Here is a 56,945-nt window from a genome sequence, read left to right on the forward strand (position 1 = left end):
GTGGGTGACTGCCGCATTCCAGGTTGGCGGCACGCTTGGCGCGCTGTTACTCGGCGTGTTGATGGACCGGCTTAACCCGTTCCGGGTACTGGCGGTGAGCTATGCGCTGGGCGCGGTTTGCATTGTCATGATAGGCCTGAGCGAAAACGGCCTTTGGCTGATGGCGCTGGCAATTTTTGGTACCGGCATCGGTATTAGCGGTTCCCAGGTCGGGCTTAATGCTCTGACGGCGACGCTGTACCCCACCCAAAGCCGGGCGACGGGCGTGAGCTGGTCGAACGCCATTGGACGCTGCGGGGCGATTGTCGGTTCGCTCTCCGGCGGCATGATGATGGCCCTCAATTTCTCTTTCGATACGTTGTTTTTTGTCATTGCTATTCCGGCGGCTATCAGCGCGGTAATGCTTACCCTGCTGACGGTGGTTGTCCGCCTTTCGATTTCTGTACCTGACGACCTGCCGCGTGCCAGCGTCGTAAACGAATAAGGAGAATCTCCATGTCTGAAATAAATCAGAACGTAAAAGATAGCCGTCAGCAGTATTACCAGCATATTTCCGGGCAGAATCTGACGCCGCTGTGGGAATCGTTACATCACCTGGTACCGCAGACGCCAAACGCCAACTGCGCGCCGGCCTACTGGAATTATCAGGAAATTCGTCCGCTACTGATGGAAAGCGGCAATGTCATTGGCGCGAAAGAGGCGATCCGCCGGGTGCTGGTGCTGGAAAATCCGGCATTGCGCGGTCAGTCGTCGATCACGGCGACCTTATATGCTGGTTTACAGCTGATCCTGCCCGGCGAAGTCGCGCCGAGTCATCGCCATAACCAGTCGGCGCTGCGTTTTATCGTCGAAGGTAAAGGCGCATTTACCGCGGTGGACGGCGAGCGCACGCCAATGCATACCGGCGATTTTATCCTGACGCCGCAGTGGCGCTGGCACGATCATGGTAATCCGGGATCAGAGCCGGTGGTATGGCTGGATGGTCTGGATCTGCCGTTAGTCAACCTCCTGGGCTGTGGGTTTGCGGAAGACTATCCCGAAGATCAGCAGCCGGTAACGCGAAAAGAGGGCGATTATCTGCCGCGCTATGCAGCGAATATGCTGCCGCTGCGCCACCAGCGCGGGAACTCGTCGCCGATTTTCAACTACCGTTACGACCGCAGTCGCGAGGCGCTGCACGATCTGACCCGTATGGGCGATCCGGATGAGTGGGAAGGTTACAAGCTGCGTTACGTTAATCCCGTCACCGGCGGTTATCCGATGCCGTCGATGGGCGCGTTCCTGCAACTGCTGCCAAAAGGCTTTGCCTCGCGTGTGGCGCGGAGCACCGACAGCACTATCTACCACGTCGTTGAAGGGGCAGGGCAGGTCACTATCGGCAACGAAACTTTTCATTTTTCCGCAAAAGACATTTTTGTGGCGCCGACCTGGCATGAGGTGTCGTTTCGCAGCAGCGAAGACACGGTGTTATTCAGCTTTTCGGACAAGCCGGTTCAGGAAGCCCTGGGGCTGTTCCGCGAAGCACGTTATTAATTAGGGAGAGAGAACATGACCAAATATGTATTCCAGCCGCAGGCCCCAGTGACAGTACCCGTGGCGGGCAGTGATGAGCAGTTTCCGGTACGTCGCGTTTACTGCGTGGGTCGCAACTATGCCGCCCATGCCCGTGAAATGGGCTTTGATCCCGATCGCGAACCGCCGTTCTTCTTTTGTAAACCAGCGGACGCTGTCGTCCCGGTAGCGGCGGGGGATACCCTGGAACTGCCGTATCCGGCGCAGACCGATAACTACCATTATGAAATTGAGCTGGTGGTGGCGATTGGTAAAAAGGGGAGCGATATCCCGCTGGAAAAAGCCCATGAATATGTCTGGGGATACGCCACCGGTCTGGACATGACGCGTCGCGATCGTCAGATGGAAATGCGTCAGATGGGACGCCCGTGGGAAATTGGCAAAGCGTTCGATCTCTCCGCGCCCATTGCGCCATTACACAAAGCCGCTGAAACGCATAATGTGGATAACGCCCCTATTTGGCTACAGGTTAACGGCGAAGACCATCAGCGCAGCGATATTCGTCATCTGATTTGGTCGGTGAATGAAACCATCAGCTATTTGTCCGGCTTCTTTGAATTGCAGCCAGGCGATTTGATTTTCACCGGTACGCCAGAGGGGGTGGGCGCAGTGGTGAAAGGGGATGTCATCACCGGGAACGTAGAAGGTCTGACGCCGATTGCTGTGAAAATTGTCTGAGGTGAACGATGAAGCTGTACAGTTTCTTTAATAGTTCGGCGTCTTATCGTGTACGTATTGCGCTGGCGTTAAAGGGGATTGATTACCAGACAGTGGGCGTCAATATTCGTATCGGCCAGCAGAATGAGCTGGCCTACCGACGGATGAATCCGGTAGGCCTGGTGCCGACGCTGGTCACTGATGACGGCGAATCGTTGGGGCAATCGCTGGCCATCGTCGACTGGCTGGACCGACATTTTCCGCAAACGCCGCTGCTGCCGACGAGCGACCCGGCGCGCAGCCAGGCGCTGGAAATTGTCTACGCTATCGCCTGCGATATACACCCAATCAATAACATGCGCGTGTTGCGCTACCTGACCGATGAGCTGAAGGTTAGCGAAGAGGATAAAAAACGCTGGTACGCCCACTGGATACAGCAAGGGTTAAGCGCGGTAGAGCAGCTATTGCGTAAAAGTCAGTCCGGACGATTCTGCGTGGGCGACGCGCCAGGCCTTGCGGACTGCTGCCTGATTCCTCAGTGGGCGAATGCGCTCAGGATGGGCTGCGATTTATCAGGCTATCCGCGCTGTAAAGCCGTTTATGACGCCTGCGTACAGCTACCGGCGTTTATTGCCGCCGCGCCGGAAAATCAACAAGATAAAATCCCGGCCTGAAAAGGAGAATGACCATGACTCACGTGACAAGCGCAATTATTGTAGGTGGCGGAATCGGCGGCGCGGCGACCGCGCTGTCGCTGGCGCGCCAGGGAATAAAAGTCATGCTGCTGGAAAAAGCGCACGAAATTGGCGAGATTGGCGCGGGTATTCAGCTTGGGCCGAACGCTTTTTCGGCGCTGGATAGTCTCGGTGTGGGCGATGTTGCCCGCCAGCGTGCGGTGTTTACCGATCACATTACCATGATGGATGCCGTGAATGCCGAAGAAGTGGTATGCATTGAAACCGGACAGGCGTTCCGTGACCATTTTGGCGGGCCGTATGCGGTAATTCACCGGGTAGATATTCATGCAACGGTATGGGAAGCGGTGCTGACGCACCCTGGCGTGGAGTATCGTACCTCGACCCATATTGTCGATATCCGCCAGACGCCGGATGACGTTACGGTGTTTGATGAGCAGGGAAATAGCTGGACGGCGGATATTCTTGTGGGCTGCGACGGCGTTAAATCGGTCGTGCGGCAAAGTTTACTCGGCGACGCGCCGCGCGTAACGGGGCATGTAGTCTATCGGGCGGTGATTGATTGCGACGATATGCCGGACGATTTACGTATTAACGCACCGGTGCTGTGGGCAGGCCCGCATTGCCACCTGGTTCATTATCCGCTGCGCGGAGGCCAACAGTACAATCTGGTGGTGACATTCCACAGCCGCCAGCAAGAAGAGTGGGGCGTGAAAGACGGCAGTAAAGAAGAGGTGCTCTCTTATTTTGCCGGTATTCATCCCCGCCCGCGTCAGATGTTGGACAAGCCGACCTCCTGGCGCCGCTGGTCGACCGCCGATCGCGAGCCGGTCGCGAAATGGGGAACCGAGCGTATCACTCTGGTGGGCGACGCCGCGCATCCGGTGGCGCAATATATGGCCCAGGGCGCCTGTATGGCGCTGGAAGACGCCGTCACGCTGGGCAAAGCGCTGGAACGCTGCGACGGCGACGCGCAGCAGGCATTTGCGCTGTATGAGTCGGTGCGTATTCCCCGCACGGCGCGTATCGTCTGGTCTACCCGCGAGATGGGGCGTCTCTATCACGCCGCCGGGGTGGAGCGTCAGGTGCGTAATCTGCTGTGGAAAGGGAAATCGCAGGAGGCGTTTTATCGCGGTATCGAATGGCTGTACGGCTGGAAAGAAGATAACTGTCTTGAGCCGCGTTGAGCACTTTACGTGACGTAGCGTGGCGTTTGTGCCGCCACCCGGCAAAAAGTTTTGCTCATCGCAGAGAGGCGTTATGATAGCGCCTCTTTTTTTGCTGTGGATACCGATATGCGTGTTTTACTGGCGCCGATGGAAGGCGTGCTCGACGCGTTAGTGCGCGAGCTGCTGACCGAAGTGAATGATTACGATCTCTGCATCACCGAATTTGTGCGCGTGGTGGATCAGCTGCTGCCGGTAAAAGTGTTTCATCGCATCTGCCCGGAGTTGCATCACGCCAGCCGCACGCCGTCCGGCACGCCGGTGCGTATTCAGCTTCTGGGCCAGCATCCGCAGTGGCTGGCGGAAAACGCCGCGCGGGCGACGGCGTTGGGATCGTATGGCGTGGACCTGAACTGCGGCTGTCCGTCAAAAGTGGTGAACGGCAGCGGCGGCGGCGCGACATTGCTCAAAGATCCCGAACTCATCTATCAGGGCGCGAAAGCGATGCGGGCCGCGGTACCGTCGCATCTGCCGGTGACGGTAAAAGTGCGTCTCGGCTGGGATAGCGGCGATAGAAAATTTGAAATCGCTGATGCGGTGCAGCAGGCCGGCGCCAGTGAACTGGTGGTGCATGGTCGTACCAAAGCGCAGGGCTACCGCGCCGAGCATATCGACTGGCAGGCGATCGGCGAAATACGCCAGCGTCTGACTATTCCGGTTATCGCTAATGGCGAAATCTGGGACTGGCAGAGCGCGCAGGCATGTATGGCGACCAGCGGCTGCGATGCGGTGATGATTGGCCGTGGGGCGTTAAATATTCCTAACCTGAGCCGGGTGGTGAAGTATAACGAACCGCGTATGCCGTGGCCGGAAGTGGTGACGTTATTACAAAAATATACCCGGCTGGAAAAGCAGGGCGATACCGGTTTATACCATGTCGCGCGTATTAAACAGTGGTTGGGATATTTACGTAAGGAATATATTGAGGCGACGGAACTCTTTCAGTCGATTCGGGCGTTAAACCGTTCGTCCGAGATTGCGCGGGCGATTCAGGCTATTAAAATCTAATCTCTACAGCGTCCAGAACGTGTGCCGGACAGATACTATCGCTGCCCGGCGCAGGAATCAGAAAATCATCTTAAACACGCCCGTTACCACCAACAGCCCAATCAGAAAAATAATTAAGATTGCCCATAGAAGAATTTTCATTGTTTGTCCCTTTATTGGTAAATACAAACAAAGTATAGGAAAGTATTAAGCCATCTGCTGCCTTGTTGGGCGTGGCGACGTTTAACTCATGAAGGCTGCTGGCGCGTATTGCAGCAAAATCGTTCATTTATTAACGGGTTAATGGGACTTTACATTGAATCATTACATCAAAAAATGTATCAGATGAAATTATTTTCTAATCATATAAATTTCAAAATATGTCTTTTGTTGTCTGATGATGTATTGCCACGCGTAACTAAAAAATAGATCGTCGTAAGACGTACTCTCTGCGCACCTTTTTTTATCAGAACACCTCCATGAATCGTAATTCTTTCCTTGCCGCGACAGCGAGCTTACCGCTTTTTATTTTGCTGGCGGGCTGCGCCCCAATGCACGATACCCGCCAGTCGCTGACCCAGCAGACGCCCTCTTCTCATGTTGATTCCAGCCTGCCGGCGGCATTGAAAAACGGTTGGCCGGATAGCCAGTGGTGGAAGGCGTATCACGATACGCAGCTTGACGCGCTGATTGATAATGCCATACAGCATTCGCCGGATATGCAGGTGGCTGAACAGCGTATTCAACTGGCGGAAGCGCAGGCGAAAGCGGTTGAGGCGCAGGACGGCCCGCAGCTCGACTTTTCTGCCGACATTGAGCGCCAGCGAATGTCCGCGGAAGGACTGATGGGGCCATTCGCGATTACCGACCCCGCGGCGGGAACGACCGGGCCGTGGTATACCAACGGTACATTCGGCCTGACGGCGGGCTGGGATCTGGATTTATGGGGGAAAAACCGCGCTGAAGTTACCGCGCGGATCGGGGCGGTCAAAGCGCGCGAAGCGGAGCAGGAGCAGACCCGACAATTGCTGGCAAGCGGCGTGGCGCGACTCTACTGGGAGTGGCAGACGCAGGCGGCGCTGAAAAATGTGCTGATGCAAATCGAGCAAGAGCAGCAAAACGTGGTGACGGTAAACCGGGAGCTGTATCAACACGGTATTACTTCTTCTGTTGAAGGGGTCGAGACCGATATCGACGCCAGCAAAACCCAGCAGCAGCTGAATGACGTTAACGGTAAAATGAAGGTTATTGAAGCGCGGCTCAGCGCGTTAACCAATACGCAATCGGCGGCGCTCAAGCTGCGTCAGGTGAGTCTCCCCGCCGTTGAAAGCCAGTTACCGTCGCAACTGGGCTATTCTTTGCTGGCGCGCCGGGCGGATCTACAGGCCGCGCACTGGTACATTGAATCCTCGTTGAGCAGCATTGACGCCGCGAAGGCCGCGTTTTATCCCGATATCAATCTGATGGCTTTTTTACAGCAGGATGCGTTACATCTGAGCGATCTGTTCCGCCATTCCGCACAGCAATATGGCATTACCGGCGGGCTAACGCTGCCGATTTTCGACAGCGGCAGGCTGAATGCCAACCTCGATATCGCCAAAGCGCAAAGCAACCTTTCTATCGCCAACTACAACAAAGCGGTGGTAGATGCGGTTAATGATGTGGCGCGCGCCGCCAGTCAGGTAGAGACGCTGGCGCAGAAAAACCAGCATCAGCAGCAGATTGAGCATGACGCGCAGCGTGTGGTCGGTCTGGCGCAAGCGCGCTTTAATGCCGGCATTATTGCGGGTTCCCGCGTGAGCGAGGCCAAAATCCCGGCACTGCGCGAGCAGTGTAACGGCTTGCTGTTGCAGGGCCAGTGGCTGGATGCCTCCATTCAGCTTACCAGCGCGCTGGGCGGCGGTTATCATTCCTGATTTTTCCGGATGATTCAGACAGGGTTCCTATACTTAGGCTGTGTATGAATCATCCGGAGAGGAATATGACCAAAGTTGCAATTGTAACGGCATCAGATTCGGGAATTGGCAAAGCTTGTGCGTTGTTATTAGCACAAAACGGTTTTGATATTGGTATCACCTGGCATTCCGATGAACGCGGCGCGCAGGAGACGGCGAAAAAAGCGGCGCAATTTGGTGTGCGGGCAGAGACCATTCATCTTGACCTGAGCCAGTTACCCGAGGGCGCGCAGGCCATTGAACATCTTATCCAGCGCCTGGGGCGCGTTGACGTGCTGGTCAATAATGCCGGGGCGATGACCAAATCCGCGTTTATTGATATGCCGTTTACGCAGTGGCGGCAAATTTTTACTGTGGACGTCGACGGCGCGTTTCTCTGCGCGCAGATCGCCGCCCGGCATATGATTAAACAAGGAGAGGGAGGGCGCATTATCAACATCACCTCCGTCCATGAGCATACGCCGCTTCCGCAAGCCAGCGCCTATACCGCGGCGAAACATGCGCTGGGGGGATTGACTAAATCCATGGCGCTGGAACTGATTGAACATCATATTTTGGTCAACGCCGTCGCGCCAGGCGCTATCGCCACGCCGATGAATGATATGGATGACAGCGACATTGAGCCGGGATCGGAACCCTCGATCCCTATTGCCCGACCGGGTTCTACGCATGAAATAGCCAGCCTCGTCGCCTGGCTGTGTTCGGAAGGCGCAAGCTATACCACCGGTCAGTCGCTGATTGTCGACGGCGGGTTTATGCTGGCGAATCCGCAATTCAACGCAAAATAAACGCCGGGTGCCGGATGGCGGCGTTATGCCATCCGGATACCATCAGGTTTAACGGGCCTCCGCTTTGCCGCGTCTTTTCAGCCACCAGCGCACGCCCACCACCAGGACGATGGCCAGAATCAGCCAGACCCCGTGCCTGAGATGCTGATCGAGGTCGTGCAGCCATGGCGCGATCACCTCGCCGCCAAGATATCCCAGCGTGGTAAACAGCAGCGCCCAGATCAGCGCGCCTACAATATTCAGCGGCAGAAAAATTTTAGGCGGCAGGCGGCTGGCGCCAATCAGCAGCGGGCCAACCACCCGGAAGCCATACATAAAACGCGTGCCGATCACAAACAGATACGGATGGCGTTGGATCATTTTCTGTGCGCGACGAATCTTCGTATGATAACGCGGGAAACGACGCAGGATCTTCCCGCCATAGCATCGTCCTAACAGGTAAAGTAGCTGATCGCCCATCATCCCTCCCAGCGCGACGGCCGCCGCCACCAGCGGAAACTTGAGCAATCCCTGATGCGCCGCGACGCCCCCCAACAGGGTAACGGTTTCACCTTCGGCCATACTGCCGATAACCAGCGCCGCATATCCATAATGCGTAATAAGCGTGTTGATATCCATGCGTAAACCACCTCCGGCATTAAGCATACACCCTGGCAAGAGGCGTGCGCGGCAAAGCCGACGTTTTGCCGGAGACTATTTTGCCATTGCTCATAAAATAACCAGAAACTGAATTATACTTGAACATACTGGCATCTGAGGCAGCAGAAGGGGGCAGTATGAACCATGTATGGGGGCTTTTTTCCCATCCCGATCGGGAAATGCAGGTGATCAAAAGCGAAAACGAAACCGTTTCGCATCACTATACGCACCATGTTTTGCTGATGGCGGCGATTCCCGTCGTCTGCGCCTTTATCGGCACGACGCAAATCGGCTGGAATTTTGGCGGCGGCAACGTGTTACAACTCTCGCTGTTTACCGCTTTTGCGCTGGCGGTCTTGTTCTACGGCGTGATGCTGGCGGGCGTCGCGGTGATGGGACGCGTCATCTGGTGGATGGCGCGAAACTATCCGCAACGGCCATCGCTTGCGCGCTGTATGGTTTTTGCCGGCTATGTCGCGACGCCGCTGTTTTTAAGTGGTCTGGTGGCGCTCTATCCCCTGGTATGGCTATGCGCACTGGTCGGCGCTGTCGCGCTCTTTTACACCGGCTATTTGCTGTATTTGGGTATTCCGACTTTCCTTAACATTAATAGAGAGGAAGGATTAAGCTTCTCCAGTTCGACGCTCGCTATCGGCGTGCTGGTCCTGGAGGTGCTACTGGCGATCACCGTGATCCTGTGGGGATACGGCTACCGCCTGTTCTGATGCGAAAAAGGGCTGGCGCAAAAGCCAGCAATGCAGCATTTGCTGACGATTCTTCTGTAGCGGCAACGCTGGCGTGCCGCTATGATGCCACTGCTAGCTTGAGTATAATCTTAGCTCAGGCGGTGTGCGTTACGACGCGCGTGAATCATTATCAGAAATCTCATCATGCTGAAATTCCGAGCTTCATTCCTGAGCCTTGCTCTGATGTTGGCCGTTCCTTTTGCCCCGCAGGCTGTGGCGAAAACGGCAGCGACAACCGCGGCGTCTCAACCTGAGATTGCCTCCGGTAGCGCAATGATTGTTGATCTCAACACCAATAAAGTGATCTATTCGAACCACCCGGATCTGGTGCGTCCGATTGCCTCGATAACCAAATTAATGACAGCGATGGTCGTGCTCGACGCGCGATTGCCGCTGGATGAAATACTGAAGGTCGATATCAGCCAGACGCCGGAAATGAAAGGGGTTTACTCCCGCGTGCGCCTGAACAGCGAAATTAGCCGCAAAAATATGTTGCTGCTGGCGTTGATGTCATCCGAAAACCGTGCGGCGGCAAGCCTGGCGCACTATTATCCCGGCGGTTATAACGCATTTATTAAAGCGATGAATGCGAAGGCGAAAGCGCTGGGCATGACGCATACCCGCTTTGTTGAGCCGACGGGGCTGTCGATTCATAACGTCTCGACCGCGCGGGATTTAACAAAATTGCTGATTGCCACGAAGCAATACCCGCTGATTGGCCAGCTAAGCACCACGCGCGAAGATATGGCGACATTCTCGCATCCGGCGTATACGCTGCCGTTTCGCAATACCAACCATTTGGTCTACCGTGATAACTGGAATATCCAGTTAACGAAAACCGGCTTTACCAATGCGGCGGGGCATTGCCTGGTGATGCGTACCGTGATCAATAACAAACCGGTCGCGCTGGTGGTCATGGATGCGTTCGGCAAATATACCCACTTTGCGGACGCCAGTCGCCTGCGTACATGGATTGAAACCGGTAAAGTCATGCCCGTTCCGGCTGCCGCGCTGAGCTATAAAAAGCAAAAAGCCGCGCAAATGGCGGCAGCCAGCGCCAGCGCCGGAGCGCAAACCGCACAGAACGATTAAGTCGCCGCAGGCCCGGCAGGCATCGCGCCGCCGGGCATTCACGGTAAACCGCACGGTGTTAATGCGTTTCGTCGGGCGTATTTTCCTGCCAGAATTTCCGCTTACTCGTTTTGCCGATACCGGGGTTCATACTGTTGGTTGGGTCATTTTGCCGATAAAAACGCGTCAGCGTTTCCGGCGCTTTATACAGATGTCCCACGTTGTGCTCCGCCGGGTATTGTGCCCCGCGCGCCTGCAACAGCTCCAGCATTTGCGCTTTCAGCGCATGGACGTCGACGCCTTTCTTCACGATATAGTCCTGATGAAAAACGTGGCACATAAAGTGGCCGTAATAGAGTTTATGTACCAGTTGGCTGTCGATTTCCGGCGGCAGATGCTCGAACCAGTCGGTATCGTTGCGGCGCAGAGCGATATCCAGCGCCAGAATATCTTCCACTTCATCAGCGTGTACGGCCTGATAACGAATCGCCGCGCCAGCAGCGGCGAAGCGGTGCAGGAAGGCTTTGCTGCCTTCTTCCGGCGTACAGGTGAAGAAACCGCCCTCAGCGGATTTAAAAAATTCATTCAGCCAGCGTTGCGCTTCTGCGACGCCGTCTCCCGCCATTTTTAACAGCAGATGATGCTCATATTTATCGCGCCAGTTTTTCATTCGCGGCGGCAGATGGCTGGGAAACAGGTGGCCGAATTTCTGCATCGCGCGGTCGGTGAAATGCGGACGGAAAAATTTTACTTTTTCCAGCATCGCATCGGTTCGGCCTTTTAGCGTGAAAAAGAATGGCATCTTGTCGGTGCCGAGTTTATCGATCATCAGAAAGGTATCTTTACCGTACTGCTCCGCAATATCGTAGATACCGCGATGCATATATTCTCCCGCCACTGGCAGATTGTCGAAGTTCGCCAGAATATGCCGACGGATTTCAGTCAGTACCGCGGGCTGATTGGTGCCGATATAAAAAACCTGCTGATTTTTTTCCGCTGCAAAGGTATCAAGGCGAACGGCAAAAACCGCCAGTTTTCCGGCGCAGCCGGAAGATTCAAACAAACGGTCCGGGTCGGCGTTATAGCGGGCGGGCGTATCGGCGTTGATATCTCGTACCCGCGTCACGTAGTCGTGATCGTGCGCATGACGACCATCGTGACGCACATCCTCATCTTTAATCCGTTCATCATCCAGCTTGCTCAGGATCTGCTCCGGGGTATGCCCAAGATCGATACCCAGATGATTGACCAGTTGCAGTTTGCCTTGCTCGTCAATACGGGCAAAGAGCGACATCTCGGTATAGGCCGGGCCGCGCTGCACCAGCGAGCCGCCGGAGTTATTACAGATGCCGCCGATGACCGACGCGCCGATACACGACGAACCAATCACCGAGTGCGGTTCACGGCCCAGCGGTTTAAGCGCTTTTTCCAGCGCATAGAGCGTCGTACCGGGCCAGGCCAGAACCTGTTGGCCGTTATCCAGTAAGTGCAGCTTATCCAGCCGCTGGGTGCTGATAATCACAATATCGCGATCGTAGTCGTTGCCGTTCGGCGTGGAGCCTTCCGTCAGACCGGTGTTGGCGGCCTGCATCAGAATAATTTTGTCAGCGTTAACGCAGGCGTTGAGCACACGCCACAGTTCCAGTAACGAACCCGGGAAAACAACGGCCAGCGCGTCGCCCTGACCGGAACGGAAACCCTTGCGATAGCGGGCGGTTTTGGCGGGGTCTGTCAGCAGGTGAGAATGGCCTACCAGGCGGGCCAGCTCATTCAGGAACGTTTTATTATCAGTCATTGTTATGGAAGACATTCTCCACTCCTTGTGGTGGGACAAAATATCAGCGTTAAGCATAGCGCTTGGTATGACAATACGCTTTCTCATTCAAATTGTCTCTGTGTTGGTGGTATTCATTTGCCGCCTTGATACCATTTGCTGGCGGTTGCGTATTCGACTGTGCGGAAAATTAGGAGAATAACCTTCGCTTTCTTCTCCTCTCGCGTTTAGGCTTATGGCAAACTGCGGTTTTTATTCTGTTTTTACCGCCTCGTCGGGATAAAGATAAAGAGAGACTCAACATGAAATGGTTATGTTCAGTAGGTGTTGCTGTGAGTCTGGCGATGCAGCCAGCATTGGCGGAAAACCTGTTTGGCAATCACCCGCTGACGCCTGAAGCGCGCGACGCGTTCGTCACCGATTTACTCAAGAAAATGACTGTCGATGAAAAAATTGGTCAGTTACGTCTGATCAGCGTCGGCCCTGATAACCCGAAAGAAGCGATTCGCGAGATGATCAAAGACGGGCAGGTAGGGGCGATTTTCAATACCGTCACCCGCCAGGATATCCGTCAAATGCAGGATCAGGTGATGGCATTGAGCCGCCTGAAAATTCCTCTCTTTTTTGCCTATGACGTGGTACACGGCCAGCGAACCGTCTTCCCGATAAGCCTCGGTCTGGCTTCTTCTTTTAATCTGGATGCGGTAAGAACCGTAGGACGCGTATCGGCGTATGAAGCGGCGGACGACGGTCTGAATATGACCTGGGCGCCGATGGTGGATGTCTCCCGGGATCCGCGTTGGGGACGCGCCTCCGAAGGCTTTGGCGAAGATACATATTTAACCTCCATCATGGGCGAAACCATGGTGAAAGCGATGCAGGGCAAAAGTCCGGCGGATCGCTATTCGGTGATGACCAGCGTGAAACATTTTGCCGCCTATGGCGCCGTTGAAGGTGGTAAAGAATACAACACCGTGGATATGAGTTCCCAGCGTCTGTTTAATGACTATATGCCGCCTTACAAAGCGGGGCTGGATGCGGGGAGCGGCGCGGTGATGGTGGCGCTGAACTCGCTGAACGGCACGCCTGCGACGTCAGATTCCTGGCTATTGAAAGATGTCCTGCGCGATGAGTGGGGCTTTAAGGGAATTACCGTTTCCGACCACGGCGCTATTAAAGAACTGATTAAACACGGCACCGCGGCCGACCCGGAAGATGCGGTGCGCGTGGCGCTAAAGGCAGGGGTGGATATGAGCATGGCGGATGAGTATTACAGCAAATATCTGCCGGGTCTGATTAAATCGGGCAAAGTGACGATGGCGGAACTGGACGACGCGACGCGCCATGTGCTCAACGTAAAATATGACATGGGATTGTTTAACGACCCCTATAGCCATCTGGGGCCGAAAGAGAGCGACCCGGTGGACACCAATGCCGAAAGCCGCCTGCATCGTAAAGAGGCGCGGGAAGTGGCGCGGGAAAGTGTGGTACTGCTGAAAAACCGGCTGGAAACGCTGCCGTTGAAAAAATCGGGCACCATTGCCGTTGTTGGGCCGCTGGCCGACAGTCAACGTGATGTAATGGGAAGCTGGTCTGCTGCTGGGGTTGCGAATCAGTCGGTGACGGTGCTGGCGGGTATTCAAAATGCCGTCGGCGACGGGGCGAAGATCCTCTATGCCAAAGGGGCGAATATCACTAACGATAAAGATATCGTCGATTTCTTAAACCTGTATGAAGAGGCGGTGAAAATCGATCCGCGCTCACCGCAGGCGATGATTGATGAGGCGGTGCAGGCGGCGAAACAGGCCGATGTGGTGGTCGCGGTGGTAGGCGAGTCGCAGGGGATGGCGCATGAAGCCTCCAGCCGTACCAATATCACCATTCCGCAGAGTCAGCGCGACTTAATCACCGCTCTGAAAGCCACCGGTAAGCCGCTGGTACTGGTATTAATGAACGGTAGACCGCTGGCGCTGGTAAAAGAAGATCAACAGGCCGATGCGATTCTGGAGACCTGGTTTGCCGGGACGGAAGGCGGCAACGCCATTGCCGATGTGCTGTTTGGCGATTACAACCCGTCAGGCAAATTGCCGATCTCCTTCCCGCGTTCGGTGGGACAAATTCCGGTCTATTACAGCCATCTCAATACGGGACGCCCGTATAATCCTGAAAAGCCAAACAAATACACCTCACGTTATTTTGACGAAGCGAATGGCCCGCTCTATCCGTTTGGTTACGGTCTGAGCTACACCACATTTACGGTGTCTGACGTCACGCTCTCCTCACCGACAATGCAACGCGACGGCAAAGTCACGGCCAGCGTAGAGGTCACGAACACCGGTAAACGCGAAGGGGCTACGGTCATCCAGATGTACTTACAGGATGTCACGGCGTCAATGAGCCGCCCGGTGAAGCAATTAAAAGGCTTTGAAAAAATCACCCTCAAGCCCGGCGAACGTAAAACCGTGAGTTTCCCGATTGATATCGAGGCGTTGAAGTTCTGGAATCAGCAGATGAAGTATGACGCGGAACCCGGCAAGTTCAACGTCTTTATCGGCGTGGATTCCGCTCGCGTTAAACAAGGATCGTTCGAGCTACTGTAAGCCTGCCGTCAACAGGGCGCGATAGCTGCGCCCTGTCTGGCAATGACTTTTCCTGTCCCCCCTTTTATTGCCTGCCACGTCACTTAAACTGGCGGAAAATCCCAGGTTAAACGCAGACTTTTCAACTATGCTTTTTTCTCAAGTCTCTGAAAAAGGCCGTAAAAGGATGAGGAAAGCATCATGACGATCTCAAAGCTATGGGTAAGTTCGCTGGCGTTGCTGGCGACGGTGAGTTTACCTCTACAGGCGGCATCGCCCGTGACGGTCGGGTCAAAGATTGATACCGAAGGCGCGCTGCTCGGCAACATGATTTTGCAGGTACTGGAAAGCCACGGCGTTAAAACGGTCAATAAAATTCAGCTCGGGACGACGCCAGTCGTTCGTGGCGCGATTACCGCCGGAGAGCTGGATATCTATCCGGAATACACCGGTAACGGGGCGTTCTTTTTTAAAGATGAAAACGATCCGGCATGGAAAAATGCAAAGCAAGGCTTTGAGAAAGTCAAAAAACTGGATGCGGAGCAGAATAAGCTGGTCTGGTTGACGCCTGCGCCGGCCAACAACACCTGGACCATCGCGGTACGCCAGGACATCGCGGAAAAAAATAAACTCTCCTCGCTTGCCGATCTCAGCCGTTATCTGAAAGAGGGCGGCACTTTTAAACTGGCGGCGTCTGCGGAATTTATCGAACGGGCGGATGCGCTGCCGGCATTTGAAAAAGCCTATGATTTTACCTTGAATCAGAACCAGCTCTTGTCGCTGGCGGGCGGCGATACGGCGGTCACGATCAAAGCCGCCGCGCAACAAACATCCGGCGTTAACGCCGCGATGGCGTATGGCACCGACGGCCCGGTCGCCGCGCTGGGTCTGCAAACCCTGAGCGACCCGAAAGGCGTCCAGCCTATCTATGCCCCCGCGCCGGTTGTGCGTGAATCGGTGTTACAGGCCTATCCGCAGATAGCCGACTGGCTGCAGCCCGTTTTCGCCAGCCTTGATGAGAAAACGCTGCAACAGTTGAACGCCAGAATCGCCGTAGAAGGGCTGGATGCGAAAAAAGTCGCCGCAGATTACCTCCGACAAAAAGGGTGGGTGAAGTAATCTGTGAGTGATGCTGCCAAAAAAATCACGGTTAATCGTGTGCTGTTGCTGTTGGTTGTTCTGACCCTGCTTGCTGTCGCGCTGCCTTTCATTAATTACGCCCCGAATCGTCTGGTGAGCGGCGAGGGGCGCCAGTTATGGGAGATCTGGCCGGCGACCATCTGGATGCTGACTGGCGCGGGATGCGCGCTGTTTACGCTGTGCTTTGTACCCGGTAAACGCGGTAGCGTACTGACGCTGATGATGGCGCAGACGCTTTTTATTGTCATGCTGTGGGGAGTCGGCAGGGCGGCGACCCAGTTGGCGCAGGAGGGCAGTCCGCTGGCGCGTACCAGTCTGGGAAGTGGATTGTGGCTGGGCCTCGGTCTGATGCTGCTGGCCTGTAGCGATGCGATCCGCCGTATTACCACTGGGCCGCTGTGGCGCTGGTTGCTGCACGCGCAAATTGTCATTGTCCCGCTGGCGCTGCTGTTTTCAGGCACGTTCGACAACCTCTCGCTTCTGAAAGAGTATACCAACCGCCAGGATGTTTTCGATGCCGCGCTGGTGCAACATTTGATGTTACTGGCGGGCACGGTGCTGCCGGCGCTGGCGATCGGACTACCGTTGGGCGTCTGGTGTTATTTTTCCGCCTCACGCCAGGGGCCGGTGTTTACCGTGCTGAATGTGATCCAGACCATTCCTTCGGTCGCGCTGTTTGGCCTGCTGATTGCGCCGTTGGCCGGGCTGGTGAAACAGTTTCCGTGGCTTGCCGCATTCGGCGTCGCGGGAACCGGCATGACGCCTGCGCTGATAGCGCTGGTGCTCTATGCGTTATTGCCGCTGGTGCGCGGCGTGGTCGCCGGGCTCAATCAGGTGCCGCGCGATGTGCTGGAGAGCGCAAGAGCCATGGGAATGAGTAGCGGCCAGCGCTTCAGGCATGTGCAACTGCCACTGGCGCTGCCGGTCTTTTTACGTAGCCTGCGGGTAGTCATGGTTCAGACAGTGGGAATGGCCGTCGTCGCCGCGCTGATTGGCGCGGGAGGTTTCGGCGCGTTGGTGTTTCAGGGGCTATTGAGCAGCGCCATTGATTTAGTCCTGTTGGGCGTCATTCCGGTGATTGCGCTGGCGGTAATGATCGACGCGCTGTTTGATTTATGGATCGCGTTTTTGAAGGGAGCAACCGATGATTGAATTTAACCATGTCAGTAAAACCTTCGGCGATCAACAGGCTGTTAGCGACCTCAATTTGCACTTTAGCGAAGGCAGCTTTTCGGTGTTAATTGGCACCTCCGGTTCGGGAAAATCGACCACTCTGAAGATGATTAACCGGCTGGTAGAGCATGATAGCGGAACGATCCGTTTTGCCGGGGAAGAGATCCGCAGCCTGCCGGTGCTTGAACTGCGCCGTCGCATGGGCTATGCCATTCAGTCTATCGGTCTTTTTCCCCACTGGACGGTGGCGCAAAATATCGCCACCGTACCGCAACTACAAAAGTGGTCGCGTGCGCGGATTAACGATCGTATTGATGAACTGATGGCATTATTGGGTCTGGAAAGCGCGCTGCGCGATCGCTATCCGCATCAGCTTTCCGGCGGGCAACAGCAGCGGGTCGGCGTTGCGCGGGCGCTGGCTGCCGATCCGCAGGTATTGCTGATGGACGAGCCTTTCGGCGCGCTTGATCCGGTAACGCGCGGCGCATTGCAGCAGGAGATGACCCGCATTCATCAGCTACTGGGACGCACCATCGTACTGGTGACGCACGACATCGACGAGGCGCTACGCCTCGCCGACCATCTGGTGCTGATGGACGGGGGCCACGTTATCCAACAGGGATCGCCGCTTTCTATGCTGACCTCGCCGGAAAATGATTTCGTGCAGGCGTTTTTTGGCCGCAGCGAGCTGGGCGTAAGGCTGCTTTCGTTACGTAGCGTAGGCGATTATGTACGTCGGCATGAACAGCTCAGCGGCGACGCGCTGGTGGAAGAGATGACGCTACGTGATGCGCTATCGATGTTTGTCGCCCGTCGGTGCGACGTCCTGCCGGTGGCGAATCAGCAGGGCGAGCCCTGCGGTACGCTCCATTTCCGCGATCTGCTTTCGGAGACGTCCCCCCGTGAAACGACTGTGTGATCCGCTTCTCTGGCTTATTGTTCTGTTCTTGCTTCTGCTGTTTGGATTGCCTTATAGCCAGCCGTTCTTCGCCGCGCTGTTTCCCGATTTACCGCGCCCGGTCTACCAACAGGAGAGTTTTGCCGCCCTCGCGCTCGCCCATTTCTGGTTGGTGGGCATCTCAAGTTTGTTTGCCGTCGTGGTGGGCGTCGGCGCAGGGATTGCGGTCACGCGAGAAAGTGGGAAAGAGTTTCGTCCCCTGGTGGAGACTATCGCCGCCGTCGGGCAGACCTTTCCGCCGGTCGCGGTACTGGCGATCGCGGTACCCGTCATGGGTTTTGGTCAGCAACCGGCCATTATCGCCTTGATCCTGTATGGGGTGTTGCCCATCCTGCAGGCGACCCTGGCAGGGCTGGGCGCGGTGCCTGCCAGCGTGATGAGCGTTGCCAGCGGTATGGGAATGAGCCGTCGCCAACAGTTGTATCAGGTTGAGCTGCCGCTGGCCGCGCCGGTGATTCTGGCGGGCATCCGAACCTCGGTGATTATCAATATTGGTACGGCGACCATCGCTTCAACGGTGGGGGCCAGTACGTTAGGCACGCCGATCATTATCGGGCTTAGCGGCTTTAATACGGCCTATGTTATCCAGGGGGCGCTGCTGGTGGCGCTGGCGGCGATCATTATCGACCGCCTGTTTGAAAGGCTGACGCGCGCGCTTACCCGGCACGCAAAATAAAACTGTAACCTGCCAGCATCACGCCGCCGATACCGCCAATAGCCATCAGCAGGAAAAGGGCGATCACCCCGATTTTCGCTACGCGCATTATGTACTCCTTATGTTAATAAAAGGAGTATACATTAAAGCGAATTTGTTAGCTGCTGTTTAAACGCCAAGGGGATGAATGTCGCGTCCCTGGGCGCGCCATGCCAGGAGTTGCTGCTGCTGCGCCAGCGTCTGGTTTTCTCCGCACCATACCAGTAACGTCTTGCCGTCAAACAGTTCCGGGCGGAACTGGCTAAGCGAATGCGCCAGCACGTCGATTCGCCATCCCTGTTGGCTGGCGACCCAACCTTCCAGCCACAGGCGGGTGGTATCATGGATATTCCAGCCGATCACCAACGCATCTTTTCCCTGTTTCTTACGCGCAGACGCCAGGCAGAGCGCAATATAGTTGATCAGGATACCGTCAAGAATGCCGAGCAGCGCCTGAAGGGCGGGTTGTTGGCACTGTAATCGTCGCCGCAGCGGGACGAACAGGTTAGTGGTCAATGTTTGGGCTGGATAATCCTGACCGCGTTCTTTGACCCATAGCCGTAAACTGTGCAGATTACTGCTTTGCAGGTAGTGCAGTAGGATCTCCTGCTGTTCGCGCCAGCCGTTAGGTTGTTCGCTACTGTCGCTACTGAGCAGCACTTTGACTTTGCTGACCTGGACGCCGTTATCTATCCAGCGCTTGATTTCGCGGATTCTGTCGATATCGGCATCGTTAAACAGACGATGACCGCCATCCGTTCGCTGTGGTTTTAAAAGTCCATAACGTCTCTGCCACGCGCGCAACGTGACAGGATTGATATCACAAAGCAAAGCCACTTCACCAATTGTGTAAAGCGCCATCGTTTCACCCTTGCTCGCGAGGTCCCGGTTTAACTTTAGACGCTCTTTTACGAACCAGGAAGTTTTGCCTGTTTTTTATGCATTAAAACGCGAAGTAGCGGGTTGCGGCGGGGTGTTTAAGTGATCGTATTCACGAATTCATATTTTTATGCAACAGTTCAAAGAAAGTTAATCGTACTCAATGTATGTTACGCGCTTTTAATTGAAGTGTGGTTTGCGGGTATGTACGAGTTTAATCTGGTGTTGCTGCTGCTTCAGCAGATGTGCGTGTTTCTGGTCATTGCGTGGCTAATGAGTAAAACGCGTCTGTTCATCCCGCTTATGCAGGTCACGGTTCGTCTGCCGCACAAGCTTCTGTGTTACGTCACGTTTTCTATCTTCTGCATCATGGGCACTTATTTTGGGCTGCATATCGAAGATTCGATTGCCAATACCCGCGCAATTGGCGCGGTGATGGGCGGCCTACTCGGCGGGCCGGTCGTCGGCGGGCTGGTCGGTCTGACCGGTGGGTTACATCGGTATTCTATGGGCGGCATGACGGCGCTGAGCTGTATGATTTCCACCATCGTCGAAGGGCTGCTGGGCGGGTTGGTACACAGCGTTCTCATACGTCGCGGACGCCCGGACAAAGTGTTTAGCCCGCTGACGGCGGGAGCAATTACGTGTATTGCCGAACTGGTGCAGATGCTGATCATTTTACTGATAGCCAGGCCGTTTGACGATGCCCTGCATCTGGTCAGTAATATTGCCGCGCCGATGATGGTGACGAATACCGTTGGCGCCGCGCTGTTCATGCGTATTTTGCTCGATAAGCGCGCCATGTTCGAAAAATATACTTCGGCATTTTCTGCTACCGCGCTGAAGGTCGCCGCGTCAACGGAGGGGATTCTGCGTCAGGGATTTAACGAAGTGAACAGTATGAAGGTGGCGCAGGTGTTATATCAGGAGCTGGATATTGGCGCCGTCGCCATCACCGATCGCGAAAAACTGCTGGCTTTTACCGGTATTGGCGACGATCACCATCTACCGGGCAAACCCATTTCATCAGGTTATACGCTGAAAGCAATTGAAACCGGAGAGGTGGTTTATGCCGATGGCAACGAAGTGCCGTACCGCTGTTCGCTACACCCGCAGTGTAAACTCGGCTCGACGCTGGTGATCCCGCTGCGTGGCGAAAATCAGCGAGTCATGGGCACCATTAAATTGTACGAAGCGAAAAACCGGCTGTTCAGCTCAATTAACCGCACCCTGGGAGAGGGTATTGCGCAGCTTTTATCCGCGCAGATCCTGGCCGGACAGTATGAACGGCAGAAGGCGTTGCTGACGCAGTCAGAGATCAAGCTGTTGCACGCGCAGGTGAATCCGCATTTTCTGTTTAATGCACTCAATACCATTAAAGCGGTGATTCGCCGCGACAGCGAACAGGCCAGCCAACTGGTGCAGTACTTGTCGACCTTTTTTCGCAAAAATTTAAAACGCCCGTCGGAAATCGTCACGCTGGCGGATGAAATTGAACACGTGAACGCTTATCTGCAAATTGAAAAAGCGCGCTTTCAGTCGCGTCTGCAGGTACAGCTTGATGTTCCATCGACGCTTTCACGTCAGAAATTGCCTGCGTTTACGTTACAGCCGATTGTTGAGAACGCCATTAAACATGGCACGTCGCAACTGCTTGATACCGGCAACGTCGCTATTCGCGCCCGGCGCGAAGGGCAGCATTTGATGTTAGATATTGAAGATAATGCGGGACTGTATCAGCCTTCCGCCGGCAGTAGCGGGCTGGGGATGAGTCTGGTGGATAAACGTCTGCGCGAACACTTTGGCGATGATTATGGTATTAGCGTGGCCTGCGAGCCGGACTGTTTTACCCGAATTACATTACGACTTCCACTGGAGGAGGACGCATGATTAAAGTGCTGATTGTGGATGATGAGCCGTTAGCGCGGGAAAATCTGCGGATTTTGCTCCAGGGGCAGGATGACATTGAGATTGTGGGAGAGTGCGCGAACGCGGTAGAAGCGATTGGCGCGGTACATAAGCTGCGACCTGATGTGCTGTTTCTGGATATTCAGATGCCGCGTATCAGTGGACTGGAGATGGTAGGAATGCTTGACCCGGAACACCGCCCGTATATCGTTTTTTTAACCGCGTTTGACGAATACGCCATCAAAGCCTTTGAAGAACACGCTTTTGATTATCTGCTCAAGCCGATAGAGGAGAAACGGCTGGAAAAAACGTTACATCGTCTGCGTCAGGAGCGCAGTAAACAGGATGTTTCGTTGTTGCCGGAAAACCAGCAGGCGCTTAAATTCATTCCCTGTACCGGACACAGCCGGATCTATTTGTTGCAAATGGATGATGTCGCCTTTGTCAGTAGCCGTATGAGCGGCGTTTATGTGACCAGCAGTGAAGGGAAAGAGGGGTTTACCGAGCTGACGCTGCGCACGCTGGAAAGCCGGACGCCGCTACTGCGTTGTCATCGTCAGTTTCTGGTGAATATGGCCCATTTGCAGGAAATTCGGCTGGAGGATAATGGGCAGGCAGAGCTGATTTTACGCAACGGCCTGACGGTGCCGGTAAGCCGTCGCTATCTGAAAAGTTTAAAAGAGGCGATTGGCCTGTAAAAGACTGTTAGAATATCGTTTTGCCATAGAAACGACCGAAGGCCTCATGCTGAGTAACGATATTCTGCGTAGCGTGCGCTACATTTTAAAAGCTAATAATACCGATCTGGCGCGTATCCTGGCGCTGGGTAACGTTGATGCTACGCCGGAGCAGATTGCAATCTGGTTGTGCAAAGAAGAGGAAGAGGGGTTTCAGCGTTGCCCGGATATCGTGTTGTCCTCATTTCTCAATGGCCTCATTTATGAAAAACGCGGCAAAGATGAGGCGGCGCCTGCATTGACGGCGGAACGTCGTATCAACAACAATATTGTGCTGAAAAAGCTGCGTATTGCCTTTTCGCTAAAAACAGATGATATCCTGGCGATACTTACCGGTCAGTTGTTTCGTGTCTCAATGCCAGAGATCACCGCGATGATGCGCGCGCCGGACCATAAGAACTTCCGCGAATGCGGCGATCAGTTTATGCGTTATTTTCTGCGCGGTCTGGCGGCCCGTGAACACGCGGCGAAGTAATTCTGCGGTATTGTTCCCGGCAGCGTCCTGTCTGACCGGGAAAACGCATTATTATACTAATTGATTCTATGATACCCGCTCTCTTCCAACAGTTTCTGCGAGCGAATCATTGACAGATAGTACGCGGAACAGTTGTCAATTGATGATCCTGGCAATTTACAGAGGTCGCTTATTTTTGCCTGGGTAAAATCAATATCCACATATTCCGTAGCATAGCTATCATAATAGTCGATTCGTTCAGTCAAACCCGGCATACCCTGATAAGCTTCGCCGACTTGACTCAGCATTTTTTGTGCTTCTTCTTTATTATTGGCTTTCAGGGTCTTATAAAGTAGTTTATGTTCAGATATTTGACGTAAAACGATATCCCCTTTGTAGTAATAGGTTAACTTGATTTCAATACCGTTGAGATTACCTACATAGCGTTGTGTTTCCTCTGACTCTTTGCTAGCGGCTATCTTCTTGATAAACGCTGTCATGTTATTTTGCTTTCCCTGGAGAGTATCGTTTTTCTGATCGCAGCCAGTTATGCTAACCGATAGAGAGAGCGCGAATAGTGGCAGTGCCATAAGACGTAGAACCTGCATAACAATTCCTTGTCGTTAAGTATTGGTGTGGCCAGGAATTCAGGGATTATAGGCTTTGGCGAGGGGACTTACAGCGAGGCTGTCTTTTTTCGGAATTCATAAAGAAAAGACGCTGCCGAAGCAGCGCCCTGAGCGACTTTACCAGTCGATGCAATACATTATGCCTGCCAGTTATTTCGCTTCTTTAAAACCAGCAGCTTCCAGCAGCGTCTGGGTTTGTTTCATGCTGATACCTTTGCTGGTATCGCCGGACACCATCGTCCCTGAGATTTGCTGTAACGCTTTAAAGTCCACTTTTTCCATATCCACAGAGACGTTTTCCTGGGCATAGGTATCTTCATAGGTTAATTTTTCTTCCACTCCGGCGATATTTTTATATTTCGCGCTCAGCGGATCGAGAATTTTGGCGGCATCTTCTTTCGTTTTAGCGCCTACAGTGGCATAGCTGATTTTACTTTCAGACGTCTGCTTAATGATTTTGTCACCTTTATAGGTGTAAGTAATTGAAATTTCTGTCCCCGCCAGGTTTGCGTTAAAGGTCTTTGATTCTTCTTTATCGCCACAGCCAGCAAGAGAGAACACCAGTACGGAAGCCAAAGCCGCGGACAATAACTTGCCAGAAATTTTCATCTAAAACTCCATTTTATATAATGATTGGGTTTTTAAAATAATTTCAATGAATTAATTTAACCCAGTAATAGCAATGTATCAGGGAGAGATAGAATATGACTTTTAGCCGTTATTTAGCAGTCCGGATATGGAGTCTTAGCGCTATTGCTTATTAAGGAAAAAGTTAAAACGCGCGGAGGGGGCGATATGCCAGTCAGGATTAAGCGGTTAAAAAAGCCGGAGCATGCTCCGGCTTGTTGCTTATTTCACCTGTTGGCCAGGCTTCGCGCCGTCATCAGGGCTTAACAGGAAGATATCTTTCCCGCCAGGTCCTGCGGCCATCACCATTCCCTCGGAGACGCCAAAGCGCATTTTACGCGGCGCGAGGTTGGCGACCATTACCGTCTGGCGGCCAATCAGCGCCTGCGGGTCCGGGTAGGCGGAACGAATGCCGGAGAAGACGTTACGCTTCTCGCCGCCCAGATCCAGCGTCAGGCGCAGCAATTTGTCAGAACCGTCTACGAACTCAGCATTTTCAATCAATGCTACGCGCAGGTCAATTTTGGCGAAATCGTCAAAGGTGATGGTTTCCTGAATCGGGAAGTCGGCTAACGGGCCGGTAACCGGCGCGGCTGCGGCTTTCACCTCTTCTTTAGACGCTTCAACCAGCGCTTCAACTTGCTTCATGTCGATGCGATTGTAGAGCGCCTTAAAGGTGTTGACCTTGTGACCGAGCAGCGGCTGTTCGATGGCATCCCAGTTCAGTTCGCTGTTCAGGAAGGCTTCAACGCGTTCAGAAAGCGTCGGCAGTACCGGTTTCAGATACGTCATCAGCACGCGGAACAGGTTGATGCCCATCGAGCAAATGGCCTGCAGGTCCGCGTCGCGGCCTTCCTGTTTAGCCACCACCCACGGCGCTTGCTCGTCAACATAACGGTTAGCGACGTCGGCCAGCGCCATAATCTCACGGATAGCTTTGCCGAATTCACGACTTTCCCATGCTTCGCCAATCACCGCAGCGGCGTCAGTAAAGGTTTTATACAATTGCGGATCGGCCAGTTCAGCCGCCAGCACGCCGTCGAAACGCTTATTGATAAAGCCTGCGTTACGGGATGCCAGGTTGACTACTTTATTGACGATATCGGCATTGACGCGCTGGACAAAGTCTTCCAGGTTCAGGTCGATGTCATCAATGCGTGAAGAAAGCTTCGCGGTGTAGTAGTAGCGCAGGCTGTCGGCGTCAAAGTGTTTCAGCCAGGTGCTGGCCTTAATAAAGGTGCCGCGCGACTTAGACATCTTCGCGCCGTTCACCGTCACGTAACCGTGAACGAACAGGTTGGTCGGCTTACGGAAGTGGCTGCCTTCCAGCATGGCAGGCCAGAACAGGCTGTGGAAATAGACGATGTCTTTGCCGATAAAGTGATACAGCTCGGCGTCGGAGTCTTTTTTCCAGTACTCATCAAAACTGGTCGTGTCACCGCGCTTATCACACAGATTTTTGAAGGAGCCCATATAGCCAATCGGCGCGTCCAGCCAGACGTAGAAATATTTGCCCGGCGCGTTCGGGATTTCGAAACCAAAATACGGCGCGTCGCGGGAAATGTCCCACTGCTGGAGGCCGGATTCAAACCACTCCTGCATTTTGTTCGCCACCTGCTCCTGCAGCGCGCCGCTGCGGGTCCACGCCTGCAGCATTTCGCTGAATGACGGTAGGTCAAAGAAAAAGTGCTCGGAGTCACGCATTACCGGCGTCGCGCCGGACACCACGGATTTCGGCTCGATAAGTTCGGTCGGGCTGTAAGTTGCGCCGCAGACTTCACAGTTATCGCCGTACTGGTCCGCGGATTTACATTTCGGGCAGGTGCCTTTCACAAATCGGTCCGGCAGGAACATGCCTTTTTCCGGATCGTAGAGTTGAGAAATAGTGCGGTTCTTAATAAAACCGTTCTCTTTCAGGCGCGTATAAATCAACTCGGACAGCTCGCGATTCTCGTCGCTGTGCGTTGAGTGGTAGTTGTCGTAGCTAATATTAAAACCGGCGAAATCGGTCTGGTGCTCCTGGCTCATTTCACCGATCATTTGCTCCGGCGTAATACCAAGCTGCTGCGCTTTCAGCATGATCGGCGTGCCATGAGCGTCATCGGCACAGATGAAGTTAACCTCATGGCCGCGCATTCGCTGGTAACGGACCCAGACATCAGCCTGGATGTGCTCCAGCATATGGCCGAGGTGGATAGAGCCGTTGGCGTACGGCAGCGCGCACGTTACCAGAATTTTCTTCGCGACTTGAGTCATAGTGGGTATTACTTCTTCTGTTGTAAAAAAGGGCTTTGATAGTACCAAAATGGTAATTACTGCGCCAAGCGATAAGGGCATTTATCCGTAAATGAATAATTGTTACCGCTGGAGTAAACTACAAAGTTACAATCGTACTTTTCAGAACTACAAAAGGAGTCGGGATGAACGAACAATCCCAGGCCAAATCACCAGACACCCTGCGAGCGATGGTCGCCGGGACGCTGGCGAATTTTCAGCACCCAACCCTGAAGCATAACCTCACCACGCTTAAGGCGTTGCACCACGTCGCCTGGATGGATGATACGCTGCACGTTGAGCTGGTCATGCCGTTCGTCTGGAACAGCGCGTTTGAGGTCTTAAAAGAGCAATGCAGCGCCGATCTGTTACGTATTACAGGCGCAAAAGCGATCGACTGGAAACTGTCGTACAACATTGCGACGCTGAAACGCGTCAAAAATCAGCCTGGCATTAATGGCGTGAAAAACATCATTGCCGTGAGCTCCGGTAAAGGCGGGGTGGGTAAATCGTCCACGGCGGTAAACCTGGCGCTGGCGTTAGCGGCTGAAGGCGCAAAGGTCGGGGTTCTCGATGCCGATATTTACGGTCCGTCGATCCCAACCATGCTTGGCGCAGAAGATCAGCGCCCGACATCGCCAGACGGTACGCATATGGCGCCGATTATGTCTCACGGCCTGGCGACCAACTCGATCGGCTATCTGGTGACTGACGATAACGCGATGGTATGGCGCGGCCCAATGGCCAGTAAGGCGCTGATGCAGATGTTGCAGGAGACGCTGTGGCCGGATCTGGATTATCTGGTACTGGATATGCCGCCGGGAACCGGGGATATTCAGTTAACGCTGGCGCAGAACATTCCTGTTACCGGCGCGGTGGTGGTGACTACGCCGCAGGATATCGCGCTAATCGACGCCAAAAAAGGTATCGTGATGTTCGAGAAGGTGGAAGTGCCGGTGCTCGGCATTGTGGAAAATATGAGTATGCATATTTGTAGCAACTGCGGCCATCACGAACCGATCTTCGGCACGGGCGGCGCGCAGAAGCTGGCGGAAAAATACCATACTCAGCTTCTGGGTCAGATGCCGCTGCATATTAGTCTGCGCGAAGATCTCGATCGCGGTACGCCGACGGTGGTTAGCCGTCCGGAGAGCGAATTTACCGCGATCTATCGCGAACTGGCCGATCGCGTTGCGGCACAGCTTTACTGGCAGGGTGAAGTGATTCCGGGAGAAATCGCCTTCCGCGCGGTGTAATTTCTGGCGTTAAATATTATTCACCGTATCAATGATATATTGATGCGGTGAATATATTGAATGGAAAAGCTGCGTAATATTGTTTATCCTGCCTGTATAATCCATGCCTTTTTCTGAATAATTCGCCTCAATGCATCATTTGAATTGATCAAACCTATCTCATTAATCTACCATTCCAATTGGTTTTAGCAGGGATGTTAATACATAATTCAACGGAGAAATGGCTTGTACGCTGTTTTCCACTTAAAACAGGAATAATGAACGCAATGAAGAAAAGTTTATTCTTGGGATTTATAACTCTGGCTTATGGAATGAGTTTACAGGCTTTGGCTTCTGATACGGCAACCTTAACCATTACCGGGAGGGTTGTTGAACCAACATGCAGTACTGATGTTGTGAATAATACGGTGCAGCAGCGATGTGGTCAGACTCTTCATCATACAGATATTAACAATGTTACCCCCACTCCTGCACAAGGCATTGTTACTGAAATTGTCGCTGTTCCTGGGGATTCCACACGACAGATAGTGTTAAATCGCTACGACTAAGAAAATATATTGTTTATTAAGCCTTTATCATTTTGATGAATGATAGAGGCTTTTTTTATTTGCGATACAAATAATTATTGTCAATTAATTACGCTAATTTATTAGATTTTAAAATAGTACTCACCTTCACTTATTTGCTACAACTATATTGATATTTGTAACTTGTTTTAAATCAATAAAACAACACGTTTACATTGCAGTAACGTTTTTGGTGTGCGAATTTAAATCCAAGGGTTAACCCTCTTAACAAATAGAAATTATTTTATTAAGGAAGATACTATGAAACGTTCAATTATTTCTGCTGCTGTACTGTCTGCTGTATTTATGAGTGCTGGGGCGTTTGCTGAAGATACCGGAACTTTAAACATTATTGGCACAGTAGTTGGAACATCATGCCAGTTTGTGTCAGGAAATAATTCAGAGGATGTGGTGTTAAGTCAGGTTGAAACTAATGTATTTGATACGATGAGTCCCGGTTCGGTTTATACACCAATCACGGAACAGACCACACATCTCAAAATTTACTGCCCAGGTATTGAAGAAGGAAAAAGTCTGAATATTACTGTCAAGGCACCAACTTTAGATGCTGAAGGTGTAATTGGAAATACGTTACCTGATGGTGCTAAAGGTGTCGGTTTTGCTTTGAAATATAAAAACAAAGCTGTTGATCATAGCTCAAATAATATCATCGTGGGAGCCACAGATTTTGACTCAGATAAGATCTATACGATTCCACTGGATGTTTATTATGCTAAGCAAGGTACTGACGCAGTAACGTCAGGGGATGTGAACGCTACCGTAACACTGCAAGCTGCATATAATTGATTTGTAGGCCGGCATAACCTGCCGGCCTTTTATAAGGTAGTTACCCATGAAAAAACTTCTTTTTTTTCGCTGTTCTTCATTTCAACGGCAAATGCCGGTGTGGTTATTTACGGTACTCGCATTATCTATCCAGCAGAGAAAAATGAAGTACTGGTGCAGTTAATGAATCAGGGTGGGCGTTCTTCATTGGTTCAGTCGTGGATTGATGATGGAGATACATCGTTACCACCGGAAAAGATTAAGGTTCCATTTTTGCTAACACCTCCTGTTGCGAAGGTGGCTGGGGATTCAGGTCAGCAGATTAAAATTAAAAAAATGCCAAACATGCTACCAAATAATAAAGAAAGTTTGTTTTATCTCAACGTACTGGATATTCCACCAAACAATCCAAATAGTACCGGTAAAAATGTATTGAAATTTGCCATGCAGAATCGCATCAAATTATTCTATCGGCCTAAAGGAATTGCCCCAGTTAATAGAGGTACTTTTCAGAAACTGTCCATGAAACGTACTGCTAGTAGTTATTCTATTCAGAATGATACAGCTAATTGGGTCACGATAATAGAAGTTAAAGTTAATGGTGTTAAAATAAATAATGAAAGTATTATGCTTGCACCGTTCTCCAGTGCAGATGTGGCATTAAAAAGTGCTAATGCCAATCAGTATAAAATGACCATTATTGACGATCACGGTAATTATATTAGCGATAACGTCAGCTTAAAATAACAGGAGCTGGTTATGTTAAGGATGACTCCGATTGCTTCGGCGGTATTACTGTTGCTACTCGGCATTGACGCCCATGCCGCAGAAGAAACGTTTGATACAAATTTTATGATGGGTGGAATGAAAGGTGAGAGGGTTTCTGATTTTCGCCTCGATGATAACCAACCCCTGCCAGGCCAATATGATATTGACATCTACGTCAATAAACAGTGGCGTGGTAAGTATGATATTACTGTTAAGGATAATCCGGATGACACCTGTTTATCCCGCGATGCATTAACGCGTCTGGGGATAAATATACAAGCATTGGACAAGCAGAATGAATGCCCAACCTTGAAGCAGGCGGTACAAGGGGGCAGTTATGCCTGGAATATTGGCACGTTTCGTCTGGATCTTAGCGTTCCGCAGGCGTTTGTCGATGAACTTGAGCAAGGGTATGTTCCTCCGGAAAACTGGGATCGTGGCATTAATGCCTTCTATACCTCGTACTATGCCAGCCAGTATTACAGCGACTATAAGGATTCTGGCAACAGTAAAAGTACCTACGCGCGTTTCACCAGCGGGTTAAACCTGCTGGGCTGGCAGCTGCATTCCGATGCCAGCTATAACAAAACCGATGACAGCAGCGGGGAGTGGAAAAGCAACACCCTGTATCTGGAGCGCGGCATCCCGCAAATTCTGGGCACTCTGCGTGCCGGGGATATGTATACCTCATCAGATATTTTTGATGCGGTGCGTTTTCGTGGCGTACGGCTGTATCGCGATATGCAGATGCTGCCGAACTCAAAACAGAATTTTACGCCGCTGGTGCAGGGGATTGCGCAAAGTAACGCGCTGGTCACCATCGAACAGAACGGTTTTGTGGTTTACCAGAAAGAGGTTCCGCCAGGCCCGTTCTCTATTGCGGATTTACAGTTGGCAGGCGGCGGTGCGGATCTTGATGTTAGCATCAAAGAGGCTGACGGATCGGTAACAACCTATCTGGTGCCCTATGCTGCGGTGCCCAATATGTTGCAGCCGGGTGTTTCAAAATATGATTTTGCGGCAGGGCGTAGCCATATCGAAGGCGCCAGCAACCAGACCGATTTTGCGCAGATGAGCTACCAATACGGGCTGAATAATCTCTTAACGCTGTACGGCGGCACCATGCTGGCGGATAACTACAATGCATTTACGTTGGGTACTGGCTGGAATACGCGTATCGGCGCGATTTCCGTCGATATGACACAATCGCATAGCAAGCAAGACAATGGTGATGTGTTTGACGGGCAAAGTTACCAGATTGCCTATAACAAGTATTTGACGCAAACCGCCACCCGTTTTGGGCTTGCTGCCTATCGTTACTCGTCACGAGATTACCGAACGTTTAACGATCACGTTTGGGCCAATAACAAAGACAGCTATGATCGTGATGAAAATGATGTGTACGACATTGCGGATTATTATCAGAACGATTTTGGTCGTAAGAACAGTTTTTCGGCGAACGTCAGCCAATCTTTGCCGCAGGGCTGGGGCTCTGTATCTTTGAGCACGCTGTGGCGTGATTATTGGGGGCGTAGCGGTAACAGTAAAGATTATCAGCTGAGCTATTCCAATAGCTGGCAACGGATTAGCTATACCTTTTCCGCCAGCCAGACTTACGATGAAGATCATCACGAAGATAAGCGTTTTAACGTTTTTATCTCTATTCCGTTCGATTGGGGAGATGATATTAGCGCTCCGCGCAGGCATTTGTATGTGTCTAACTCAACGACCTTTGATGATGACGGTTTTGCGTCAAATAATACCGGGCTTTCCGGCACCGCAGGCAGTCGCGATCAGTTTAACTATGGGGTGAATCTCAGCCATCAACGGCAGGACAGCGAGACAACGGCTGGCGGGAATCTGACGTGGAATGCGCCGGTCGCCACGCTTAACGGTAGCTACAGTCAGTCTTCTAAATACACGCAAACTGGCGGCAGTATTTCCGGGGGGCTGGTGGCCTGGTCTGGGGGCGTGAATTTAGCCAACCGACTGTCGGAAACGTTTGCCGTGATGCATGCGCCGGGCCTGGAAGGAGCGTATGTTAATGGGCAGAAATACCGCACCACCAACCGTAATGGCGTGGTGGTCTACGATGGTTTAACGCCGTATCGTGAAAACCACTTGATGCTGGATGTCTCCAACACTAATAGTGAAACCGATCTGCAAGGGAATCGGCGTAATACAGCCCCATATCGGGGGGCAGTCGTTCTGGCGACGTTTGATACCGACCAACGTAAACCTTGGTATATCCGGGCGCAGCGTCCCGATGGTTCACCGCTGACCTTTGGTTACGAAGTAGAGGATATTCATGGACATAATATTGGCGTGGTAGGCCAGGGAAGCCAGCTCTTTATTCGCACCAATGAAGTACCGCCGGAAATAAATGTGGCGATTGATAAACAACAGGGACTTTCATGCTCAATCACTTTCGGCAAAACGATTGATGAAAGTAAAGTTTATATTTGTCGGTGAGGAATGTCATGAGATATTTATTGATGTTGTTTATGATTTTTATATCTTCAAATTTGCAAGCGTATTGTTATATTATAAATCCGGAATCTGCTAGTAATACAAAAATAGAGGATGTAATTGAAATTAAATTAGATAGCAGGAATGTTTTTGAAAAAGAAGTATCAATGGTATTTCCAGATTCTTTCTCTGGATTCCATTGTTTGGGAGGGACTGCTGTAGAAAACCGCTTTAAGACAACGTATTCAAGTGGTAATGGGGAGACTGTAAGATATAAAATAAAAGATGATAGCGGACATAGGTTGTATGTTGATGTGACATTGTTTGTTGATGGTAGCCAAACAGGAAAACAAAAAGCCAATGAGACTTCTCAAGCCAGTAAACTAAACAATAACTTAAAATACAAGGTGTTGGCTAAGGTGGTAAAAGTGGAGGCAGATGATAATAGTATTGAAGCCAAATCTGCAGGTGAAGCTTTTTTGTTAGGAAATTATATCAAAGTCAAACCATTGGATTGTCATGGAGCAGCTATTTGTAATCATGATAACACCAATCATGAATATAGTTTTAAAGTGCCGATAAAAATATTTTTTACTAAGACAACATGTTCTTTGTCTAATAATGAGATTACGTTGTCTCCTATTTCATTAAGTGATCTGTTGGCTGGTAATGCTCAGGTCGAATACTTTCCTGATGCACTGAAATTTACATGTGATGGAGGGCTGGGAATGACGACAAGTATTGTAAATTATCATTTTTCTGCCGTTTCAGCAACCAATGGAGATTATTTGGCAAATGAATTAACAAGCGCCGATAGTGCAAAAAATGTTGGGTTTAAAATTTTCCTTAATGATAACATTATTCATGTAAACTCTGATGAGAAAAGGCAACTGTTAGGGTATAATAAAGAAATGACTGAAGCTTCAGAACTGAAGCTGGGTGTACAATACTATAAATATGGTAACGTCCAACCGGGCAATGTAAAAAGTAGTGTTTATATTATTACAAGTTATCAGTAATCAATGCTAAGCACACTCTCCTTAACGGAGAGTGTGCTTTTTTATCGATGATAAAAAATCTCGCCATCATAGGCTTTGATGATTTTTCCATCGGTATCGTTAATCAGTACATACGCGCCGCCCATATAGGTCCAGTGAGTACCGGCATCTGGCGCGGGCAGATTACGTAATTTCCACTGTTTAATATTATACTCATCGGTGCGGTACATCTGCGGAACGGTATCGCCGGGCTTGAAGTGGGTGAAGTCGGCGATAAAACTTTTTAACTCATATTGATCAATGCCCGTTGTCGCGGGGGCGGCCCATGCAAAACTGGTTGCAAGCAACAGCGCGCAAGGCAGCAACTTACTTTTCATACTTTTACCCTCCACATATGCGGGTCAGTTAACATCGTGTGTATCATTTCTGCTGGTGGCGTATCTGACAAGCGCTATTTTGTTATCTCACGCCCCTTTTCGTAAAAAGTGTAAACGAAAGCGTCGTGCAGCAACATATCCGCCAGCAAGTTTGCCAGAACCGAATAGGTTTTGAGAACTATCTGATAACACTGAAATTATCGTCCGCCGCTGACTGTAAATTTACATTGTCTGGCGCAGACAGTATGCTTAATAGCGAAACCACCGCTTAACACGGTGGGGCTTGACGACTCGGGGTGCCCTTCTTTGTGAAGGCTGAGAAATACCCGTACCACCTGATCTGGATAATGCCAGCGTAGGGAAGTCTGACACTGCTCGTGTCCCTTCTTCACGCGGGCAGGAGCTGAACCATGCAGCCTGACCTGCACTGCCGCACGCTTGCGGCGCATACGTTAAAACACTTTCGCGCGCTCTCCCCGCTTACGCACTGTATGACGAATGACGTCGTACAAACGTTTACCGCCAATACGCTGCTGGCGCTGGGCGCTTCACCCGCCATGGTGATTGATCCCGTCGAGGCCAGACCGTTTGCCGCCATCGCCAACGCCTTGCTGGTTAATGTCGGAACATTAACCGCCTCACGCGCTGACGCGATGCGTGGGGCGGTAGAAAGCGCTTATGATGCCAAAACGCCGTGGACGCTTGATCCTGTCGCGGTGGGCGCGCTGGAATTTCGTCGGCGATTTTGCCTGGATCTCTTGCCCCTGCGCCCGGCGGCAATACGCGGCAATGCCTCGGAAATCCTGGCGTTATCCGGCATGGCGCTGGGCGGACGCGGCGTAGATACCACCGAGGCGGCGTTGGCCGCACTGCCTGCGGCGCAGGCGCTGGCGCGTCAGATAGACTGCATCGTTGTGGTTACCGGAGAGATAGATTACGTCACTAACGGTCAGCGCACGCTGAGCATTCCCGGCGGCGATCCGTTAATGACTCGCATTGTAGGCACCGGCTGCGCGTTGTCGGCGGTCGTCGCCGCCAGTTGCGCGTTACCGGGCGCCGCGCTGGACAATGTCGCTTCGGCCTGCTGCTGGATGAAACTGGCTGGACAGGCCGCGGCAGAGCGTAGCGAAGGACCGGGTAGCTTCATCCCGGCTTTTCTTGATGCGCTCTATCATCTGGATGTGGAGGCGGCCAATGCAACGAATTAACGCGCTGACGATTGCCGGCACCGATCCCAGCGGCGGGGCCGGTATCCAGGCGGATCTCAAGACCTTTTCCGCGCTGGGCGCGTATGGCTGTTCGGTCATCACCGCGCTGGTGGCGCAAAATACCTGTGGCGTACAGTCGGTGTACCGGATAGAGCCGGACTTTGTCGCCGCTCAACTTGATTCCGTGTTCAGCGATGTGCGCATTGATACCACGAAAATCGGGATGCTGGCGGAAACCGATATTGTCGAGGCCGTGGCGGAACGACTACAGCGCCATCATGTACGTAATGTGGTGCTGGATACGGTGATGCTGGCGAAAAGCGGCGATCCGTTGCTCTCGCCCTCTGCGATAGAAACATTACGCGTCCGGCTGTTGCCGCAGGTATCGCTGATTACGCCTAATTTGCCGGAAGCCGCAGCGTTGCTGGATGCGCCCCATGCGCGTACGGAACAGGAGATGCTGGCGCAGGGGCGGGCGTTACTGGCGATGGGATGTGAAGCGGTATTGATGAAAGGCGGGCATTTAGAGGATGCGCAAAGCCCGGACTGGCTCTTTACCCGTGAGGGCGAGCAACGTTTTAGCGCGCCGCGTGTGAACACCAAAAATACGCATGGAACGGGCTGTACGCTGTCGGCGGCGCTGGCGGCGTTACGGCCCCGGCATCGCTGTTGGGGAGAGACGGTAAACGAGGCGAAGGCATGGCTTTCGGCGGCGCTGGCGCAGGCGGACACGCTGGAAGTGGGGAAGGGCATTGGTCCGGTACATCATTTCCACGCGTGGTGGTAGTATACTGCCTACAGACCCGTCGTCAGGAAAGATAAATGGAACAAGCGCATACCCGGCTCATCGCGCAACTGAATGAACGAATTTCAGCGGCGGATAATACGCCGCTATACATGAAATTCGCCCAGACGGTAAAGGATGCCGTGCGCAGCGGTATTCTTGAGCACGGTAATATTTTGCCTGGCGAACGCGATCTCAGCCAGCTTACCGGCGTCTCGCGCATCACGGTACGAAAAGCGATGCAGGCGCTGGAAGAAGAGGGGGTCGTTACGCGCGCCCGCGGCTACGGTACGCAAATCAATAATATCTTTGAATATTCCCTGAAAGAGGCGCGGGGATTTTCTCAGCAGGTTGTCTTGCGCGGCAAAAAACCGGATACGCTATGGGTTAACAAACGTGTGGTAAGTTGTCCGGATGAGGTCGCGCAGCATCTGGCGATCCCCGCAGGCAGCGACGTCTTTTTACTCAAACGCATTCGTTATGTTGATGAGGACGCGGTATCGATTGAAGAGTCCTGGGTGCCCGCGCATCTGATTCATGATGTCGACGCGATTGGCATTTCGCTGTATGACTATTTTCGTCGCCAGCACATTTACCCTCAGCGTACCCGATCCCGCGTCAGCGCCCGGATGCCGGATGATGAGTTTCAGTCGCATATTCAAATGGATGGTAAAGTGCCGGTGCTGGTGATTAAGCAGGTGGCGCTCGATCAGCAGCAGCGGCCTATTGAATACAGCATCAGTTATTGTCGTAGCGACCTATACGTTTTTGTGTGCGAGGAGTAGCGCCTCGCGCGTGGGCGCGCAGTCGCCGCCGCGATGCCCGACCACCCAGCTCGCCACCGCATTTCCCAGCAGTACGGCATCCGCGAGCGGCCAGCCTGACGCCAGTCCTGCCAGCACGCCGCCAGCATGGCTGTCGCCCGCGCCGATGGTATCCACCACGGTTGCCGGAAACGCTGGTACAACGCCGGAAGATTGCGCGCTAAAATACCACGCTCCGTCTTTATCGTGGCGCACCACCAGCGGCGCGGAAAAGCGTTTTACCCATGCTTCGCCGAAAGTGCGCGTATCGGTCGCAAGCCCGGCGCGTTCCGCAGCGATGATGGCTTCCTGGCGGTTGAGGGAGACGATGGGCCGGCAGGCCATAATGCGCGCCATTGCGTCGTCTGTAATATCACCGATTCGTGGGCCAAAATCGATAAAAGGCGTGACATCGTCGACGGTTTCCAGCCACTGGATCAGTGGCTCGCCACAGGACGAGGCCAGTTGATAGCCGGACAGGTAGACAAGACTGCCCCGCGGTGTCCTGAGCTGCGACAGCCAGTCCGCATTCCACTGGTTTTCCACGCCGCTAAAAGACATAAACGTGCGTTCGCCATCCGGTTCGACTAACGCCAGACACCAGCCGTTATCTCCTTCAACCGCGTCAATCACGCTGGATAATCCCTCTTTTGCCAGACGGCGGCGAATCCTCTCCGCCCACACGCCCTGGCCCAGCGGCAGCGCATTGCTGGCGTCAATCCCCAGTCGTTTCAATGCCACGGCAATATTCAGCGCACAGCCGCCGACATTGACGCTCTGTTGTTGCAGTTCAATATCGCCTCCGCGACGCGGCAATGTCCAGGCGTCGGCAATGATATCGATCACTGCCGCGCCGATAACGGTGAGCGGACGCCGGGTATGCAGGGTCGGTAATAATGTCAGCAACCGTGCGCCGTTCATAGTGCCTCCCGCCGTTGACGATAACTCGCCAGCGCAACGGCATAGCGCGCAAAATCCAGCTGATTAACCTCGTCCAGCGTTTGCTTTAACTGGGGGTTAATGGCGCTTACCCCGTGCAACGCGCCGCAAATGGCGGTAGCCATCGCGCCGATAGTGTCGGTATCGCCGCCGAGGTTAGCGCACAGCACGGCACAGCGGTTAGGATCGGTATTCGCCAGTTCCACCATGGCGATAGCACAGGGAACCGATTCAATGGTGCTGGTTCCCGCGCCGATGATCTGATAGAGCTGTTCGCTGGCAGATTCGACGCCGTCGGCGTGGCGGACAATGTTTAGCGCCAGTTCCAGACGTGCCGATAGCGAGGCGCTAAACGTGGTAATACGCGCTGTCTGCGCCTGATGGGCGATGGCGGGGAGCGAGTCGGCAATACTTTGCCACGTGTCGCCGTTAACCGCTCGCGAGACGGCCCAGGCGACAACCACGGCGCCAGCCACCGCCAGATCGGATTTATGCGTCGGGCTGGAGGCTAACGCTACTTCTGCTATAAAGGCTGTCAGGTTAGTTGGCGGCAACAGGCAGCCCAACGGCGAAATGCGCATGGCCGCGCCGTTAGTCACGCCGTTATTTTCCAGCGCCGCGATGGGTTTGCCGTCGCGAATCGCATTCAGCGCAATTTTTGACGTCGGGCCGAGTACATTTTTATTGAACGCATCAAAGCGCTCTGCCCAGGCGAGGATGTTACGCCCAATAATCTCGGGATCAATGTTGCCTTCGCATTCGAGTAGCGCGTCGGCCAGGCAGAGCGCCATTGCGGTATCGTCCGTAAACTCCGCGCGGTTAAAATAGCAGGCGGCATTATTTTCTTTTGGGCCGGGCAGAAAGCGGTCAATCCAGCCGAAATGCGCTTTGACGCGCGTTCTCGGCCACAGCTCAGAGGGCATTCCCATCGCATCCCCTAACGCTTGCCCGTAAAGAGCACCGAGAATACGTTCTGCTTTCATTTTACTTCCCCTTGTGTCAACGCAATATCGCGATCGTCAATAGCAGTGATCTCTTTGTCCGATTCGCGAAAGAAAATCATAAACAGTAGCGCGATGACGGCAATCATCACTGCGCCAAACGTCCACATGCCCGCCCAGTTGAATGTCAGACCGTTAACCGGTTGCGGATAAGCAAACATTTTTTCCATCATCACGCCGCCGAGACGATACCCCAGCAGGCTGCCGAATCCCTGACAGCAGAGGGTGATTAGCCCTTGCGCAGCGGTACGCATATGAACCGGCGCTTTTTTATCGACATAAATGTAGGCGGTGACGTAGTAGAAATCGTAACTTACGCCGTGCAGCAAAATACCGAGGAACAGCAGGGCGTAAGTGAAGTACGTCTCCGCGCCGCCATAGACAAAAAAGCCGTAGCGGATCGCGGCGGTAATAAGACCAAGCAATAATACCTTTTTAATACCAAAGCGCTTAGTGAAAAAGGGCAGCGCCAGCATAAAGAAGATTTCAGAGAACTGGCCGAGCGTCATCCAGCCGGTGGCGTTCTTCATTCCCACTTCCGTCAGATAGCCGTTAGCAAAGATGTAGTAGAAGGCCAGCGGCATCGCAAACAGGAAGGAACAGAAGAAGAAAACGAGAAAGTTTTTATCGCGCAGCAGGACCAGCGCATCCAGCCCCAGCATCACTTTAATATCCATCTTGCCGGTGCTTTTTGGCGGCGTGTCTGGCAGACAGAACGCAAATACGCCCAGCAACGCTGAACTTGCGGCGGTTATGAGCAGTGGAATGTTGGTGGGGGAAATATCGTTATAGCCTAACATTTGCGGCAGGAATCCACAGGCGAGGCCGGAGGCAATCCACCCAATGGTTCCCATAACGCGAATGCGTGGAAAATCGCGTTCAACGTCCGGTACGTTAGCGAAGGCAATGCTGTTTGTCAGCGCGATGGTCGGCATATAGGTCAATGAATAGGCCAGAAGCAGCGGAAAGAATCCGACAAAGGTGGTTTGCTGCGCCGCGAAATACATCAGCACGGCGCCAGCAAACATCAGTACCGCCAGGACTTTTTGCGCCGAGAAAAAACGGTCGGTAACGGAGCCGACCAGAATCGGCGACAGGATCGCCGCAATGGCGGTACAGGCATAAGACCAGCCTATTTCACCGGCGGAAAACCCGCTTTTATTTAGCCATAGCCACAGGGGGACGAACCAGGCGCCCCAGATAAACCACTCCACGAACATCATGAACGACAGTTTAAAGGTCGTTTTCATTTTTGAATCCTTCATGACAGGTAAGGTACGCCACGACAATACCTTTTAAATACCATTGAGCATTAATTTTGACCGATCTAACACTTTTTCGGACGTGAATCGAGTCAGCAGATAGCGCCGAAAAAATGCGCTAAAGTTGGCAAAAATGGTCGGTCAGTACCAGGCTTATTGCGACCCGCAATCTGCGGGGCAGGACTATTCACCTTCCGATACCCTATCGGAACTTACGGGAGCATAGCTATGACTGATATTGCGCAGTTGCTTGGCAAAGACGCCGACAGCCTTTTACAGCATCGTTGTATGACCATTCCTTCCGATCAGCTTTATCTACCCGGCAAGGATTACGTTGACCGGGTGATGATTGACAATAATCGTCCACCAGCCGTTCTGCGTAATATGCAGACGCTCTATAATACTGGACGCCTGGCGGGAACAGGATACCTTTCGATACTGCCCGTCGATCAGGGAGTGGAGCACTCCGCCGGCGCCTCTTTTGCGGCCAACCCGCGCTACTTTGACCCAAAAAATATTGTTGAATTGGCGATTGAGGCCGGCTGTAACTGCGTGGCCTCTACCTACGGCGTACTGGCCTCGGTTTCACGGCGCTATGCGCACCGTATTCCGTTTTTGGTCAAACTGAATCACAACGAAACATTGAGCTATCCGACAGAGTACGATCAGACCCTGTACGCCAGCGTTGAGCAGGCGTTCAATATGGGCGCCGTGGCGGTAGGCGCGACGATCTATTTCGGTTCGGAACAGTCCCGTCGCCAGATTGAAGAGATCTCCGCCGCTTTTGAGCGTGCGCATGAGCTGGGTATGGTGACCGTATTGTGGGCTTACCTGCGTAATTCTTCCTTTAAAAAAGACGGCGTTGATTACCATGTATCCGCTGACCTGACGGGGCAAGCCAACCATCTGGCCGCTACGATTGGTGCGGATATTGTGAAACAGAAAATGGCCGAGAATAATGGCGGTTATAAAGCGGTCAACTTCGGCTATACCGACGATCGCGTGTACAGCAAACTGACCAGCGATAACCCGATTGATTTGGTTCGTTACCAGTTGGCGAACTGCTATATGGGACGCGCCGGGCTTATCAACTCCGGCGGCGCGGACGGCGGCGACACTGACCTCGGCGACGCGGTTCGTACCGCGGTGATCAACAAACGAGCCGGTGGAATGGGGCTAATTCTGGGACGTAAAGCCTTTAAGAAATCGATGGCTGATGGCGTGAAGTTGATTAACGCCGTACAGGATGTCTATCTGGATAGCAAAGTCACCATCGCCTGAGTTCAACGAAGAAAAGCCGGATGTGAACGCATCCGGCCAGCGACAGGTGTTATTAACGTAGCAACGGGCAGTCTGGCGGCAGCCGACAGCGTAATGCGCCAGGCAGCACCTCAATATGAAATTCTTGTCCGCTGAGTGGTTCGCCATCCAGATTGAACGTGATTTCATGCGGCGCATGAATATCAAACCACGCCGAGGCGCCGTCAATAATATTCGGATTGTCATCTGACTGCGTGAGTGTGGAAAACAGCGCCGGCAGCAGTTCTTCGCCGGTAAAAATCCGTAGCTGTAACAGCCCGTCGTTAATCAGCGCGGTGGGACATAATTGCTGCCCGCCGCCGGCCTGACGACCGTTGCCGATGCCGATCACCAGCGCATCTCCCTGCCAGTGAAAGTTTTCGCCACGTATTTCGCAGCGGTCAGGGGTCAGCGTATCCATTCTCATCAGACCGTGAATAAGATAGGAGACGCCGCCCAACGCGGCTTTAAGTTTTTCCGGCGTTTCGGTGGTAATGCGGGTGCCAAAACCGCCCGTCGCCATATTGATAAAACAGGTTTTATCATTGACCCTGGCCATATCAATTTCCATCGCGTTTCCGGCAATCGCCAGTTTCAGCGCTTTGTCCAGCGCTTCAGGAATACCGGCGCTGGTGGCAAAATCGTTGGCAGTGCCGAGCGGCAAAAGGCCCAGTGCAGGGGCTACGCTGTCGCGGATCTGGATGAGCGCGGTCGACACTTCATTAATGGTACCGTCTCCGCCGCCGGCAATCACCGTTTCAACGCCCAGTCTACGGGCTTCATCAACGTAACGCTGCGCGTCGCCTTTTTCCCAGGTTACCCGAACGTGAATCTGTATACCTTCGTCGCGAAGTAGAGTAATGGCCTCACGTAGCGGCTGGTTATCAGCGCTTTTGCCATTGAGGATCAGTAAGCTGGCGGGAAAGTTAGCCATCCGTTATGCCTTAATAGGTTGAACAACAATCTCCAGAAAGTGTATAGCAGAAATGAAAAAGCGAGGTCAGAACAGGATGAAAATTGAAATGTTGCGCACTTATTGCTTTACCGTTTTTCTTCCTGCTGTACGCAGCGGTAAGCGAAGCATGGTTTAAGGCAAATGGCGACAAGAGAGATGCCGGTATGCGCATTGAGTATCGCTTGTAAGAGTGCAAGGAAACCACAAGGGGTAGTCAGACGCTTTCCGATATAGCGCCTTTAATAACGAAACGGAGAATTAACAAGACGAACATACGTCAGTTATCAGTATTAATTTCAAACTTCATAATATCAGATAAAAACCTGATATTTATTACCAAACATACTTTTTAATAGCATAAAATCGAAATGTTCTTTAGACTGCTTTGGCAGGAACAAGGCGCACTATTAGCAGTACACTATTCTTGTTATCAAATAAAACCTATTTAGATGATGACTTGGCGCGGTGTCTTTTAGTCGTACCGTTGCCTGAGGTATCGCTTTTCTCATAAACATAAACAGGCATGTGCATGAAGAGGTTTATATGAATGTTACTTCAGGCGTGAATGCGCAAACGCCATTGCTCTCCCCTTCTGAACGGTGTAATGAAGAAAGTCCGGCAGCTGAAATCGTTGAGTTTAACGCTCACGGCAATAAACCCAGATGTTTAATATGCGTAGGAACCACGGCATTGTTTACAGGTATTTTCAGTGGGGTATGCTCAGGGGCTGTCGCCAGTGTCAGTAGTGGTGCTGCATATACTACCGCTCTGACGGTTTTAGGCGCATCGTTTGGCATTGGGGGAATTGGTATGATGGGAATATGCGCCGGACTATACCTTAGCGCAAATGGCGTCAGAATCCGGCCAGCCTGGCCATAAATGAGCAAACACAGCAAGTCATAGGGAAAAGATGAATTCCGGAGATGACACGGGGTGTTAAGCGTCCAGACCAGAGGCTTATGACTTATATAGAAACGCTTTAGATAGAGTATGGGGTGTTATGTATTCAAGAGCCGATCGCTTATTAAGACAGTTTTCACTGAAATTAAATGCCGATTCAATTGCCTTTGACGAAAACAGATTATGCTCATTTATTATAGATAACCGTTACCGTATCTTACTAACAAGCACTAACAGTGAGTATATAATGATATACGGTTTTTGCGGAAGACCTCCGGATAATAATAATCTTGCTTTTGAATTTCTCAATGCTAATTTATGGTTTGCAGAGAATAATGGACCACATTTGTGTTATGATAATAACTCACAATCATTATTACTGGCTCTCAACTTCTCACTCAATGAAAGTTCTGTAGAGAAACTTGAATGTGAAATTGAGGTAGTTATTAGATCAATGGAGAATCTGTATCACATTTTACAGGATAAAGGAATAACTCTGGATACCGATTATACGTGACGGTGGTAAGGGCGAGTAAAACAAGGCTATCATGATTACCTCCAAGAACTGGCAGTTAAACTGCTTGTGTTCATAATGATATTTTCGTGTTTAAATTCAATGAAATCGCAAAATGCGTCATAATCTTGTATATGAGAACCGTCAAAATAATGCCTCAACCCTTTACTGAGCCAGTCATTATAGGGATCGCCATAAGGTTTACTGTGCATAATATCGAGTCCTTTTATTAATGCTGGATGCTCGCTGCGGTTAACAGCAATAATCCCATTTTCAAGGCTAACGTGATTATCTTTACGACTTACATGGATAGCGATACCATCAGGTAAATACAACGTGCCGAGTTTATCAGTAAGTAACATATCTGCATCAAGATATATGCACCCACCGCCTGGTTGCAGATGATGACAACCAGGTTTACCAGCTTCCAGAAAGGCATCGCTTCCTTTTAGCAGGAAAAGATTTCTGTAGAAGTCAAACCATAAGTGACCTTTGTCTTTATTATGAGATGAAATAAGCGTTTCCTCCGGATTGTTTTTCAAGACATCTTCCAGGCTTTTTTTTACCCCGTTAAGCAAGACCTCATCTCGTTCACTTGCTGACTGACCTTCCAGTTTGGTGATGTTTTCTAAATAAATCGTCGTTAACTTTTTATCATACATGCTATAATTAAGGTCAGAATTATAAATAACCTTTATGTTTCTATAATTTTGTTCCAATTTTGCCAATGCTTTTCTTTGTCCCTTGCTAAAATCGCCATCAACGAAAATACCAATAATTCTTTCTTTTTCTATTATAGCAGCATTGATAATATTATTAAGATAAGGGTTTTTCTGCGTATTGATAATGGGAATTTCGTTTTGACCAAATCTATTTGGATTGCGTTCAAACCACTGAAAAACGAGCGGCGTTTGGTGATTTAGTGGTAATAGAGGATAATCAACCCCAGCAAAACTTACATGGCCTGATGAAGGTAGACTGAGCGTAGGTGCGATGGTTTGAGTATTACTTTGACATGAAATCAAACCTCTAATCCGGGAAAACATTATTTTAATCCTTGTAAAAGCGGCATTAAAACGTGCCATATTTTTACACGCTTAAATTATCAGTTTTTAACCTTAATTTAATAACCTGGAAACTTTTTGTGTAAGTTCTCACAAAGCAGTTATTGATTTAATTTACTGATGTTAAACGTAAACGTCAGAATGCTAAGTCCTGAGTCTGACCGGATGCGGGAGGATTGTGACTTGCTGGCTGGCCATGAATAGTGGAGGTCTGTAAACCTAAGCGCCCATTTGCGCTTTGGTTAGTGTGGTCAATTTTGGATATGGCGGGAAGTACCACTTTTTTATTGATTAAACGCAAAAAATAAGCCTGCGTAAGGGAGATTACGCAGGCCAAGGAGGTGGTTCCTGGTACAGCTAGCATTTATGGGTTATGTTTTTCAGCGCGTTGAATAATACCCGCATTGAGCGAAGCGGTATGTGATCAATTTCTAAGAATCTTCCCGTCATGAAAAAATAACCGCAATTAACTACTTAGCATGGGGGTTACGCGTTGATTCGCCTGAGAAATTACGCATCAATAGTGCGTAATCCAGCGTAACGTCCTGCGGGACGGGCATCCAGACGGTATAGCCATCGCCAGGTGCCACCGGCATAGCGTCGCCTTTGGCATTCTCCATCTGTTCCAGGGTGAAATTGATATTTCCCTGCGGTGTCATCAGCTCCAGACTATCGCCAACGGAGAATTTATTCTTCACCGCCACGGCCGCCAGTTGGCCTTTACGCTCGCCGGTGAACTCGCCGACAAATTGCTGGCGTTCGGAAACGGAGTACCCGTACTCGTAATTCTGGTAATCGTCGTGCGTATGGCGACGCAGGAAACCTTCGGTATAGCCGCGATGAGCCAGACCTTCCAGCGTTTCCAGCAGCGTAGGGTCGAAGGGTTTACCCGCGGCGGCGTCGTCGATGGCCTTACGGTAGACCTGCGCGGTACGGGCGCAGTAATAAAAGGATTTGGTGCGGCCTTCGATTTTCAGCGAGTGGACGCCCATTTTCGTCAGGCGCTCCACGTGGGCGATAGCGCGCAAATCTTTTGAGTTCATGATATAGGTGCCATGCTCGTCTTCGAACGCGGTCATGTATTCGCCCGGTCTTTGGGCCTCTTCTATCATAAACACTTTATCCGTCGGCGCGCCGATACCGAGCGTCGGCTCAACGTTCTGTACCGGAATCGGTTCGTGCTTATGCACGATGTTGCCGACAACGTCTTCTTTTCCTTCCTGCACGTTATATTCCCAACGGCAGGCATTGGTGCAGGTGCCCTGATTCGGATCGCGTTTATTGATGTAGCCGGAAAGCAGGCAGCGGCCGGAATAGGCCATGCATAGCGCGCCGTGGACGAAAATTTCTATTTCCATATCCGGCACCTGCTGGCGAATTTCCTCAATCTCTTCCAGCGACAGCTCGCGGGAGAGAATCACACGGGTCAGCCCCATCTGCTGCCAGAATTTTACCGTCGCCCAGTTTACGGCATTAGCCTGTACCGACAGGTGAATCGGCATTGCCGGGAAGTGCTCGCGTACCAGCATAATCAACCCTGGATCGGACATGATCAGCGCATCCGGGCCCATCTCGACGACGGGTTTCAGGTCACGGATAAAGGTTTTGAGCTTGGCGTTATGCGGGGCGATGTTCACCACCACGTAGAATTTTTTTCCGAGCGCGTGGGCTTCGTTGATGCCAAGCTGCAAATTTTCGTGATTGAATTCGTTATTACGCACGCGTAAAGAGTAGCGTGGTTGGCCCGCATAGACGGCATCGGCACCGTAAGCGAAAGCGTAACGCATATTTTTCAGCGTTCCCGCCGGCGAAAGGAGTTCTGGTTTAAACATCATTTTCTCGTTCTGATGACAGGTCAGATCCGCCTCACCTGATGAGGCGGCTTGAGGAGAGTCCTCACTTTAAGGGCGGGCATTGTACGCTTACGGACAGGCCGAGTAAATATTGCGAGAGTATATTGGCGCTAATAGAACACCGGATGTTAATGGAGAGCCAATGATGAAAATGAGCCGCACGGCCATTGCGTTGAGTCTGCTGGGAATGGTCGCGCATCCCGTTTGTGCCGCACCGTCGTTTGAAGAGACGGCAAGACAGGTGATTATCGCTTTTCAGCAGCGAGACAACGCGAAAATTAATGCCTTGATTGATAAAAAAGTTGGGATGTATGTGCTGTACCGAATTGGGGCTGGGCATGATTATAAGTGGATGAAAAGCTTTGATATTAATAAGCCAATACCCGGTTTTAACTACCTGTTGGGGCAGGTAGGTTGGTTTTCAGAGCATATTCCTGTGGATAACGAATTTGATCACCACACGGAGGTTGAGTACGTTTGTGAAAAGGGATGGGATCACGCCGGTTTTTTTGTCAGCTATACCGGTTCTGATAATGCGCTGCTGACATTTAGCATGGTGAATGGAGCGGATAATGGGGATCAGGCGTCTGATACCCGTATAGCAAACGCCAGGCGGTTTGAGCTGCAATCAGAGCGAGTGGTGGCAGTGCCGAAAAAATGGGGTGATGGTTTGATTTTTCATCTGAGCGAGCTTCATGGCTTGGGCAAAGGGTGGAGTTTAACGCTGCTGGATTTGGTCACGGAAGATTGTAGTGCGTGAGGCATATATGTTTAATCAGGGTAAATAGCTGCTTATTTATATCTTTCTGCTATCAGGATGTTATGACACTGCCCCCAATATTCAGGATTTAAATAAGCATTTCTTGAATATTAAATTAATTCACTAAAAAATAAATTTGAAATCACCTCGGCAACATTTATTAAAGAAAATACAAAAGGTCATTTGACTTATTATAGCATCAGTGATCCCGCCTTTAACTAATTTGGTTCACGATATGTATCCACTATGGGGAATCTTTATATATTCCGAAAAAAAACACAATGATATTCTTAATGCAGATAAGAGAGTAATCTTAGGGGGTGCAGGTTTGTAAACCAGGGTATGGCGGTAGCGTTATTTTTTAACGAGATATCATCAGAGGTGGAATTAATGATCGTAGACGGTACTCAGTACTAAGAGGAAATCAGGTTGAGGTTGAACAGAAAATGATAATTACGTATTGATAAGATGGAATCCATTGAAGATACTTATTAGTGGATTTTATTATGAAAAATATATTTTTCTTGATGTTTTTTACGCATTGCGCAATAGCAAATCCTTGCCGCCTTGATGCAACTTGAGTGATTTTGTATATAGTGTGACAATGCTGAATACTGAATTGATTCCTTCTACATATTAAATCAGGGGTTAGTTGTATGGGCGGTTTTATAAAGTATCTATTTATTTTTTCTTGCTTATGGAGCGCAAATTCTTTTGCGGTTACTCAAACTCAATGGGATGGTAACTTTAGAGTCGAGGAACTTGGCGAGGAGTTAAATGATGGGAGTCAGGTTTTTTTACAATATAATTTAAAGATAGATAGTAAAAATAATCGTGCTTCTTTATCCATGACAACCTGGCATGCGGGGATAACATGCATTGGTGACTACTCTTTAAAAATCAATTCTGGTGTTTTGGCATTATACTATAACGGCGACGAGGAAAATGCATGTCCATATCCATCACCGCAATTTGAGATAAGCAATAAAGGAAAAGCATATTATATAAAAGGAAAAATGTTTTCATATTCTCAGCCTGGTGAATGGTTGCCACTCAAACGTATTACACTAAAATAATTCTATATTTCATAAATTATGATGATGAAGTTGATGATGGTATGAAATATTAATTGGATATGTCGTGAACATATTTTTGTTATATGTTTTCAATGTGTATGACAAGAAAATTTGCATGAAAAGATTATATGAGACGGTTTGAAAAATGAATGAAGTTCACATAAAAGCAAGGTCATTCTGAAACGAATTTGTCAAATTTACTGAATTATATATCAATAATTCCTGACTATTGACAGTAATGTAAAATCGAGTACAAACTCACGGATTTGTAGTAATTAGGGCAAAGAACAAGTCAGATAAAAAATTTCTCATTATTTATTCAAAAAGCAAGTGCAAACTGTTAGTTTGAATTTGTACTTCTTCATAGAAGTGTTGAATAATATTGACGTCAAACATGTTCTGCCTTTTTTACTAAACTGAGTAAGGTAACTTTAATATTATAATTGCAATGATACAAAATCACATCAATATATAATGAGGAAAACTATATGCCCGCCGTCGCTCGACTAAACGACAATGGCATGCGTTCGATCTGGATAAAGTGTTAATATGAAAGCGAATAATGTGATTATTTTTGTGATTCTATTTTTATCATCTGTGAGTTATTGTTTTGCTGATATAAAGATATTAAAAATAAATCAGTCCCATTATATGAGTCCTTATAATAAAGATCCTGGGGATAGAAACTTATGCAATAAATGGGTTTTAAATGCAAGTCAGATAGAAAAAATATTTTCGTTAAGTGATAAATATAAGGAAATGAGTGATACCATGACTGGATTTTGGCTCTGGTTTCCCTGTGAAATAGCGGGTGAGTTGATTTATAATAAGAAAAAATGGCATTTTTCTATTAATGCTGCTGCCACGGCAGAATGGTCCGATGGTAAGGAAACGATATACTGGGGGTGTTCCAGGGAAAAATGTGATGACATGTTTATACTTCCATATCCAGGCCGAAGTTATATAGGTGGTGGTGGTAAATTGATTTGGTGACGAGGTAGAACTTCATCCGGGTTTTAGCCTTTTAAAATGAATTAAATTTAACCTTCAGCATCATGACGAGAGTATGAAAGTATATTTTTGCACACGCCTGGATAAAGAATAAAATAACCAAGAATCGTATATTTAGCACGTTAAATACAACTTTTTAAATACAAGTCAGTGCTGGATTTTACAGATTAATGTTGCGTTATTACTAAATTCATAAATTAATGTTTGAGTTATGGTTGTTATGATCTTTCCCTGATAGAACAGTGCATTCAGGCAGAGGTGGCATTATCATCAACAAACATAATGTTCATTTTTATGGGCGTAGGGGATTCACCCTTATTTAAAGATTACAAAGAAATATATTTCTCATTTAATGTTAAATAACATGTGACTCATATTGTCAGTGATGTTCCTGATGAGATAATTGATTTTACATTTGAATGAGGGGTTAAAAAACTATGTGTGACGGTATCTTTTCGTTCAGAGAAACGTAGCGGAAAGAAAGAACCGGAAATGTTAGGTGAGATATTATATATGTTCAGAAGATTTAACATCAGAAAAATTTTCTAATGCGATGAGAAATCATTGGAATGTGAGAAATAAATTGTACTGGCGTTAGGATGTGGCGATGGACAGAGAGTACCTCGCGTCAGTCCTTGCGGGGTGCGGGGTTTCGTAATCTTGCCCTGTAAGGAGGGGGTTGTGTCCGGGCAGGATATTGATGAAAACTACAGATTAGTCTCGAATGATGCCTGTCCTGAAGGAATGTCCTCACTTTCGTTTTTTTAGTGATGAAAGAGTGGGGCAAACAGTTAAAAAATTTTTTGGTGTGGATATTCCAGTCCATCCAGATGTGAAAAAATAAGGGCGCTACATGAGCAGATATAATGAGATATCTCAGTATTTTAATAGTGATAACTCTGCAAGTATGGATGTGGAACGATATACTCATATTACAGAAAGAACTATTTCCACTGACCTTAAAATAATAGATAAGTATGGTGAGGAAGAAATATTATCCTCTTTCAATCTATTTTTCCTTAATAATTCAAGGTCTTTTCTGTACCTTTACGCTTGGAACGTCTATTTTAAAAATAAAATAAAAAATAATTTACTATGTGCTTCTGTTGCATTTGATGCGATGGGATTGTTTTGTGGCTATTTTGAACAACCAGATAAAGTATTTGTTTCTGATGAACTGCTATATAATCAGGGAATTCCCTTACTTCTTCAGATTGCTACCAATAAAATTGATGTTGCCCGTCGCTTCTATCCTCTTTTTATTAAAGGATTAAAGAACTTTGAAGCAGAACGAGCGAGAAATCTATTGCCTCAAAAGACCATTGTTCTGGCAATTGAAATGCTAGCCAGTGAACATAAGCAGACGGTTGACTGGCAGTCGCATGGTATTCCAGTTGAGCGTTTCTATTATGATTTTGTGAAAGAGGCTCTTTACTCACAGGATGAAGCGGTACTAAAAGAGTGGTTGGCTGAGCTTTGTGACTGCCATCTGAAATGGTCTGCGCGTACAGAGACTACAGAAAATGAATATGCTCTTAACGGTTATGAAATAGAGCCACAGGAACTTTTGCTCTGGCCTTTTGAATATCAGGCAGTGAAAAAATTTCGTGCAGCACATGGTCTTACCACGCCAGAAATTGATCATCTATTATTAAAGACGCCATTAGCCATAGAACATCAGGCTGATTTCAGTAAATGGGATGCGCCAGAGTGGTTCTGTCCACTGGTTGACAGGTTGATATCAGCAAATACTGAACTGGCTTTTACCAGAGAACTCTTTAAATAATGAGAGATGAGACAGGGTGATGTGTATTACGAAAGTTAATGCCGATTATGAATAATTATAGATTAACTTTTTCTTTATATTTCCTGCGTTCGGTAATGTTGCTTAGCATCATTTTAACAAGTGTTGGTTGTAATAATCAAAAGAGTAAAGAATTGGTTCTTCCTGTTGATTCCACGCAGTTTTCGCAATTGGCTTGTTATTATAAGGATATTAATTCCGATGATAATGTAATGGAGTTAAAATTATCAGGTGAATATAAAGAGAAAACTAAATTATTTAATCAACAGGAAATTAAGGTGCCGGTAAAAGGTGAGAATTTTCTTTCTCCGTATATTGGAGATGGTGTCCGTTATTATGAATTAGGATACTTTGAACATGATGGTAATACTTACAGATTGATAGTTTATAATAAAATTGGAGAGTCTGATACGTCATTGCTTAATGTGCAAATAAATAGTTACGATGCAAAAGGAAACCTGGTGGATGCTTTATTGCTTAGTAGCTTTTTTGCTTATGAAGATATCGTGCGTTTTTCTGATTTTGTCATCCGCCAGGATTACACAATAAGCATTGATAGTTATGTTATATATAGGTGGTATGAGGACAGCAAAGATGGTCATCTTGTAACTATAAAGTTTAAAGATCAGGCGCCTCAGATTTATATAAAGGAACAATATCAAATGGAAAATGGTCGGTTCAAATTGATATCCAGAAATGAAGTATCACAGGGTAAAAAAAAGAAGCGAGCGTTAAATATATCATGCTTACGACATTAATAATTGTAATGGAGGTGTTAAGGTAATATGGATATCAGGAAAGAATGAGAAACGTTATGAGAATTATAAATAGATTGTTAATTTCAACTGAACTCAGGTTAATCATAAAATTTCAGTTTCCGCGCCAGATTTATTCAACGCGCAAATAGTGCCCGTCGGCGCGGACATTTGCGCCAAAACCGCAGTCCACAAACGTATCGGTGCTGGCATCAATGGTTTCAGAAGAAAAAGCCAGCGAAATGTCGCAGTGAATGTCATCGCCTTCCCGAAGCGCCACGATGGTTTTATCGTTTTCCAGCGTTACCGCTGCGGAGAACTCGCCGATATTGGGGCCGAAGTAGATCCCCATTAAACCGAACCAGTAACCCTGAAAATTAACCTGATAGCGCGATGGGGTGGGTAATGCCTTCACGCTAAGCACGTTCCAGGAGGCGCGTCCGGCATAGCGCCAGTATTCACCCGCCGCAAAAACCGGTGGCGGCAGGGCCGATAGCTTATCTTTGATAAGTTTCAGGTTGTAGATCGACTTGCTATCATTCGGCCTTAGCATCAGCCAGGCGCGGGCTTTACGCCACTCGCCTTCGCGTATCCAGGTCAGCGCCACGTTGTTGTAGGCCGTCGCGATGGCGTTGTCGTCAAGGGCGCAGCTTTCGCTCCATGCGGCCTGCTGTTCAAAAGCGTCGCGCGCTTTGGCATATTTTTGGGTCTTGTAAAGCTGTTCGCCCTGGCTGGCCAAAACTGGAATTTTTGCGCAGTCGGCCTCGATCTGCTGCTCCGTAATTTCAGCCCTGGCGGTGGCGCAGAGTAGAAGCAGGGCGCAAAGAAATAGAGATTTTCTTTGTATTATCACTCCATTACACCATTGAGTTGACCTGTCCCGGCAGCTCTGAATTCGGGATGCGGACGGTATACCAGGCGAAACGAAAGCGTTTCCAGAAAGAATCGAAATGCAGGTGGTCCAGGCAGTCCATAACGATTTCATTATCCGGGTAAAGTGTGAAGGCAAAATGCGCCCAGCGTGCGCTTAGCTTCATATTAAACAGCGTTCGATCGTGTTTATTACCGTGCAGGCGCGATAGGGTCACCATAGCATGTAGCGTGCCTTTGTTGGCCTCTTGTTGCACCAGTTCCAGATGCTTATGCGCCAGCGTAATATCCTTCACTTCAAAAATATTCAGCAGGAACAAGCCCCAGGCCTCTTTATGCCCGAACTGATGCGCCAGCCAGAGATTATCGAGCAGTTCTTTTTCATAAGCGGAACGTTTTTCGGTATCAGGTTCTTGTTTACTCAGACGCTGGTTGCAGACGCCGATGCTGAAATGAATATTTTGCAGGTCATTTTCATAGTCGGTATAGCCTCCGTTATCTATTAATTTGTACGGGGTGCTCTCGCGCAGCGCTAACTGCTGGTGCAAAATCTCCGCCGCGCGCTGAAAATACCCTAACGCGATGGCAGGCTCGTAAGGTAGTAGGCCGTTGTTCTCTTTATTATTGTGTTCAAGGCCCAGCAGGTTTAGCGCGGCGGGTATATTTCTTTGTGCGCCCAGCTCTGCCAGCGGCACGAAATGTTCCGGGAGCCCGAACCAGTTGAAATTTTTAATCGCCGCCCGCCAGCTATGGTTATATTGAATGTCGGCGACGCTATCGAGCCAGGCGAGGCCTTGCGCCTCATCCTTTTCGAAACCCAATAACCCGGCGTACTGAAAGTAGCCACGACGGATTTTCGGCACTGCGAATTCCGTTTGCTGCGCATTCTGACAGAGAAAGTTATACATCCACCAGGTGTCAGGAAAATCGCGCAGGGCGAACTTTATCGTGTCATCAGAGAAGTAATTGTTGAGCTTAACTTTTTCCACGATCGAACGCTGAAGGGTTCGCCAGAGCGCGTCATTATCGTCCAGATCGCTATAGCAGACCCGAAGCCACTCCAGCGCGTTGTGGCGAGATTCCTGGATATGCGCTCGCAGGCTAATCTCTTCGGCTTTGGCGATAATACGTTCCTGTTCTGCCGGGGAGTCAACCTCTTTGATGCGCAGATCGCGGTGATCGTCCCACCAGATTAATAGCTCCAGATGTTCACGTTCTGCGGCAGAAAGGTGATCGCATACGCTTGATTCCAGAAATTCGCGGATTTCCTCGTGAGACCCTCTCCAGCGTGGCATACGAAACGGGATATATTCATCCAGCACGTAAAATGCCGTCGGGAAAATAGCCAGGCAGACGGCGAGCCAGTATTTTTGCCCGGCATCGTCATTGCACTCCGGCAGCACGGACGGGCGCGGCAAATTTGGGCAAACCGCGTCGGCAAACGACAGCCCGGAATGGGCCATCAGCGCGTCCACCTCCTGCGGTGAATGGCGATGATATTCAGCCAGATCTTCCATTAATGGCTGCCCGGCAACATCCGCGCCCACAAGGAACTCAACCAGCCAGTCGGGCTGGCCGAAGACTTTTGAGTTGGTGCTGGTCAGGGCCGCCGCCATCCACTGGCGCGGTTCACAGTCGATAGCATTGAGCGCGGCGATGACCATCCGTTCGTTGCAGGCGGCGGCGCAGATCCACATCGCTCGGGTGGTTTCTCTCGCCCAGCCATAGCTGCGGTAAAGCCACGCACGGTGATTCCAGTATTGCGCCTCGGCAAGCCAGGCGTGAGTGGAGCGGGGACGAGCGCGCAGCCAGTTTTTGATCAGCGCTAATCCTTGCGGCCCAGCCTCAACCAGCGTGTCCATATCGTAAAAAGGGTTGTCCATTTGATTCCAGGCGAAGAAATAGCGCTTTTCCGCTTCGCGGCTGGTAAAGCTCTCCGTCAGCGCCTGGTTGTAGCGTTCGTCCAGTTCGTCATAGCGTTCTTCGCGCAGCAGGCCGGGAATATCGGCGATATGCCATTCGCGTTGCCCGTCATTGAGGGGATTTTTGTGGTTGCACATCTCAAACATGGCGTTGAGCAGGCGGTCATCCTGTTCCATAAAGCGTCCTTTAAATCGGCTCGAAAATTTTGAATTCATTCCACGGCAGTTGTCGCCAGCGGCTGACAGGGTCTTGCAAATAATGGGTGGCTTCCTGTAAATCCCGTCCGGCAAGCGTTGTTGGCGTGTCACGTAGCGTGAGCCATACCCGGCGGGCGCGAACGTAGGCGGTGGCGTAATCCTCCCAGGAATCAAAACAGTCCTGAGCGCGCTGGGCGTTAAGTAATAACACCAGCCAGGCCTGATTTACGTCGCACCAGCCGAGCCCGGCGATACAGCGGGTCAGGAAGGCGGTGCGCATACAGTCGAAGGCCAGCGCGTCGCGGACCTGGCCCTGGGCCGCCAGATGATGATAAAACGTGCGCGGCGAGCTGCCGATGCCCGCAGGCCAGCGGCGTAAGATATCCTCGACCTTGTGGCGTAACGCCGCGCCGTCGAGGTTTTCGCTCAAGCCCAGCTCTTTTTTTACCTGCTGCGCCAGATAGCGGCGTTTGTCATCGTCAAGTTTGAAGACCAGCTCAACGCCTTTGATCGGTAGCCCGTTGCGCCGGACGAGGATATCAGCTAGCGCCAGCGCCCATTGCCGCCGTCGGGTATCGCGACGCAGATCCTTCAGGCGATCTTTTTCTTTCTCCTCGGCGATACGAGCCGCAATCAGCGGTTTGTTTTTTTTGTAGTTGCGCCAGCTAAAAAATAGGGCGGCAATAATAAGAACAATCCAGAACATTAGCGCTCCTCCCTGGTTGCAGAAAGATAGCGCGTGGTTTGTAGCGTCAGGCTTTCAATTTCGAAAGGTTCGCTACTGGTGTTTTTCCCGGCAAGCGTAGGGTGCCATTCATGTCGTGGAAACAGCATTTCCGCAGCCGTCGCCACGTTAGGATCAACAACCTGAAGGTAGCGTAGCGCCTCCGGGGCGCTGTGCAGCAGCAGCCACTGTAAAGCCACCGGAGGCGTAGGGAAGTGTTCCATTAAATGAAAATTGTCATGCAGCACATTGAGCAGAAAATTGAGGTCATGAATATGAGTAATAAATTTCCAACCTGAATATTCCGGCGTCGATTCATAAACTATTCCCATCCCTTCGCAATCAGCGTGGCGCTCAGGAAGTGGTTGCAGATGGCGTAACAGAGATAAAACATCGTTAGCATATTTCTTAATAGGATGGCGATTTTGCTTACCTTTAATCTGATCAATACTCAGGCCGTTATTACCAACCACCAGGCTTATTGTGACATGGGGAATATTATTGCCGTCGCGCAGGCTGAACAGGCGAAGTTTCTGTTGTTCAATTTGCCGGGCGTAGTAATCGCCGTAGCCGCCGGAAAGCGCGCCTTTATTATCAAAATCTCCGACGCAGTGTTGCATATGCCAGGATTCATACGCCATCTCACTGCGCAGGCCGGGGTTTGTTGCATCAAGCTCAACCAGCACACCGTTATTCACCGCCATCACCGGTTTTAGCGCCTCGCTGTTGGAGGGATACCAACCTTGTTCACGCAGGCGCTGCATTTTTTGATGCTCCGCTTCGCGCATTGCCAGCACGGTAAAGCAGTTGATGCGCTGTAGTTTAGTTTCCAGCCGCGAAAGAAATTCCACTAAATCTCTTTCCATTGCCACGAGTTGCGGGTGCTGAACGTTAAGGTAGTAAAAGCGCTCATCGCCACCCAGTTTTGGCGCCAGCCAGGCGGGGATTTCTGCATCCGCGCTAAAATAAACGGCATAATCGGCGACGGAGCGCACAGGGTAAACATGAGGAAAGTCACCAATGATCCAACGATAAAAATGGTTGCTTAACCAGCGCTGGATATTTTCGCTGTCGCCGCGTTGTTGGCTCCGGGAAAAAATAGACGATTTTACATTTGGCGCATTTATTATATTGCGTGGTTTATAGCGGTGAGATGACGTTTCTGTCATAAAAATCCATGTATAATTAAGCTGGTGTTATGTTTATGTATTTTTAGATTCACTTAATGAATTAATGCGCAATAAGTTTAAAAAACTACTCACAGTATATCGGTAAACTAAAAAGAGCGGCCAAATAATTTATTGTCCCCGATCGCGTTCGTCGTGGTTTTCGGGATACCGCTCGGCCAAAGGAAAGAGGACTGTGTGTTAATTCCGCCAGAATAGCGTTGGCGGAAAATATCGTCTTACGACCTTGTTATTGTTATGCTAATAATCATTATACCAGGCGACACGCATCCGCTTCCCAGCGATATCCCACCCCGTAGACCGCGCGGATAAATGACTGTTCGGCATCCAGCGATTCCAGCTTGCGGCGCAGGTTTTTAATGTGGCTGTCGATAGTACGATCGGTCACCACACGGTAGTCGTCGTAGAGGTGGTTTAACAACTGCTCGCGGGAAAAAACTTTACCCGGTTCAAGCGATAAGGTTTTTAGCAGGCGGAATTCAGCGGGGGTTAAATCCAGCGCTTTACCACACCAGGAGGCCTGAAAGCGGCTTTCATCAATCATTAACGGGCTTTCGGCATCCTGCTGCTGGAGTTCGCGCTGCGGTTTACAGCGGCGCAAAATGGTTTTCACGCGGGCCACGACTTCGCGTGGGCTGTAAGGCTTACAGATATAATCATCGGCGCCGATTTCC

Annotated in this window: 55 protein-coding genes, 2 pseudogenes and 1 riboswitch (2 of these 58 only partly in view); of the genes and pseudogenes, 37 read left to right on the forward strand and 20 right to left on the reverse strand. The window is 50.5% G+C overall.

Features of this window, described 5'->3' with window-relative positions; genetic code table 11:
• The 6 genes from mhbT to dusC form a co-directional block, all read left to right on the forward strand.
• On the forward strand, positions 1–484 hold the 3' end of the coding sequence (gene mhbT, locus NBA72_RS19690) for a 3-hydroxybenzoate transporter MhbT (RefSeq protein WP_023201136.1). Its footprint begins 875 nt before the window's first position; the window shows 484 of its 1,359 coding nt (coding positions 876–1,359); its start codon lies off the left edge, out of view; its stop codon occupies positions 482–484.
• Between the two features lie 11 nt (positions 485–495).
• On the forward strand, positions 496–1,533 hold the full coding sequence (gene gtdA / locus NBA72_RS19695) for a gentisate 1,2-dioxygenase (RefSeq protein WP_001289857.1): 1,038 nt from the start codon (positions 496–498) through the stop codon (positions 1,531–1,533).
• A gap of 15 nt (positions 1,534–1,548) precedes the next feature.
• A complete protein-coding gene (locus tag NBA72_RS19700) occupies positions 1,549–2,250 on the forward strand; it encodes a fumarylacetoacetate hydrolase family protein (protein WP_000170621.1) in 702 nt (233 codons plus the stop codon).
• Between the two features lie 8 nt (positions 2,251–2,258).
• Positions 2,259–2,903, forward strand: coding sequence for a maleylacetoacetate isomerase (gene maiA / locus NBA72_RS19705; protein ID WP_000781195.1), 645 nt, complete (start codon positions 2,259–2,261; stop codon positions 2,901–2,903).
• 14 nt (positions 2,904–2,917) lie between these two features.
• On the forward strand, positions 2,918–4,111 hold the full coding sequence (locus tag NBA72_RS19710) for a 3-hydroxybenzoate 6-monooxygenase (protein ID WP_000150103.1): 1,194 nt from the start codon (positions 2,918–2,920) through the stop codon (positions 4,109–4,111).
• Positions 4,112–4,219: 108 nt separating this feature from the next.
• Positions 4,220–5,158 (forward strand): tRNA dihydrouridine(16) synthase DusC, encoded by a 939-nt coding sequence (gene dusC / locus NBA72_RS19715; protein WP_001264839.1) that lies wholly within the window; start codon positions 4,220–4,222, stop codon positions 5,156–5,158.
• A gap of 57 nt (positions 5,159–5,215) precedes the next feature.
• Here the strand turns inward: dusC and yohP are convergent, their stop codons facing one another.
• On the reverse strand, positions 5,216–5,299 hold the full coding sequence (gene yohP, locus NBA72_RS19720; protein WP_000698460.1) for a small membrane protein YohP: 84 nt from the start codon (positions 5,297–5,299) through the stop codon (positions 5,216–5,218).
• Positions 5,300–5,616: 317 nt separating this feature from the next.
• On the opposite strand from yohP, the gene mdtQ reads away from it, so the two are divergent.
• Positions 5,617–7,053: a multidrug resistance outer membrane protein MdtQ gene (gene mdtQ / locus NBA72_RS19725; RefSeq protein WP_042949018.1), complete on the forward strand. Its 1,437-nt coding sequence runs from the start codon at positions 5,617–5,619 to the stop codon at positions 7,051–7,053.
• A gap of 65 nt (positions 7,054–7,118) precedes the next feature.
• A complete protein-coding gene (locus NBA72_RS19730; protein ID WP_000169608.1) occupies positions 7,119–7,880 on the forward strand; it encodes an SDR family oxidoreductase in 762 nt (253 codons plus the stop codon).
• Positions 7,881–7,928: 48 nt separating this feature from the next.
• Here NBA72_RS19730 and NBA72_RS19735 read toward each other — a convergent pair whose 3' ends face one another.
• The gene (locus tag NBA72_RS19735) at positions 7,929–8,498 is read right to left on the reverse strand and encodes a DedA family protein (protein ID WP_001523476.1); all 570 of its coding nucleotides are present in this window, start codon (positions 8,496–8,498) and stop codon (positions 7,929–7,931) included.
• Between the two features lie 158 nt (positions 8,499–8,656).
• On the opposite strand from NBA72_RS19735, the gene NBA72_RS19740 reads away from it, so the two are divergent.
• Positions 8,657–9,244 (forward strand): Yip1 family protein, encoded by a 588-nt coding sequence (locus NBA72_RS19740; protein ID WP_042949019.1) that lies wholly within the window; start codon positions 8,657–8,659, stop codon positions 9,242–9,244.
• Positions 9,245–9,409: 165 nt separating this feature from the next.
• Entirely contained in the window at positions 9,410–10,357 is a 948-nt protein-coding gene (pbpG, locus tag NBA72_RS19745; protein ID WP_000911555.1) for a D-alanyl-D-alanine endopeptidase, read from the forward strand.
• Between the two features lie 58 nt (positions 10,358–10,415).
• On the opposite strand, the gene dld is transcribed toward pbpG, so the two are convergent.
• Entirely contained in the window at positions 10,416–12,146 is a 1,731-nt protein-coding gene (dld, locus tag NBA72_RS19750; RefSeq protein ID WP_042949020.1) for a D-lactate dehydrogenase, read from the reverse strand.
• Positions 12,147–12,412: 266 nt separating this feature from the next.
• Between dld and bglX the strand changes: the two genes are divergently transcribed.
• The 5 genes from bglX (at position 12,413) to NBA72_RS19775 (ending at position 18,636) form a co-directional block, all read left to right on the forward strand.
• Complete coding sequence (bglX, locus tag NBA72_RS19755) at positions 12,413–14,710, forward strand: beta-glucosidase BglX (protein ID WP_000871554.1); 2,298 nt, start codon at positions 12,413–12,415, stop codon at positions 14,708–14,710.
• Between the two features lie 180 nt (positions 14,711–14,890).
• Positions 14,891–15,808, forward strand: coding sequence for a glycine betaine ABC transporter substrate-binding protein OsmF (gene osmF, locus NBA72_RS19760; RefSeq protein ID WP_000155876.1), 918 nt, complete (start codon positions 14,891–14,893; stop codon positions 15,806–15,808).
• A 3-nt stretch (positions 15,809–15,811) separates the two neighbouring features.
• Positions 15,812–16,981 (forward strand): ABC transporter permease, encoded by a 1,170-nt coding sequence (locus NBA72_RS19765; RefSeq protein WP_023181940.1) that lies wholly within the window; start codon positions 15,812–15,814, stop codon positions 16,979–16,981.
• Positions 16,974–17,921, forward strand: a complete 948-nt coding sequence (locus NBA72_RS19770; protein ID WP_000569166.1) for an ABC transporter ATP-binding protein — start codon at positions 16,974–16,976, stop codon at positions 17,919–17,921. Before NBA72_RS19765 ends, NBA72_RS19770 begins: the two co-directional genes overlap by 8 nt.
• A complete protein-coding gene (locus tag NBA72_RS19775; protein WP_000824854.1) occupies positions 17,905–18,636 on the forward strand; it encodes an ABC transporter permease in 732 nt (243 codons plus the stop codon). The genes NBA72_RS19770 and NBA72_RS19775 overlap by 17 nt, the downstream gene beginning before the upstream one ends.
• On the opposite strand, the gene NBA72_RS19780 is transcribed toward NBA72_RS19775, so the two are convergent.
• Both NBA72_RS19780 and mlrA read right to left on the reverse strand, forming a co-directional pair.
• Positions 18,617–18,724, reverse strand: coding sequence for a protein YohO (locus NBA72_RS19780; RefSeq protein ID WP_001261696.1), 108 nt, complete (start codon positions 18,722–18,724; stop codon positions 18,617–18,619). The genes NBA72_RS19775 and NBA72_RS19780 overlap by 20 nt on opposite strands.
• Positions 18,725–18,783: 59 nt before the next feature.
• On the reverse strand, positions 18,784–19,515 hold the full coding sequence (gene mlrA / locus NBA72_RS19785) for an HTH-type transcriptional regulator MlrA (RefSeq protein WP_001240418.1): 732 nt from the start codon (positions 19,513–19,515) through the stop codon (positions 18,784–18,786).
• 222 nt (positions 19,516–19,737) lie between these two features.
• On the opposite strand from mlrA, the gene NBA72_RS19790 reads away from it, so the two are divergent.
• From NBA72_RS19790 to NBA72_RS19800, 3 genes are read left to right on the forward strand one after another with little or no spacing between them, the layout of a single operon-like run.
• Positions 19,738–21,423, forward strand: coding sequence for a sensor histidine kinase (locus NBA72_RS19790; protein WP_000272845.1), 1,686 nt, complete (start codon positions 19,738–19,740; stop codon positions 21,421–21,423).
• Positions 21,420–22,139 (forward strand): two-component system response regulator BtsR, encoded by a 720-nt coding sequence (btsR, locus tag NBA72_RS19795; RefSeq protein ID WP_000598637.1) that lies wholly within the window; start codon positions 21,420–21,422, stop codon positions 22,137–22,139. The genes NBA72_RS19790 and btsR overlap by 4 nt, the downstream gene beginning before the upstream one ends.
• A gap of 46 nt (positions 22,140–22,185) precedes the next feature.
• A complete protein-coding gene (locus tag NBA72_RS19800) occupies positions 22,186–22,653 on the forward strand; it encodes a DUF1456 family protein (RefSeq protein WP_042949021.1) in 468 nt (155 codons plus the stop codon).
• A 56-nt stretch (positions 22,654–22,709) separates the two neighbouring features.
• Here the strand turns inward: NBA72_RS19800 and NBA72_RS19805 are convergent, their stop codons facing one another.
• The 3 genes from NBA72_RS19805 to metG all read right to left on the reverse strand — a co-directional run bounded on the left by NBA72_RS19805 (position 22,710) and on the right by metG (position 26,144).
• On the reverse strand, positions 22,710–23,240 hold the full coding sequence (locus tag NBA72_RS19805) for a YehR family lipoprotein (RefSeq protein ID WP_001197951.1): 531 nt from the start codon (positions 23,238–23,240) through the stop codon (positions 22,710–22,712).
• Between the two features lie 171 nt (positions 23,241–23,411).
• A complete protein-coding gene (locus NBA72_RS19810; protein WP_000703137.1) occupies positions 23,412–23,870 on the reverse strand; it encodes a YehR family lipoprotein in 459 nt (152 codons plus the stop codon).
• Between the two features lie 240 nt (positions 23,871–24,110).
• Positions 24,111–26,144 carry a methionine--tRNA ligase gene (metG, locus tag NBA72_RS19815; RefSeq protein ID WP_000195334.1) on the reverse strand — a complete coding sequence of 678 codons (2,034 nt, stop codon included), beginning with the start codon at positions 26,142–26,144 and terminating at the stop codon, positions 24,111–24,113.
• 164 nt (positions 26,145–26,308) lie between these two features.
• On the opposite strand from metG, the gene apbC reads away from it, so the two are divergent.
• The 6 genes from apbC (at position 26,309) to NBA72_RS19845 (ending at position 33,026) form a co-directional block, all read left to right on the forward strand.
• Complete coding sequence (gene apbC / locus NBA72_RS19820; protein ID WP_001005424.1) at positions 26,309–27,418, forward strand: iron-sulfur cluster carrier protein ApbC; 1,110 nt, start codon at positions 26,309–26,311, stop codon at positions 27,416–27,418.
• A 266-nt stretch (positions 27,419–27,684) separates the two neighbouring features.
• Positions 27,685–27,966 carry a DUF2574 family protein gene (locus NBA72_RS19825; protein ID WP_001543027.1) on the forward strand — a complete coding sequence of 94 codons (282 nt, stop codon included), beginning with the start codon at positions 27,685–27,687 and terminating at the stop codon, positions 27,964–27,966.
• A gap of 279 nt (positions 27,967–28,245) precedes the next feature.
• Positions 28,246–28,791: a fimbrial protein gene (locus tag NBA72_RS19830; RefSeq protein ID WP_000830494.1), complete on the forward strand. Its 546-nt coding sequence runs from the start codon at positions 28,246–28,248 to the stop codon at positions 28,789–28,791.
• A 69-nt stretch (positions 28,792–28,860) separates the two neighbouring features.
• A complete protein-coding gene (locus NBA72_RS19835; RefSeq protein ID WP_031607803.1) occupies positions 28,861–29,517 on the forward strand; it encodes a fimbria/pilus periplasmic chaperone in 657 nt (218 codons plus the stop codon).
• A gap of 12 nt (positions 29,518–29,529) precedes the next feature.
• The gene (locus tag NBA72_RS19840; RefSeq protein WP_000945356.1) at positions 29,530–32,010 is read left to right on the forward strand and encodes a fimbrial biogenesis outer membrane usher protein; all 2,481 of its coding nucleotides are present in this window, start codon (positions 29,530–29,532) and stop codon (positions 32,008–32,010) included.
• An 8-nt stretch (positions 32,011–32,018) separates the two neighbouring features.
• Positions 32,019–33,026 carry a fimbrial protein gene (locus NBA72_RS19845; RefSeq protein ID WP_042949022.1) on the forward strand — a complete coding sequence of 336 codons (1,008 nt, stop codon included), beginning with the start codon at positions 32,019–32,021 and terminating at the stop codon, positions 33,024–33,026.
• A gap of 41 nt (positions 33,027–33,067) precedes the next feature.
• Here NBA72_RS19845 and rcnB read toward each other — a convergent pair whose 3' ends face one another.
• Positions 33,068–33,382 (reverse strand): Ni(II)/Co(II) efflux transporter accessory subunit RcnB, encoded by a 315-nt coding sequence (gene rcnB / locus NBA72_RS19850; RefSeq protein WP_000837534.1) that lies wholly within the window; start codon positions 33,380–33,382, stop codon positions 33,068–33,070.
• Between the two features lie 282 nt (positions 33,383–33,664).
• Positions 33,665–33,761, forward strand: a riboswitch (TPP riboswitch).
• A 31-nt stretch (positions 33,762–33,792) separates the two neighbouring features.
• On the opposite strand from rcnB, the gene thiM reads away from it, so the two are divergent.
• The 3 genes from thiM to NBA72_RS19865 are packed head-to-tail and all read left to right on the forward strand — an operon-like array spanning position 33,793 to position 36,159.
• Positions 33,793–34,590 (forward strand): hydroxyethylthiazole kinase, encoded by a 798-nt coding sequence (thiM, locus tag NBA72_RS19855; RefSeq protein ID WP_023218961.1) that lies wholly within the window; start codon positions 33,793–33,795, stop codon positions 34,588–34,590.
• The gene (gene thiD / locus NBA72_RS19860; protein WP_001188955.1) at positions 34,577–35,377 is read left to right on the forward strand and encodes a bifunctional hydroxymethylpyrimidine kinase/phosphomethylpyrimidine kinase; all 801 of its coding nucleotides are present in this window, start codon (positions 34,577–34,579) and stop codon (positions 35,375–35,377) included. The genes thiM and thiD overlap by 14 nt, the downstream gene beginning before the upstream one ends.
• A 35-nt stretch (positions 35,378–35,412) precedes the next feature.
• Positions 35,413–36,159 (forward strand): GntR family transcriptional regulator, encoded by a 747-nt coding sequence (locus NBA72_RS19865; protein WP_000434062.1) that lies wholly within the window; start codon positions 35,413–35,415, stop codon positions 36,157–36,159.
• Here NBA72_RS19865 and NBA72_RS19870 read toward each other — a convergent pair.
• Genes NBA72_RS19870 through NBA72_RS19880 form a run of 3 tightly spaced genes read right to left on the reverse strand, consistent with a single transcriptional unit; the run spans position 36,133 to position 39,367 of the window.
• Positions 36,133–37,098, reverse strand: a complete 966-nt coding sequence (locus tag NBA72_RS19870; protein WP_001012652.1) for a PfkB family carbohydrate kinase — start codon at positions 37,096–37,098, stop codon at positions 36,133–36,135. The genes NBA72_RS19865 and NBA72_RS19870 overlap by 27 nt on opposite strands.
• Entirely contained in the window at positions 37,095–38,099 is a 1,005-nt protein-coding gene (locus NBA72_RS19875; protein ID WP_010835118.1) for an ADP-ribosylglycohydrolase family protein, read from the reverse strand. Before NBA72_RS19875 ends, NBA72_RS19870 begins: the two co-directional genes overlap by 4 nt.
• Positions 38,096–39,367, reverse strand: coding sequence for a nucleoside permease (locus NBA72_RS19880; RefSeq protein ID WP_000858698.1), 1,272 nt, complete (start codon positions 39,365–39,367; stop codon positions 38,096–38,098). Before NBA72_RS19880 ends, NBA72_RS19875 begins: the two co-directional genes overlap by 4 nt.
• Positions 39,368–39,607: 240 nt before the next feature.
• On the opposite strand from NBA72_RS19880, the gene fbaB reads away from it, so the two are divergent.
• Positions 39,608–40,660, forward strand: coding sequence for a class I fructose-bisphosphate aldolase (gene fbaB, locus NBA72_RS19885; protein WP_000129590.1), 1,053 nt, complete (start codon positions 39,608–39,610; stop codon positions 40,658–40,660).
• 52 nt (positions 40,661–40,712) lie between these two features.
• On the opposite strand, the gene yegS is transcribed toward fbaB, so the two are convergent.
• Entirely contained in the window at positions 40,713–41,612 is a 900-nt protein-coding gene (gene yegS / locus NBA72_RS19890; RefSeq protein ID WP_023195014.1) for a lipid kinase YegS, read from the reverse strand.
• A 564-nt stretch (positions 41,613–42,176) separates the two neighbouring features.
• Here yegS and steD point away from each other — a divergent pair.
• Together steD and NBA72_RS19900 are read left to right on the forward strand one after the other, a co-directional pair.
• Positions 42,177–42,512 (forward strand): type III secretion system effector SteD, encoded by a 336-nt coding sequence (gene steD, locus NBA72_RS19895; protein WP_031607508.1) that lies wholly within the window; start codon positions 42,177–42,179, stop codon positions 42,510–42,512.
• Positions 42,513–42,633: 121 nt separating this feature from the next.
• Positions 42,634–43,050, forward strand: a complete 417-nt coding sequence (locus tag NBA72_RS19900) for a CesT family type III secretion system chaperone (protein ID WP_001555792.1) — start codon at positions 42,634–42,636, stop codon at positions 43,048–43,050.
• Between the two features lie 35 nt (positions 43,051–43,085).
• On the opposite strand, the gene sseK2 is transcribed toward NBA72_RS19900, so the two are convergent.
• Together sseK2 and trhP are read right to left on the reverse strand one after the other, a co-directional pair.
• On the reverse strand, positions 43,086–44,132 hold the full coding sequence (gene sseK2 / locus NBA72_RS19905; protein WP_077910654.1) for a type III secretion system effector arginine glycosyltransferase SseK2: 1,047 nt from the start codon (positions 44,130–44,132) through the stop codon (positions 43,086–43,088).
• A 449-nt stretch (positions 44,133–44,581) separates the two neighbouring features.
• Positions 44,582–45,943 (reverse strand): prephenate-dependent tRNA uridine(34) hydroxylase TrhP, encoded by a 1,362-nt coding sequence (trhP, locus tag NBA72_RS19910; RefSeq protein ID WP_001517981.1) that lies wholly within the window; start codon positions 45,941–45,943, stop codon positions 44,582–44,584.
• 163 nt (positions 45,944–46,106) lie between these two features.
• Here trhP and NBA72_RS19915 point away from each other — a divergent pair, with 163 nt between their 5' ends.
• The 7 genes and pseudogenes from NBA72_RS19915 to NBA72_RS19945 all read left to right on the forward strand — a co-directional run bounded on the left by NBA72_RS19915 (position 46,107) and on the right by NBA72_RS19945 (position 51,373).
• On the forward strand, positions 46,107–46,724 hold the full coding sequence (locus tag NBA72_RS19915; protein WP_042949023.1) for a hypothetical protein: 618 nt from the start codon (positions 46,107–46,109) through the stop codon (positions 46,722–46,724).
• Positions 46,725–46,748: 24 nt separating this feature from the next.
• Positions 46,749–46,946, forward strand: a pseudogene (locus tag NBA72_RS19920) (hypothetical protein).
• A 434-nt stretch (positions 46,947–47,380) separates the two neighbouring features.
• Positions 47,381–47,800 (forward strand): hypothetical protein, encoded by a 420-nt coding sequence (locus NBA72_RS19925; protein WP_042949024.1) that lies wholly within the window; start codon positions 47,381–47,383, stop codon positions 47,798–47,800.
• A 549-nt stretch (positions 47,801–48,349) separates the two neighbouring features.
• Positions 48,350–48,793: a hypothetical protein gene (locus tag NBA72_RS19930; RefSeq protein WP_020899000.1), complete on the forward strand. Its 444-nt coding sequence runs from the start codon at positions 48,350–48,352 to the stop codon at positions 48,791–48,793.
• Positions 48,794–49,183: 390 nt separating this feature from the next.
• Positions 49,184–49,406, forward strand: a pseudogene (locus NBA72_RS19935) (ISAs1 family transposase); the annotation flags it as partial.
• 258 nt (positions 49,407–49,664) lie between these two features.
• The gene (locus NBA72_RS19940) at positions 49,665–50,597 is read left to right on the forward strand and encodes a hypothetical protein (protein WP_023194913.1); all 933 of its coding nucleotides are present in this window, start codon (positions 49,665–49,667) and stop codon (positions 50,595–50,597) included.
• 38 nt (positions 50,598–50,635) lie between these two features.
• The gene (locus tag NBA72_RS19945; protein WP_052324014.1) at positions 50,636–51,373 is read left to right on the forward strand and encodes a hypothetical protein; all 738 of its coding nucleotides are present in this window, start codon (positions 50,636–50,638) and stop codon (positions 51,371–51,373) included.
• A 130-nt stretch (positions 51,374–51,503) separates the two neighbouring features.
• On the opposite strand, the gene NBA72_RS19950 is transcribed toward NBA72_RS19945, so the two are convergent.
• The 5 genes from NBA72_RS19950 to baeR form a co-directional block, all read right to left on the reverse strand.
• Positions 51,504–52,223 (reverse strand): tetratricopeptide repeat protein, encoded by a 720-nt coding sequence (locus tag NBA72_RS19950; RefSeq protein WP_052324016.1) that lies wholly within the window; start codon positions 52,221–52,223, stop codon positions 51,504–51,506.
• Positions 52,224–52,227: 4 nt separating this feature from the next.
• Positions 52,228–54,339 (reverse strand): DUF4034 domain-containing protein, encoded by a 2,112-nt coding sequence (locus NBA72_RS19955; protein WP_042949025.1) that lies wholly within the window; start codon positions 54,337–54,339, stop codon positions 52,228–52,230.
• Positions 54,340–54,349: 10 nt separating this feature from the next.
• Positions 54,350–55,066, reverse strand: coding sequence for a DUF1266 domain-containing protein (locus NBA72_RS19960; RefSeq protein WP_042949026.1), 717 nt, complete (start codon positions 55,064–55,066; stop codon positions 54,350–54,352).
• Positions 55,066–56,253 carry a PcfJ domain-containing protein gene (locus tag NBA72_RS19965; protein WP_042949027.1) on the reverse strand — a complete coding sequence of 396 codons (1,188 nt, stop codon included), beginning with the start codon at positions 56,251–56,253 and terminating at the stop codon, positions 55,066–55,068. The genes NBA72_RS19960 and NBA72_RS19965 overlap by 1 nt, the downstream gene beginning before the upstream one ends.
• Positions 56,254–56,521: 268 nt before the next feature.
• Positions 56,522–56,945: the 3' portion of a two-component system response regulator BaeR gene (gene baeR / locus NBA72_RS19970; RefSeq protein ID WP_000137854.1), read on the reverse strand. It continues 299 nt past the right edge of the window; only the last 424 of its 723 coding nucleotides appear in the window; its start codon lies beyond the right edge, outside the window; its stop codon occupies positions 56,522–56,524.

This window comes from Salmonella sp. NW1250 (assembly GCF_051812965.1).
Taxonomy (GTDB): domain Bacteria; phylum Pseudomonadota; class Gammaproteobacteria; order Enterobacterales; family Enterobacteriaceae; genus Salmonella; species Salmonella enterica.

Excerpts from the sequence above, each read along its gene's own strand:
- gtdA (WP_001289857.1), top strand. The coding sequence starts at position 496 with ATGTCTGAAATAAATCAGAACGTAAAAGATAGCCGTCAGCAGTATTAC.
- NBA72_RS19700 (WP_000170621.1), top strand. The coding sequence starts at position 1,549 with ATGACCAAATATGTATTCCAGCCGCAGGCCCCAGTGACAGTACCCGTG.
- maiA (WP_000781195.1), top strand. The coding sequence starts at position 2,259 with ATGAAGCTGTACAGTTTCTTTAATAGTTCGGCGTCTTATCGTGTACGT.
- NBA72_RS19710 (WP_000150103.1), top strand. The coding sequence starts at position 2,918 with ATGACTCACGTGACAAGCGCAATTATTGTAGGTGGCGGAATCGGCGGC.
- dusC (WP_001264839.1), top strand. The coding sequence starts at position 4,220 with ATGCGTGTTTTACTGGCGCCGATGGAAGGCGTGCTCGACGCGTTAGTG.
- yohP (WP_000698460.1), bottom strand. The coding sequence starts at position 5,299 with ATGAAAATTCTTCTATGGGCAATCTTAATTATTTTTCTGATTGGGCTG.
- mdtQ (WP_042949018.1), top strand. The coding sequence starts at position 5,617 with ATGAATCGTAATTCTTTCCTTGCCGCGACAGCGAGCTTACCGCTTTTT.
- NBA72_RS19730 (WP_000169608.1), top strand. The coding sequence starts at position 7,119 with ATGACCAAAGTTGCAATTGTAACGGCATCAGATTCGGGAATTGGCAAA.
- NBA72_RS19735 (WP_001523476.1), bottom strand. The coding sequence starts at position 8,498 with ATGGATATCAACACGCTTATTACGCATTATGGATATGCGGCGCTGGTT.
- NBA72_RS19740 (WP_042949019.1), top strand. The coding sequence starts at position 8,657 with ATGAACCATGTATGGGGGCTTTTTTCCCATCCCGATCGGGAAATGCAG.
- pbpG (WP_000911555.1), top strand. The coding sequence starts at position 9,410 with ATGCTGAAATTCCGAGCTTCATTCCTGAGCCTTGCTCTGATGTTGGCC.
- dld (WP_042949020.1), bottom strand. The coding sequence starts at position 12,146 with ATGTCTTCCATAACAATGACTGATAATAAAACGTTCCTGAATGAGCTG.
- bglX (WP_000871554.1), top strand. The coding sequence starts at position 12,413 with ATGAAATGGTTATGTTCAGTAGGTGTTGCTGTGAGTCTGGCGATGCAG.
- osmF (WP_000155876.1), top strand. The coding sequence starts at position 14,891 with ATGACGATCTCAAAGCTATGGGTAAGTTCGCTGGCGTTGCTGGCGACG.
- NBA72_RS19770 (WP_000569166.1), top strand. The coding sequence starts at position 16,974 with ATGATTGAATTTAACCATGTCAGTAAAACCTTCGGCGATCAACAGGCT.
- NBA72_RS19780 (WP_001261696.1), bottom strand. The coding sequence starts at position 18,724 with ATGCGCGTAGCGAAAATCGGGGTGATCGCCCTTTTCCTGCTGATGGCT.
- mlrA (WP_001240418.1), bottom strand. The coding sequence starts at position 19,515 with ATGGCGCTTTACACAATTGGTGAAGTGGCTTTGCTTTGTGATATCAAT.
- NBA72_RS19790 (WP_000272845.1), top strand. The coding sequence starts at position 19,738 with ATGTACGAGTTTAATCTGGTGTTGCTGCTGCTTCAGCAGATGTGCGTG.
- btsR (WP_000598637.1), top strand. The coding sequence starts at position 21,420 with ATGATTAAAGTGCTGATTGTGGATGATGAGCCGTTAGCGCGGGAAAAT.
- NBA72_RS19800 (WP_042949021.1), top strand. The coding sequence starts at position 22,186 with ATGCTGAGTAACGATATTCTGCGTAGCGTGCGCTACATTTTAAAAGCT.
- NBA72_RS19805 (WP_001197951.1), bottom strand. The coding sequence starts at position 23,240 with ATGCAGGTTCTACGTCTTATGGCACTGCCACTATTCGCGCTCTCTCTA.
- NBA72_RS19810 (WP_000703137.1), bottom strand. The coding sequence starts at position 23,870 with ATGAAAATTTCTGGCAAGTTATTGTCCGCGGCTTTGGCTTCCGTACTG.
- metG (WP_000195334.1), bottom strand. The coding sequence starts at position 26,144 with ATGACTCAAGTCGCGAAGAAAATTCTGGTAACGTGCGCGCTGCCGTAC.
- apbC (WP_001005424.1), top strand. The coding sequence starts at position 26,309 with ATGAACGAACAATCCCAGGCCAAATCACCAGACACCCTGCGAGCGATG.
- NBA72_RS19825 (WP_001543027.1), top strand. The coding sequence starts at position 27,685 with ATGAAGAAAAGTTTATTCTTGGGATTTATAACTCTGGCTTATGGAATG.
- NBA72_RS19830 (WP_000830494.1), top strand. The coding sequence starts at position 28,246 with ATGAAACGTTCAATTATTTCTGCTGCTGTACTGTCTGCTGTATTTATG.
- NBA72_RS19840 (WP_000945356.1), top strand. The coding sequence starts at position 29,530 with ATGTTAAGGATGACTCCGATTGCTTCGGCGGTATTACTGTTGCTACTC.
- NBA72_RS19845 (WP_042949022.1), top strand. The coding sequence starts at position 32,019 with ATGAGATATTTATTGATGTTGTTTATGATTTTTATATCTTCAAATTTG.
- rcnB (WP_000837534.1), bottom strand. The coding sequence starts at position 33,382 with ATGAAAAGTAAGTTGCTGCCTTGCGCGCTGTTGCTTGCAACCAGTTTT.
- thiM (WP_023218961.1), top strand. The coding sequence starts at position 33,793 with ATGCAGCCTGACCTGCACTGCCGCACGCTTGCGGCGCATACGTTAAAA.
- thiD (WP_001188955.1), top strand. The coding sequence starts at position 34,577 with ATGCAACGAATTAACGCGCTGACGATTGCCGGCACCGATCCCAGCGGC.
- NBA72_RS19865 (WP_000434062.1), top strand. The coding sequence starts at position 35,413 with ATGGAACAAGCGCATACCCGGCTCATCGCGCAACTGAATGAACGAATT.
- NBA72_RS19870 (WP_001012652.1), bottom strand. The coding sequence starts at position 37,098 with ATGAACGGCGCACGGTTGCTGACATTATTACCGACCCTGCATACCCGG.
- NBA72_RS19875 (WP_010835118.1), bottom strand. The coding sequence starts at position 38,099 with ATGAAAGCAGAACGTATTCTCGGTGCTCTTTACGGGCAAGCGTTAGGG.
- NBA72_RS19880 (WP_000858698.1), bottom strand. The coding sequence starts at position 39,367 with ATGAAAACGACCTTTAAACTGTCGTTCATGATGTTCGTGGAGTGGTTT.
- fbaB (WP_000129590.1), top strand. The coding sequence starts at position 39,608 with ATGACTGATATTGCGCAGTTGCTTGGCAAAGACGCCGACAGCCTTTTA.
- yegS (WP_023195014.1), bottom strand. The coding sequence starts at position 41,612 with ATGGCTAACTTTCCCGCCAGCTTACTGATCCTCAATGGCAAAAGCGCT.
- steD (WP_031607508.1), top strand. The coding sequence starts at position 42,177 with ATGAATGTTACTTCAGGCGTGAATGCGCAAACGCCATTGCTCTCCCCT.
- NBA72_RS19900 (WP_001555792.1), top strand. The coding sequence starts at position 42,634 with ATGTATTCAAGAGCCGATCGCTTATTAAGACAGTTTTCACTGAAATTA.
- sseK2 (WP_077910654.1), bottom strand. The coding sequence starts at position 44,132 with ATGGCACGTTTTAATGCCGCTTTTACAAGGATTAAAATAATGTTTTCC.
- trhP (WP_001517981.1), bottom strand. The coding sequence starts at position 45,943 with ATGTTTAAACCAGAACTCCTTTCGCCGGCGGGAACGCTGAAAAATATG.
- NBA72_RS19915 (WP_042949023.1), top strand. The coding sequence starts at position 46,107 with ATGATGAAAATGAGCCGCACGGCCATTGCGTTGAGTCTGCTGGGAATG.
- NBA72_RS19925 (WP_042949024.1), top strand. The coding sequence starts at position 47,381 with ATGGGCGGTTTTATAAAGTATCTATTTATTTTTTCTTGCTTATGGAGC.
- NBA72_RS19930 (WP_020899000.1), top strand. The coding sequence starts at position 48,350 with ATGAAAGCGAATAATGTGATTATTTTTGTGATTCTATTTTTATCATCT.
- NBA72_RS19940 (WP_023194913.1), top strand. The coding sequence starts at position 49,665 with ATGAGCAGATATAATGAGATATCTCAGTATTTTAATAGTGATAACTCT.
- NBA72_RS19945 (WP_052324014.1), top strand. The coding sequence starts at position 50,636 with ATGCCGATTATGAATAATTATAGATTAACTTTTTCTTTATATTTCCTG.
- NBA72_RS19955 (WP_042949025.1), bottom strand. The coding sequence starts at position 54,339 with ATGGAACAGGATGACCGCCTGCTCAACGCCATGTTTGAGATGTGCAAC.
- NBA72_RS19960 (WP_042949026.1), bottom strand. The coding sequence starts at position 55,066 with ATGTTCTGGATTGTTCTTATTATTGCCGCCCTATTTTTTAGCTGGCGC.
- NBA72_RS19965 (WP_042949027.1), bottom strand. The coding sequence starts at position 56,253 with ATGACAGAAACGTCATCTCACCGCTATAAACCACGCAATATAATAAAT.